The organism is Pseudomonas sp. IPO3778, from assembly GCF_013386825.1.
GTDB lineage: Bacteria > Pseudomonadota > Gammaproteobacteria > Pseudomonadales > Pseudomonadaceae > Aquipseudomonas.
Genome location: NZ_JACARC010000065.1, coordinates 1 through 54,891, shown reverse-complemented (window position 1 = coordinate 54,891; position 54,891 = coordinate 1). Strand labels below are relative to the sequence as shown.

The 54,891-nt window shown below is 61.1% G+C and carries 61 protein-coding genes (1 of these 61 only partly in view); 36 read left to right on the top strand and 25 right to left on the bottom strand.

What is annotated here, in order from left to right; genetic code table 11:
• Window positions 1-410, bottom strand: the 5' portion of a protein-coding gene (locus HX855_RS28485) for a hypothetical protein (protein ID WP_010171343.1). 85 nt of this gene lie to the left of the window's left edge; 410 of the gene's 495 nt are visible here — the first part of the coding sequence; the start codon lies at window positions 408-410; its stop codon lies beyond the left edge, outside the window.
• A gap of 126 nt (window positions 411-536) precedes the next feature.
• Here HX855_RS28485 and HX855_RS28480 point away from each other — a divergent pair, with 126 nt between their 5' ends.
• Window positions 537-1,232, top strand: coding sequence for an aspartate/glutamate racemase family protein (locus HX855_RS28480; RefSeq protein WP_177084059.1), 696 nt, complete (start codon window positions 537-539; stop codon window positions 1,230-1,232).
• On the opposite strand, the gene HX855_RS28475 is transcribed toward HX855_RS28480, so the two are convergent.
• Window positions 1,229-1,741, bottom strand: coding sequence for a GNAT family N-acetyltransferase (locus HX855_RS28475; RefSeq protein ID WP_177084057.1), 513 nt, complete (start codon window positions 1,739-1,741; stop codon window positions 1,229-1,231). The two genes, HX855_RS28480 and HX855_RS28475, sit on opposite strands and share 4 nt — an antisense overlap.
• A gap of 204 nt (window positions 1,742-1,945) precedes the next feature.
• Here HX855_RS28475 and HX855_RS28470 point away from each other — a divergent pair, with 204 nt between their 5' ends.
• From HX855_RS28470 to HX855_RS28455, 4 genes are all read left to right on the top strand, one after another.
• A complete protein-coding gene (locus HX855_RS28470) occupies window positions 1,946-2,917 on the top strand; it encodes a helix-turn-helix transcriptional regulator (RefSeq protein WP_177084055.1) in 972 nt (323 codons plus the stop codon).
• 108 nt (window positions 2,918-3,025) lie between these two features.
• Entirely contained in the window at window positions 3,026-3,901 is an 876-nt protein-coding gene (locus HX855_RS28465; protein WP_177084053.1) for a transporter, read from the top strand.
• A gap of 22 nt (window positions 3,902-3,923) precedes the next feature.
• The gene (locus tag HX855_RS28460) at window positions 3,924-5,099 is read left to right on the top strand and encodes an MFS transporter (RefSeq protein ID WP_177084051.1); all 1,176 of its coding nucleotides are present in this window, start codon (window positions 3,924-3,926) and stop codon (window positions 5,097-5,099) included.
• A gap of 13 nt (window positions 5,100-5,112) precedes the next feature.
• A complete protein-coding gene (locus tag HX855_RS28455; protein WP_177084049.1) occupies window positions 5,113-6,225 on the top strand; it encodes a class II histone deacetylase in 1,113 nt (370 codons plus the stop codon).
• Here HX855_RS28455 and HX855_RS28450 read toward each other — a convergent pair.
• Window positions 6,222-7,364, bottom strand: a complete 1,143-nt coding sequence (locus tag HX855_RS28450; RefSeq protein ID WP_177084047.1) for a glycerate kinase — start codon at window positions 7,362-7,364, stop codon at window positions 6,222-6,224. The genes HX855_RS28455 and HX855_RS28450 overlap by 4 nt on opposite strands.
• A gap of 91 nt (window positions 7,365-7,455) precedes the next feature.
• The gene (locus HX855_RS28445; RefSeq protein ID WP_177084045.1) at window positions 7,456-8,562 is read right to left on the bottom strand and encodes a sugar diacid recognition domain-containing protein; all 1,107 of its coding nucleotides are present in this window, start codon (window positions 8,560-8,562) and stop codon (window positions 7,456-7,458) included.
• A gap of 160 nt (window positions 8,563-8,722) precedes the next feature.
• Here HX855_RS28445 and HX855_RS28440 point away from each other — a divergent pair, with 160 nt between their 5' ends.
• Window positions 8,723-10,033: an MFS transporter gene (locus HX855_RS28440; RefSeq protein WP_177084043.1), complete on the top strand. Its 1,311-nt coding sequence runs from the start codon at window positions 8,723-8,725 to the stop codon at window positions 10,031-10,033.
• Between the two features lie 252 nt (window positions 10,034-10,285).
• Entirely contained in the window at window positions 10,286-10,609 is a 324-nt protein-coding gene (locus tag HX855_RS28435; RefSeq protein WP_177084041.1) for a hypothetical protein, read from the top strand.
• Between the two features lie 85 nt (window positions 10,610-10,694).
• On the opposite strand, the gene HX855_RS28430 is transcribed toward HX855_RS28435, so the two are convergent.
• Complete coding sequence (locus HX855_RS28430; RefSeq protein ID WP_177084039.1) at window positions 10,695-11,399, bottom strand: SDR family oxidoreductase; 705 nt, start codon at window positions 11,397-11,399, stop codon at window positions 10,695-10,697.
• Window positions 11,400-11,499: 100 nt separating this feature from the next.
• On the opposite strand from HX855_RS28430, the gene HX855_RS28425 reads away from it, so the two are divergent.
• From HX855_RS28425 to rarD, 3 genes are all read left to right on the top strand, one after another.
• A complete protein-coding gene (locus tag HX855_RS28425) occupies window positions 11,500-12,402 on the top strand; it encodes a LysR family transcriptional regulator (RefSeq protein WP_177084037.1) in 903 nt (300 codons plus the stop codon).
• Between the two features lie 76 nt (window positions 12,403-12,478).
• Complete coding sequence (locus HX855_RS28420; RefSeq protein ID WP_169388596.1) at window positions 12,479-13,486, top strand: aldo/keto reductase; 1,008 nt, start codon at window positions 12,479-12,481, stop codon at window positions 13,484-13,486.
• Window positions 13,487-13,693: 207 nt separating this feature from the next.
• Complete coding sequence (rarD, locus tag HX855_RS28415) at window positions 13,694-14,575, top strand: EamA family transporter RarD (RefSeq protein ID WP_177084035.1); 882 nt, start codon at window positions 13,694-13,696, stop codon at window positions 14,573-14,575.
• A 118-nt stretch (window positions 14,576-14,693) separates the two neighbouring features.
• Here rarD and hppD read toward each other — a convergent pair whose 3' ends face one another.
• On the bottom strand, window positions 14,694-15,770 hold the full coding sequence (gene hppD, locus HX855_RS28410; RefSeq protein ID WP_177084033.1) for a 4-hydroxyphenylpyruvate dioxygenase: 1,077 nt from the start codon (window positions 15,768-15,770) through the stop codon (window positions 14,694-14,696).
• A 246-nt stretch (window positions 15,771-16,016) separates the two neighbouring features.
• Window positions 16,017-16,940 (bottom strand): DMT family transporter, encoded by a 924-nt coding sequence (locus HX855_RS28405; RefSeq protein ID WP_177084031.1) that lies wholly within the window; start codon window positions 16,938-16,940, stop codon window positions 16,017-16,019.
• Between the two features lie 77 nt (window positions 16,941-17,017).
• On the opposite strand from HX855_RS28405, the gene HX855_RS28400 reads away from it, so the two are divergent.
• On the top strand, window positions 17,018-17,908 hold the full coding sequence (locus HX855_RS28400; protein ID WP_177084029.1) for a LysR family transcriptional regulator: 891 nt from the start codon (window positions 17,018-17,020) through the stop codon (window positions 17,906-17,908).
• Here HX855_RS28400 and HX855_RS28395 read toward each other — a convergent pair.
• The 5 genes from HX855_RS28395 to HX855_RS28375 all read right to left on the bottom strand — a co-directional run bounded on the left by HX855_RS28395 (window position 17,881) and on the right by HX855_RS28375 (window position 24,009).
• Window positions 17,881-18,627, bottom strand: a complete 747-nt coding sequence (locus HX855_RS28395; RefSeq protein ID WP_177084027.1) for a molecular chaperone — start codon at window positions 18,625-18,627, stop codon at window positions 17,881-17,883. The two genes, HX855_RS28400 and HX855_RS28395, sit on opposite strands and share 28 nt — an antisense overlap.
• On the bottom strand, window positions 18,627-19,199 hold the full coding sequence (locus HX855_RS28390) for a fimbrial protein (protein ID WP_256352963.1): 573 nt from the start codon (window positions 19,197-19,199) through the stop codon (window positions 18,627-18,629). Before HX855_RS28390 ends, HX855_RS28395 begins: the two co-directional genes overlap by 1 nt.
• A gap of 587 nt (window positions 19,200-19,786) precedes the next feature.
• Entirely contained in the window at window positions 19,787-22,459 is a 2,673-nt protein-coding gene (locus HX855_RS28385) for a fimbria/pilus outer membrane usher protein (RefSeq protein WP_177084023.1), read from the bottom strand.
• Between the two features lie 96 nt (window positions 22,460-22,555).
• Window positions 22,556-23,347 (bottom strand): molecular chaperone, encoded by a 792-nt coding sequence (locus HX855_RS28380; protein ID WP_177084021.1) that lies wholly within the window; start codon window positions 23,345-23,347, stop codon window positions 22,556-22,558.
• A gap of 95 nt (window positions 23,348-23,442) precedes the next feature.
• On the bottom strand, window positions 23,443-24,009 hold the full coding sequence (locus tag HX855_RS28375; RefSeq protein ID WP_177084019.1) for a fimbrial protein: 567 nt from the start codon (window positions 24,007-24,009) through the stop codon (window positions 23,443-23,445).
• A 267-nt stretch (window positions 24,010-24,276) separates the two neighbouring features.
• On the opposite strand from HX855_RS28375, the gene HX855_RS28370 reads away from it, so the two are divergent.
• Together HX855_RS28370 and HX855_RS28365 are read left to right on the top strand one after the other, a co-directional pair.
• Window positions 24,277-25,821 carry an EAL domain-containing protein gene (locus HX855_RS28370; protein WP_177084017.1) on the top strand — a complete coding sequence of 515 codons (1,545 nt, stop codon included), beginning with the start codon at window positions 24,277-24,279 and terminating at the stop codon, window positions 25,819-25,821.
• 196 nt (window positions 25,822-26,017) lie between these two features.
• Window positions 26,018-26,383 carry a histone-like nucleoid-structuring protein, MvaT/MvaU family gene (locus tag HX855_RS28365; protein WP_177084015.1) on the top strand — a complete coding sequence of 122 codons (366 nt, stop codon included), beginning with the start codon at window positions 26,018-26,020 and terminating at the stop codon, window positions 26,381-26,383.
• 170 nt (window positions 26,384-26,553) lie between these two features.
• Here the strand turns inward: HX855_RS28365 and HX855_RS28360 are convergent, their stop codons facing one another.
• Window positions 26,554-27,090 carry a DUF4946 domain-containing protein gene (locus tag HX855_RS28360; protein ID WP_177084013.1) on the bottom strand — a complete coding sequence of 179 codons (537 nt, stop codon included), beginning with the start codon at window positions 27,088-27,090 and terminating at the stop codon, window positions 26,554-26,556.
• 194 nt (window positions 27,091-27,284) lie between these two features.
• Between HX855_RS28360 and gloA the strand changes: the two genes are divergently transcribed.
• Complete coding sequence (gene gloA, locus HX855_RS28355) at window positions 27,285-27,806, top strand: lactoylglutathione lyase (protein WP_177084011.1); 522 nt, start codon at window positions 27,285-27,287, stop codon at window positions 27,804-27,806.
• Window positions 27,807-27,869: 63 nt separating this feature from the next.
• Here gloA and ahpF read toward each other — a convergent pair whose 3' ends face one another.
• From ahpF to HX855_RS28340, 3 genes are all read right to left on the bottom strand, one after another.
• Entirely contained in the window at window positions 27,870-29,435 is a 1,566-nt protein-coding gene (gene ahpF / locus HX855_RS28350; protein ID WP_177084009.1) for an alkyl hydroperoxide reductase subunit F, read from the bottom strand.
• Window positions 29,436-29,562: 127 nt separating this feature from the next.
• Window positions 29,563-30,126 carry an alkyl hydroperoxide reductase subunit C gene (gene ahpC / locus HX855_RS28345; protein ID WP_003173835.1) on the bottom strand — a complete coding sequence of 188 codons (564 nt, stop codon included), beginning with the start codon at window positions 30,124-30,126 and terminating at the stop codon, window positions 29,563-29,565.
• 150 nt (window positions 30,127-30,276) lie between these two features.
• Complete coding sequence (locus HX855_RS28340) at window positions 30,277-31,203, bottom strand: site-specific integrase (protein ID WP_177084007.1); 927 nt, start codon at window positions 31,201-31,203, stop codon at window positions 30,277-30,279.
• A gap of 161 nt (window positions 31,204-31,364) precedes the next feature.
• Here HX855_RS28340 and HX855_RS28335 point away from each other — a divergent pair, with 161 nt between their 5' ends.
• On the top strand, window positions 31,365-32,372 hold the full coding sequence (locus HX855_RS28335; RefSeq protein WP_177084005.1) for a DNA-binding protein: 1,008 nt from the start codon (window positions 31,365-31,367) through the stop codon (window positions 32,370-32,372).
• On the opposite strand, the gene gorA is transcribed toward HX855_RS28335, so the two are convergent.
• Both gorA and galU read right to left on the bottom strand, forming a co-directional pair.
• Window positions 32,373-33,731 carry a glutathione-disulfide reductase gene (gene gorA / locus HX855_RS28330; protein WP_177084003.1) on the bottom strand — a complete coding sequence of 453 codons (1,359 nt, stop codon included), beginning with the start codon at window positions 33,729-33,731 and terminating at the stop codon, window positions 32,373-32,375.
• Window positions 33,732-33,834: 103 nt separating this feature from the next.
• Window positions 33,835-34,674 (bottom strand): UTP--glucose-1-phosphate uridylyltransferase GalU, encoded by an 840-nt coding sequence (gene galU, locus HX855_RS28325; RefSeq protein WP_003212579.1) that lies wholly within the window; start codon window positions 34,672-34,674, stop codon window positions 33,835-33,837.
• A 307-nt stretch (window positions 34,675-34,981) separates the two neighbouring features.
• Here galU and HX855_RS28320 point away from each other — a divergent pair, with 307 nt between their 5' ends.
• Together HX855_RS28320 and HX855_RS28315 are read left to right on the top strand one after the other, a co-directional pair.
• The gene (locus tag HX855_RS28320) at window positions 34,982-35,167 is read left to right on the top strand and encodes a hypothetical protein (protein WP_010171394.1); all 186 of its coding nucleotides are present in this window, start codon (window positions 34,982-34,984) and stop codon (window positions 35,165-35,167) included.
• Window positions 35,168-35,312: 145 nt separating this feature from the next.
• Window positions 35,313-35,597, top strand: a complete 285-nt coding sequence (locus HX855_RS28315; protein ID WP_003212581.1) for a hypothetical protein — start codon at window positions 35,313-35,315, stop codon at window positions 35,595-35,597.
• On the opposite strand, the gene HX855_RS28310 is transcribed toward HX855_RS28315, so the two are convergent.
• Both HX855_RS28310 and HX855_RS28305 read right to left on the bottom strand, forming a co-directional pair.
• Window positions 35,598-35,828 (bottom strand): hypothetical protein, encoded by a 231-nt coding sequence (locus tag HX855_RS28310; protein ID WP_010171395.1) that lies wholly within the window; start codon window positions 35,826-35,828, stop codon window positions 35,598-35,600.
• Window positions 35,829-35,915: 87 nt separating this feature from the next.
• Window positions 35,916-36,266 carry a hypothetical protein gene (locus HX855_RS28305; RefSeq protein WP_177084001.1) on the bottom strand — a complete coding sequence of 117 codons (351 nt, stop codon included), beginning with the start codon at window positions 36,264-36,266 and terminating at the stop codon, window positions 35,916-35,918.
• Window positions 36,267-36,478: 212 nt separating this feature from the next.
• On the opposite strand from HX855_RS28305, the gene HX855_RS28300 reads away from it, so the two are divergent.
• The 5 genes from HX855_RS28300 (at window position 36,479) to ada (ending at window position 39,567) form a co-directional block, all read left to right on the top strand.
• Complete coding sequence (locus HX855_RS28300) at window positions 36,479-36,781, top strand: DUF1883 domain-containing protein (RefSeq protein WP_003212586.1); 303 nt, start codon at window positions 36,479-36,481, stop codon at window positions 36,779-36,781.
• Window positions 36,782-36,792: 11 nt separating this feature from the next.
• Entirely contained in the window at window positions 36,793-36,957 is a 165-nt protein-coding gene (locus tag HX855_RS28295) for a hypothetical protein (RefSeq protein WP_177046340.1), read from the top strand.
• Window positions 36,958-37,039: 82 nt separating this feature from the next.
• Entirely contained in the window at window positions 37,040-37,756 is a 717-nt protein-coding gene (locus HX855_RS28290; protein WP_177083999.1) for a 2OG-Fe(II) oxygenase, read from the top strand.
• Complete coding sequence (alkB, locus tag HX855_RS28285; protein ID WP_177083997.1) at window positions 37,746-38,426, top strand: DNA oxidative demethylase AlkB; 681 nt, start codon at window positions 37,746-37,748, stop codon at window positions 38,424-38,426. The genes HX855_RS28290 and alkB overlap by 11 nt, the downstream gene beginning before the upstream one ends.
• Window positions 38,427-38,502: 76 nt before the next feature.
• A complete protein-coding gene (gene ada, locus HX855_RS28280) occupies window positions 38,503-39,567 on the top strand; it encodes a bifunctional DNA-binding transcriptional regulator/O6-methylguanine-DNA methyltransferase Ada (RefSeq protein ID WP_177083995.1) in 1,065 nt (354 codons plus the stop codon).
• 6 nt (window positions 39,568-39,573) lie between these two features.
• Here ada and HX855_RS28275 read toward each other — a convergent pair whose 3' ends face one another.
• On the bottom strand, window positions 39,574-40,158 hold the full coding sequence (locus HX855_RS28275; RefSeq protein ID WP_177083993.1) for an ABATE domain-containing protein: 585 nt from the start codon (window positions 40,156-40,158) through the stop codon (window positions 39,574-39,576).
• Window positions 40,159-40,332: 174 nt separating this feature from the next.
• Between HX855_RS28275 and HX855_RS28270 the strand changes: the two genes are divergently transcribed.
• The 8 genes from HX855_RS28270 (at window position 40,333) to HX855_RS28235 (ending at window position 48,708) form a co-directional block, all read left to right on the top strand.
• On the top strand, window positions 40,333-41,211 hold the full coding sequence (locus HX855_RS28270) for an alpha/beta fold hydrolase (protein ID WP_177083991.1): 879 nt from the start codon (window positions 40,333-40,335) through the stop codon (window positions 41,209-41,211).
• A 109-nt stretch (window positions 41,212-41,320) separates the two neighbouring features.
• Window positions 41,321-42,385: a nitronate monooxygenase family protein gene (locus HX855_RS28265; RefSeq protein WP_177083989.1), complete on the top strand. Its 1,065-nt coding sequence runs from the start codon at window positions 41,321-41,323 to the stop codon at window positions 42,383-42,385.
• Window positions 42,386-42,513: 128 nt separating this feature from the next.
• Window positions 42,514-43,281: a molybdate ABC transporter substrate-binding protein gene (gene modA / locus HX855_RS28260; protein WP_256352962.1), complete on the top strand. Its 768-nt coding sequence runs from the start codon at window positions 42,514-42,516 to the stop codon at window positions 43,279-43,281.
• Entirely contained in the window at window positions 43,282-43,962 is a 681-nt protein-coding gene (gene modB, locus HX855_RS28255) for a molybdate ABC transporter permease subunit (protein WP_003212595.1), read from the top strand.
• Complete coding sequence (modC, locus tag HX855_RS28250; RefSeq protein WP_177083987.1) at window positions 43,962-45,047, top strand: molybdenum ABC transporter ATP-binding protein; 1,086 nt, start codon at window positions 43,962-43,964, stop codon at window positions 45,045-45,047. The genes modB and modC overlap by 1 nt, the downstream gene beginning before the upstream one ends.
• Window positions 45,048-45,110: 63 nt before the next feature.
• Window positions 45,111-46,139, top strand: a complete 1,029-nt coding sequence (locus HX855_RS28245) for a DNA topoisomerase IB (protein ID WP_177083985.1) — start codon at window positions 45,111-45,113, stop codon at window positions 46,137-46,139.
• 144 nt (window positions 46,140-46,283) lie between these two features.
• On the top strand, window positions 46,284-47,921 hold the full coding sequence (locus HX855_RS28240; RefSeq protein ID WP_177083983.1) for an ABC-F family ATP-binding cassette domain-containing protein: 1,638 nt from the start codon (window positions 46,284-46,286) through the stop codon (window positions 47,919-47,921).
• A gap of 82 nt (window positions 47,922-48,003) precedes the next feature.
• Window positions 48,004-48,708 carry a YoaK family protein gene (locus tag HX855_RS28235; protein WP_177083981.1) on the top strand — a complete coding sequence of 235 codons (705 nt, stop codon included), beginning with the start codon at window positions 48,004-48,006 and terminating at the stop codon, window positions 48,706-48,708.
• Window positions 48,709-48,847: 139 nt separating this feature from the next.
• Here the strand turns inward: HX855_RS28235 and HX855_RS28230 are convergent, their stop codons facing one another.
• Window positions 48,848-49,201 (bottom strand): hypothetical protein, encoded by a 354-nt coding sequence (locus HX855_RS28230; RefSeq protein ID WP_177083979.1) that lies wholly within the window; start codon window positions 49,199-49,201, stop codon window positions 48,848-48,850.
• A gap of 109 nt (window positions 49,202-49,310) precedes the next feature.
• On the opposite strand from HX855_RS28230, the gene HX855_RS28225 reads away from it, so the two are divergent.
• Window positions 49,311-49,571 (top strand): hypothetical protein, encoded by a 261-nt coding sequence (locus HX855_RS28225; protein ID WP_003212600.1) that lies wholly within the window; start codon window positions 49,311-49,313, stop codon window positions 49,569-49,571.
• A 123-nt stretch (window positions 49,572-49,694) separates the two neighbouring features.
• Here the strand turns inward: HX855_RS28225 and HX855_RS28220 are convergent, their stop codons facing one another.
• The 3 genes from HX855_RS28220 to HX855_RS28210 form a co-directional block, all read right to left on the bottom strand.
• Window positions 49,695-50,006: an AzlD domain-containing protein gene (locus HX855_RS28220; RefSeq protein WP_088426675.1), complete on the bottom strand. Its 312-nt coding sequence runs from the start codon at window positions 50,004-50,006 to the stop codon at window positions 49,695-49,697.
• Window positions 50,003-50,698 carry an AzlC family ABC transporter permease gene (locus HX855_RS28215; protein ID WP_177083977.1) on the bottom strand — a complete coding sequence of 232 codons (696 nt, stop codon included), beginning with the start codon at window positions 50,696-50,698 and terminating at the stop codon, window positions 50,003-50,005. Before HX855_RS28215 ends, HX855_RS28220 begins: the two co-directional genes overlap by 4 nt.
• Window positions 50,699-50,770: 72 nt before the next feature.
• Window positions 50,771-50,986: a hypothetical protein gene (locus tag HX855_RS28210; RefSeq protein ID WP_177083975.1), complete on the bottom strand. Its 216-nt coding sequence runs from the start codon at window positions 50,984-50,986 to the stop codon at window positions 50,771-50,773.
• Between the two features lie 176 nt (window positions 50,987-51,162).
• Between HX855_RS28210 and HX855_RS28205 the strand changes: the two genes are divergently transcribed.
• The 5 genes from HX855_RS28205 (at window position 51,163) to HX855_RS28185 (ending at window position 54,863) form a co-directional block, all read left to right on the top strand.
• On the top strand, window positions 51,163-51,519 hold the full coding sequence (locus HX855_RS28205; RefSeq protein WP_177083973.1) for a metalloregulator ArsR/SmtB family transcription factor: 357 nt from the start codon (window positions 51,163-51,165) through the stop codon (window positions 51,517-51,519).
• An 18-nt stretch (window positions 51,520-51,537) separates the two neighbouring features.
• The gene (locus tag HX855_RS28200) at window positions 51,538-52,821 is read left to right on the top strand and encodes an arsenic transporter (protein WP_177083971.1); all 1,284 of its coding nucleotides are present in this window, start codon (window positions 51,538-51,540) and stop codon (window positions 52,819-52,821) included.
• A 13-nt stretch (window positions 52,822-52,834) separates the two neighbouring features.
• Window positions 52,835-53,305: an arsenate reductase ArsC gene (locus tag HX855_RS28195; protein WP_177083969.1), complete on the top strand. Its 471-nt coding sequence runs from the start codon at window positions 52,835-52,837 to the stop codon at window positions 53,303-53,305.
• Window positions 53,306-53,385: 80 nt separating this feature from the next.
• A complete protein-coding gene (locus HX855_RS28190) occupies window positions 53,386-54,177 on the top strand; it encodes an AraC family transcriptional regulator (protein ID WP_177083967.1) in 792 nt (263 codons plus the stop codon).
• A gap of 74 nt (window positions 54,178-54,251) precedes the next feature.
• Window positions 54,252-54,863, top strand: a complete 612-nt coding sequence (locus HX855_RS28185) for a LysE family transporter (protein ID WP_177083965.1) — start codon at window positions 54,252-54,254, stop codon at window positions 54,861-54,863.
• Window positions 54,864-54,891 lie beyond the last annotated feature (28 nt).

Here is a 54,891-nt window from a genome sequence, read left to right as displayed (position 1 = left end):
CCATTGGTTTTCTTCCACAGCCAGTCGTTTTTCCCCGGCAGCAACACCAGGGAAATGCTGCCGTAGCGGGCGGCGGTCAAACCCATCACCGACAGTGAAATCAGGCCGCCGGCGCCCATTACATCCGGCACGAACTCCACGGGTTTGCCGGCGATATGGATGGTCAGTTTCTCGGTTTTAAAGGTGGAGGTCTCCACCGGCACGCTCGGGCCGGAAGCCACATACGCTTCGCGCTGCACTTCCAGCAAACCGACAGTCTTCACCGGCTCCAGCCACTGCTCGATCTGACCGAACAGCTCGCCGATCTTCTGCGCCCAATGGGCCGACTGCACGTCGAACTGCTGTTTCTTGTGGGCTTCGCTGTCGGCGTAATGACGCAGCATCTCGCCCAATTGTTGTACATCGTCCATTGCCGTGTTCCTTGGGTGACCCATGTTACGAGCCTTGATCATGGCAGATGCCGCACACGGGCGTATGACTAAAGCGCAGCGCGCGGGTAAGGTGGGACCCCCGCCCGTCCATTTCAGGAGTTTTGCATGCGCACCATCGGCCTTATCGGCGGCATGAGCTGGGAGTCCAGCGCCGAGTATTACCGCATCATCAACCAGCGCGTGCGCGACCAGCTCGGGCCGCTGCGCTCGGCACAACTGTTGATGTACAGCGTCGACTTCGGCCCCGTGGAGCAGGCCCAGCACGCCGGGCGCTGGGACGACGCCGCGCTGATCCTGGAAGATGCCGCCCGTCGCCTGCAAGCCGGTGGCGCCGAATGCATTGTGCTGTGTACCAACACCATGCACCGGGTGGCGCCGCGCATTGAAGCGGCGGTGTCCATACCGTTTCTGCATATTGCAGACGCCGCCGGCGCCGCAGCGGTCGAGGCCGGCACCCTGACCGTGGGGCTGCTCGGCACCGCGTTTACCATGGAGCAGGAATTTCTCAAATCGCGGCTGGCGGCCCAGGGGCTGACCGTGCTGGTGCCGGACGCCGACGAGCGCCGGGCCGTGCACCGGATCATCTATGAGGAGTTGTGTGTCGGGGTAATCAGCGACGCATCGCGCGAGGTGTACCAACGGGTGATCGAGTCCCTGGCGGCGCGGGGCGCCCAGGCCATCATTCTTGGCTGCACGGAAATCAGCCTGTTGATCAAGCCACAGCACAGTGACCTGCCCTTGCTGGACACCACCGAGCTGCATGCGCAGGCTGCGGTGGCGTTTGCCTTGCAGGACGACTAGGCAGGCTTGCGGATGCGCGCCATGGTCAGGGTGTCGACGAATGCGCCGTCACGTACGGCGTAATCCCGCAGCCGGCCTTCGGTCTCGAAGCCGAACTTGTGGTACAGGCGGTGGGCGGCTTCGTTGTCGGCGTACACCGTCAGTTCCACCCGGTGCAGGTTCATCCAGTTATCCGCCACCTCCAGCGCCGCGCTCAACAGCCGGGAGCCCACGCCCTTGCCCTGCCAGGCCGTAGCCACGCCCATGCCGAATGAGCCGGCGTGGCTTTGGCGCACGCGCAGATACTGTTCCAAACCGAGTTGACCGATGACCTCGCCCGCATGCAACGCCACCAGCTGTAGCCGCCGTTCGTTGTCCTGCACCAGGCGTTTGCGCCACGCCTCGACCGACTGGAAAGGCATTTGCAGCACCTGACGGCAGACGGCCGGGTCGTTGTAGAGCGCAGTGACGCCGTCAAGATGGGCCTCGGTAAAGCGCGTGATAACGATCTTGGGTTCAGGTGTGTGCATGGTGTTTCATCCTGTGAAAAACACGTGGCCGACCAGTGTAGGCGGCAGACCGGTTTTTTGGCGAGCATAAATCCTGCCGCACATCGTGCATCTGTAGGATAGCGATCGCCCCTCGCAGCGCCGATACTTCACCCAGGCCCTGCACCGTTTCGGCCTTAAAACCCTGTGACTAAAACAATAAAAAAGTCCCACAGAGGAACGCCCATGAGCCGTCTTGATCCTCCTGGCCTGTTACAGGCTTTCAGCACCCTGACGCTTGATCTGCAACGCCTGGCCCAACACCAGGACATTGAACAATTTCACGGCCATGCCCTGACGCGTATCAGTCAGTTATTGCCCTTCGACAGCGCCTGGTGGGGCCGTGCGGCGATCATCGATGGCCTGCCGGAAGAACACAGCAGCTACCTGCATCACCTGCCGGCCACGTACCTGGCCGACTGGCAATCGATCCGCCATGTAGACGTGACGGTCGGGCTGGTGCACGAGGCGCCCGGCCAGGCGGTGATTGTCGACATGCTCGACCCCGCCAACGGCCCGGGCCAGAACTGGTTGGGGCAGCGCCATGGCATTGGCGAGTTGTTGTGCGTGATTCACGTCGACCCGCAAACCCGCCTCAGCGACCACTTGAGCCTGTACCGCAAGCCCGGCGCGCCCCACTACAACCAGGACGACTGCCAACTGCTGAATAACCTGATGCTGCACTTGGTGGCGTCGGTTTCGGCGAATCAGATCCGAACCCTCGTGGCCATGCGCGAAACCCTCACCAGCCCGCGCAACCTGGCCCTGGCGGTGTGCGACCAGCGCGGGGTGTTGCAGTGTGCCGAACGCGGGTTTGTCGACCTGTTGCTCAGTGAGTGGCCGCAATGGAGCGGTCCCGCCCTGCCGCTGCCGTTGGATGAGCGCGGGCATGAGGGCAAGCACATCCACATCGAGGCCTCGGCCGTGGGTGACCAGTTTCTGTTGGCGGCGCGCATCAACCGCGCCCTGCCCCAACTGAGCCCGCGGGAGAACGACGTGGCCCAGGGCTTTGGCGAAGGCAAGACCTACAAGGAAGTCGCCCGCGACCTGGGCCTGTCGCCGAACACCGTGCGCCATCACATCCGCGCCATCTACAGCAAGCTTGGGGTCAAGGACAAAGCGCGCATCGCGCACTTGCTGCACGCCCCGCCCGACTGATCTCAGCCCTCTATTCGTTGCTTTTTTGCGCTGTCGTTTTGACGGCCACGGGCGCCCTTTGCCCATTTTCCGCTGCCACCCATAACAGTCCATAAGAGATGCCTTGCGATGAATCACCCTACCTTGCGTCACCTGGCCATGCTGCTGGGCGGCACCCTGCTGAGCCTCGACAGCCAGGCTGCCGACCTCAACGCCCGGGATTTTTTCGGCGCGCCGTCCGGCACCAGCCTCGGCGTGCTGTACTTGCCCGCCTCACGCTACGATGATTTCCACGGCCCGGCCGACACTACGGGCAAGGCCGACCTGAAGGTCAACGCCGTGGCGTACCGCCAGGTGTTTTTCACTGACATCTGCGGCACGCTGTGCACCCCGCAATTTATCCTGCCCTTCGCCGACATCAACGCACGCTTGCCCGGCGCCAGCCAGCACACCGGCGAGAGCGGCTTTGGTGATCCGCAGGTCGGCGGCACGCTGTTTTTCATCAATGACCCGGCCTCGCGCACCTACAGCGGGCTGTTGAGCCTGATCACCGTGCCGGTGGGCGAGTACCACAGCAAAAACCCCGACGTGTCTCCCGGTGCCAATCGCTGGGGCGCAACCTTCGTTTACAACTACACCCAGGGCATTGGCGAGAAATGGGTGCTGGAAGCCAACCTCGAAGCCCAGCTGTACGGCACCAATGACGACTATTTCGGCAGCGACCTCAAGCAAGACCCGCTGTACCGCCTGCAAGCCTTCGCCTCCTACGACTTCACGCCCGCCACCTATGGCGCATTGCGCTTGATCCACGCCGATGGGGGCGCACTGCGCATCAACGACCAGCGCATCGACGACACCCACAAGCGTTACACCCAAGTGGGTTTCGAGGTGGGGCACTGGCTCGACCGGCAGAACCAACTGATGTTCAGCCTTTCGCAAAACATCGCGGCGTCCAACGGCTACGCGGGCACCGACGCCCTGCTGCGGTTGGTCCATGTGTTCTGAATCACTTTCCCGGAGCTTGCCCATGAACACTCAGACCCACGCTGCAACCGCCGGCTTTTCGGCGCGTTCCTGGCCCTTGCTGGCGGCGATCATCCTGTTCGCCGCCATCACCCCGACCATCCTGATGACCGCACCGGCGGTGGCCGCGCAACTGGCCAGCCAATGGCAACTGAGCCCGTCACACATCGGCGACCTGTTCTCCACCGAGCTGGGGGCGATGAGCCTGGCCACCCTGCCCGCCTTCTGGTGGCTCAAGCGGGTGGACTGGCGCCTGGCAGCACTGGTGGCCGCCATTGCGTTCATTGCCGCCAACCTGCTGTCGATGCTCGCCGACACCTACGCCACCTTGCTTGCCTTGCGCTTTATGAGTGCCCTGGCGGGCGGTTCGTTGATGATCATCTGCCTGGCCAGCGCGGCAGCCACCGCCAACCCCAGCCGGATCTACGGTTTGTGGGTGATGGGGCAACTGGTGGTCGGCGCCATCGGCCTCGGGGTGTTGCCCGGGTTATTTGCGCGCTATGGGCTCGGCGCCTGCTACTTGATTCTCGCGGGGTTGATGACGCTGCTGCTGCCCCTGGCCCGCTGCTTTCCATCCGGCAGCCCGCCGCGCCAGCCAACCGATGCCGCGCCATTGCCGGGCTCCCGGGTGAAGGCTGCGCTGGGCATCGCCGGGATCCTGACTTTCTATATCAGCCTCGGCGGTGTCTGGACCTTTATCGGCGCCATCGGCAGCGGCGCTGGGATCTCCGCACAACACAGCGGTGAAGTGCTGGCCCTGGCCACGGTGATGGGAATCGTCGGCGCTGGTTGCGCTTCGGTGATTGGCACGCGGCTGCCGCGCCTGCTGCTGTTGCTGGCCGGCTACGCCCTGATGGCGGGTGCCGTGCTGTTGCTGACCGGTATGCCGACGCTGATGCGCTTCACCCTGGCGGCGCTGCTGTTCAAGTTCACCTGGACCTTCATCCTGCCGCTGATTCTCGCCTGCCTGGCTGACCTCGACCGCAGCGGCAAGCTGATGAACACCTCCAACCTGGTGATCGGCGCCGGCCTGGCCATCGGGCCGGCGATTGCCGGGCGGCTGATCGAAACCAGCGGCGGGTTTACCTCGCTACTGGTGGGCGGCGCCGCCGTCACCTTGTTGTCCCTAGCGCTGATGCTCGGCAGCCGCACCCCGCCTGACGCTGTTTTAACCCGCTGAACTGGAGACTCTGATGAACCGATCCACTGCGTTTTTCTTTGATGAACTAAGCCTCTGGCACAGCGCCGGCCCCCACGCCCTGACCTTGCCGGTGGGCGGTTGGGTGCAGCCGCCTGCCGGCACCGGGCATGCCGAGTCACCGGAGACCAAGCGGCGTTTGAAAAGCCTGCTGGACGTGTCCGGGCTGAGCCGTCACCTGCAACAGCACAGTGCCGCCCCGGCCACGGAGGAGGATTTGCGGCGAGTACACGGCGCCGACTACCTGCAACGCTTCAAGGCCCTGAGCGATGCCGGCGGCGGCGAGCTGGGGCCCCAGGCGCCGATTGGCCCAGGCAGCTACGAGATCGCCAAACTCTCCGCCGGGTTGACCATCGCTGCGGTGGACGCGGTGCTGAGCGGGCACGTCGGGAATGCCTACTCGCTGTCGCGGCCACCGGGGCATCACTGCCTGGCGGACGGCGCCATGGGCTTTTGCTTCCTGGCAAACATCGCCATCGCCATCGAGGCGGCCAAGGCGCGCCGTGGGCTGGGCAAGGTCGCGGTGATCGATTGGGATGTGCACCATGGCAACGGTACCCAGTCCATCTTCGAAGCACGCGGCGATGTATTGACGATCTCCCTGCACCAGGACGGTTGCTATCCGCCGGGTTACAGCGGTGAACAGGACCGTGGCCACGGCGCGGGCCTGGGGGCGAATATCAATATCCCGTTGCCACCCGGCAGCGGCCACGCGGCGTACCTGCATGCGATGGAACGCATCGTGGTGCCGGCCCTGGAGCGATTCGAGCCCGAACTGATCATCGTCGCCTGTGGTTACGACGCCAACGCCGTCGACCCGCTGGCGCGGATGCTGCTGCACAGCGAGTCGTTCCGCCTGATGACCCGCGCAGTGCGTGAGGCTGCCGAGAGGCTATGCCAGGGCCGCCTGGTGCTGGTGCATGAAGGCGGCTACAGCGAGGCCTACGTACCGTTTTGTGGGCTGGCGGCGCTGGAGGAATTGGCCGGCGTGCGCACGGCGGTGGAAGACCCGATGCTGGAGTTTGTCCAACTGCAGCAACCGAAGGCGGCGCTGCTGGGCTTTCAGCGCCAGTGGATCGAGCAACTGGCGCAGGGCTTTGAGGCTTAAACCGCCGGAGCCGCCAATCGCCACACCCGGGCAATGTCCGAGGCACGCTCGCGCAACAACCGCGGCGCCTCGCTGCAGGCCTGCTCCAGGGTAGTCGGGCCGGACGGCAAGGCGAATGCAGCATCCACACCGTGGGCGTACATCTGCTCATAACCCTCACCCAACGTGCCGGCGATCACGATCACCGGCACGTTGTGCTGTTTGGCAATCCGCGCCACGCCAAACGGGGTTTTGCCCCGCAGGGTCTGGGCGTCGAAACGGCCTTCGCCAGTGATGACCAGGTCGGCGCCACGCACGGCGTTTTCGAGGCCCACCAGTTCGGCCACCACTTCAACCCCGGCGCAAAACTGCGCGCCCAGGAACGCCTTGGCGGCGAAGCCCAAACCACCGGCGGCGCCGCTTCCGGGTTCATCGCGCACGTCTTTGGGCAATACCTTCGCGCAGTGATCGGCGAAATGGCCGAGGGCGGCATCCAGTTGTTCGACTTGCTGGGGATTGGCACCTTTTTGCGGGCCGAAAATCGCCGAGGCGCCGTGGGGACCGCACAGCGGGTTGTTCACGTCGGCGGCGATTTCGAAGCGCACCTGGGCCAGTCGCGGGTCCAGTTGTTCGAGGCTGATGCGTGACAGCTGGGCAAGGGCCAGGCCACCCAGGGGCAGTGCTGCACCTTCGGCATCAAACAACTGCACACCCAGGGCAAGCATCGCCCCGGCACCGCCGTCGTTGGTGGCGCTGCCGCCAATCGCCAAAATCACGCGTTGAGCGCCGGCATCCAGGGCGGCGCGGATCAGTTCACCGGTGCCAAACGTGCTGCTGGAACAGGCATCCCGCTTACCCGGCGGCACGAGTTGCAAGCCACTGGCTTCGGCCATTTCGATGATTGCGGTGTGGCTCTCGGCCAACCAGCCCCAATGGGCGTCGACGCTGGCGCCCAACGGGCCTTGCACGCGGGTCGTGCGCAACTCGCCCTGGCAGGCCGCGAGCACCGACTCCACCGTACCTTCACCCCCGTCCGCCATCGGGCACCGGATCAGCTCGGCGTCGGGCCACACCGTGGCCAAGCCCTCGGCGATGGCAGTTGCCACGCCTTCGGCACTCAGGCTGTCCTTGAACGAGTCGGGGGCGATGATGATTTTCATGGGCTTTCTCCGGTTTTTATAACGCCCATGCTGCCAGTTGGCACACGCAATAACGCCGGTCCATTGCACAAGAGTGGCTGGGGTTTGTTGTTCATTTCGACAAAGCCTGGGGCAATAGCTGCACGCCGAGGTACAACGCGAGCATGCCGTCCAGGGTCAGCGGGTCGACGCCGCTCAGCTCGGCGATGCGCTCCATGCGGTAGCGCAGGCTGTTGCGGTGGATACCCAGGGCGTCGGCGCAGGCCTGGCTTTGGCCGTCGTGGTCACACCAACTGCGCAGCGTCGCCAATAACTGGCCATTGCTGTCCTTGGCCAGCACCTTGCGCAGCGGGTTAAGCAATTCGTCGAGGGCGTCGTCGTTGCGGTGGCGCCAAAGCATCACCGGCAGGCGGTAGCGGTTGAGGGTCAACAGCCGCGACTCGGGCAGCACGTCGCGGCCATAGGCAAGCAGGTCGCCGACGCGCCGGTAGCAACGGCGCAGCCCCGCCAGGCCATCCGCCTGCCCGCCGACCGCAACCCGCAGGATGTTCCAGCCAAGAGCGTCGAGTTTTTCCAGCAGGCGCGGGTTGTCGACAGGGACCGACGCCGGCCGGCACCACAACAGCGAAAACTGCGCGGAGCTGACGCACCAACTGTCCGGGTAGCGCGACGTCAGCCAGGCGTTCAACGCCTCGGCCGACTGGCCGCTGCCCAGTTCAAACAGGTACGGCGTGCGCGCCAGTTGCGGCTTGAGGCCCAGTTGTTGCGCTTCGTCCACCAGGCGCGGGGAGTCGCCGCTCTCGGCCAGCAGCAGCGCCAACAGATCATCGCAACGCTGGCGGCGCCATTGTTGCTCGGCTTGCTGGTGGCGCTGGCTCACCAGCATTTCGGCGGTCATGCGCACCAGTTGGGCATACGTACGCAGCAGTTCGGGCTCGCCGGTAATGCCCAGCACGCCGATCAGGCGCTGGTCGTGCAGCAGCGGCAGGTTGATCCCGGGCTGCACGCCCTTGAGGTGCTTGGCGGTCTGGCTGTCAATCTCCACCACCCGCACATTCGCCAGCACCAACTGCGCACCTTCATGGCGGGTGTTGATACGCTCGGGTTCGCCACTGCCCAGAATCAGGCCCTGGCTGTCCATGACATTGACGTTATAGGGCAGAATCGCCATGGTGCGATTGACGATATCCTGCGCCAGGTCATGATCCAGCTCGAACATGGGGCTAAATTCCTGAAAAAACCGGTTGTTCATCGGCACAGCGCAAACCATGCCTGACTGTGCGCGAGCACAAAGACATCACCCCTTGAGGTGGCCGAGACTCATTAGGCGATCAACGTTACCCTCGCATCGCGAAAAATCATAATAAAGAGAGACTGCCATGTCACAGAGCGCCGCTGTCACCCAGGCCACCGATGACGATAAAAACGCCGTATACAAGCGCATTACCCTGCGCCTGATCCCCTTCATTTTCATCTGCTACCTGTTCAACTACCTCGACCGCGTCAACGTCGGCTTTGCCAAGTTGCAGATGCTCGACGACCTGAAATTCAGCGAGACCGTGTACGGCCTCGGTGCCGGGATCTTCTTTATCGGCTACGTGCTGTGCGGCGTACCGAGCAACCTGGCGCTGACCCGGTTTGGTCCACGGCGCTGGATTGCCCTGATGATGATCGTTTGGGGCGCACTGTCCACCTGCCTGCTGTTCGTCACCACACCCACGCATTTCTACGGCTTGCGCCTGCTGACCGGTGCCGCCGAAGCCGGGTTCTTCCCGGGCGTGGTGCTGTACCTCTCGCAGTGGTTCCCGACCTTCCGCCGTGGGCGGATCATGGCGCTGTTCATGTCGGCGATCCCGGTGTCCGGCTTGCTGGGCAGCCCGTTCTCCGGCTGGATCCTCAACCACTTCGCTGCCGGCCAGGGCGGGCTTGCGGGTTGGCAGTGGATGTTCCTGCTGCAAGGCATCCCGACGGTGATCCTCGGCGCCCTCGCCTACTTCCTGCTCAGCGACAGCTTTGCCAACGCCAAGTGGCTCACACCCCATGAGCGTGCGGTACTGGAAGCCGACCAGGCCACCGACCTCGCGAACAAGCCGAAAACCACCAGCGACTCACTGCTGGAAGTGTTCAAGAACCCGGCCATCTGGGCGTTCGGCCTGATCTACTTCTGCATCCAGAGCGGCGTGTACGCCATCAACTTCTGGCTGCCGTCGATCATCAAGAACATGGGCTTCAGCGATAACCTGGTGATTGGCTGGCTGAGTGCAATCCCCTACCTGCTGGCGGCGGTGTTCATGCTGCTGGTGGGCCGCTCTGCCGACTTGCGCAAAGAGCGTCGCTGGCACCTGGTGGTGCCGATGCTGATGGGCGCGATCGGGCTGGTGATTGCGGTGAACTTTGCGACCACACCGGCGATTGCGATTCTCGGCCTGACCATCGCCACCATGGGCGCCCTCACCGGCCTGCCGATGTTCTGGCCCGTGCCTACCGCCATGCTCAGCGCCGGCGCTGCGGCGGGTGGCCTGGCGCTGATCAACTCCATGGGCCAGATGGCCGGCTTCCTGAGCCCGTATATCGTCGGGTTTGTGAAGGATGCCACCGGGTCTACGGACCTGGCGCTGTACTTGCTGGCGGCGGTGATCGTCGCGGGCAGTGTGCTGGCGCTGCGGATGACGCGGACACTCAAGGCCTGACATCAGGGCAAACCGGCACCGTCGACCTCCATGACGGCGCCGGTGTTTTTATAGTCAAAACACCGCCGGACACCCGTATTAACTTCAACGCCAGAGCCAGGTAACAAACAGGCTACAAACCTTACCTAACCTTTACTCTGACCCCGCGTCATTCCGTCAAAAAGCACTGTCTGAAACGTATGCCCGGGAATATGATTAAAACCGGTTCGATGCATAGGTAGAGGACTTGTCATGATCAGTCGACTCTCAAAAATGAAAGTAGCACTCGTGCTGATTGCTACCCTCGCCATGGCAGGGCAAGCAGAAGCCCGTGGTGGGTACGGCTATGGATGGGGTCACGGTGGTTACCATGGTGGTTGGGGCTGGGGCGGTCCCGCCCTGCTGGGTGCGGTGGTCGGCGGTCTTGTAGTGGGCTCAGTGGTTGCCAACTCCCAGCCTCCGGTCTACGTGCAACAACCGGTTTACGTCCAACCGCAGCCGGTGTACATCCAGCAACCGCCGCCGGTCTACTATCAGGCGCCGCCGCCTCCAGGCTACTACTACCCGCCACAACCGGTTCCGGCACCGCGTTATTAAGCGCAAGCGGGTCATCAACGATGGTGCAAGTGACGCAGGTCCCACCTGAAAGCGGGACCTGTTTTGTTTGCACGACAAAATACGCTTAGAGCAGCCCGCCGCCGTCGACATCAATCACGCTACCGGTGATAAACCCGTTCTCCATCGCCAGCACATACCCGGCGGCCACTTCTTCGGCCTGCCCTACTCGCCCCACCGGCAACGCGCCGCCGGCCTTGGCAAACATCGCCAGGCGCTGCTCTTCGGACAACCCGGCATACGCCTCGGTGTCGATCACCCCCGGGCTGATCACGTTCACACGGCGTGGTGCCAGCTCCTTGGCCAACTGCTTGCCCAGGGCTTCAGTCGCGGCATTGATCCCGGTCTTGATGAACTGCCCCGCCACCGCTCGACGACCCAGTTGGCCCGAGGTCAATGTGATGCTGCCGTGCTCGCCGAGAAATGGCAGCGCCGCCTGGATCGCCCGCAGCGAACCCCAGAGCTTCACGTTGTAGTTATCTTGCGCCAGGTTAAGATCAGTCTCGATCAACGTCTTGGCCTGCACCGCAGGGCCTGCGGTGTAAACCAGATGGTCAAAACGCCCCACTGTTTCAAACAGGCGCTGCAACGAGGCGGCGTCAGTCACGTCCACCTGCTCGCTGCGCACACCGTTCTCCACGGCTGAAGACAAGCGCCGTCCGGCCAGCACCACTTGGGCGCCGCGTGCCACGGCTTGCTTGGCCACGGCAGCACCGATGCCGCTGCTACCGCCGATGACGATGATGGTTTTGCCGTTAAGGGGAGAAGTCATGGAGAAATACCTGGGTGAGAAAATGAGCGTTCATCTTCCCAGCTTGGCAATCGTCGAAAAATCCCGGTAAAACGACAAGATCTTTAAAGGATTTTTACAGATGAGCTCAATCCTCGACCTTGAAGTCTTCGTGCGCACCGCCGACACCGGCAGCCTGTCAGCGGCGGCCCGCAGTTTAAGCCTGACCCCGGCCGCCGCCAGCATTGCCCTCAAGCGCCTGGAAACCCGCCTGGGCATTCGCCTGCTGGCGCGCTCCACCCGCAGCATGCGCCTGACCGAAGAAGGCCGGCGCTACCTCGACAGCGTGCGTGTGGCCCTGGAGGCGTTGTCGGAAGGCGAATTGGCGATCAAGCAGCAAGGTCAGAGCCTGAGTGGTTTGCTGCAATTGGCCGCGCCCTCGGACTTCGGGCGCAACGTGCTGCTGGGCTGGCTGGATGAGTTCAAGCTCGAACACCCGAACGTGCGTCTTCAGTTGCTGCTTAACGACAGCAATGCCGACCTGTTCCGCGAAACCGTGGACATCGCCCTGCGTTTTGGCGTGCCCCGGGACTCCAGCCTGGTGGCGCTGCCGATAGTGCCTGGCCATCAACGGGTGCCCTGCGCCAGCCCCGACTACCTGGCACGCCACGGCACGCCCCGCACGCCCCAGGACCTGGCGCAACACAGCACGCTGCGCTACATGCGCCAGGGCCGCGCGAATAACACCTGGTACTTTCGCCAGGGCGCCCTGCTCCAGGAAGTCGAGGTCGGCGGTGATTACCTGAGCGATGACGGCGAGATCGTGCGGCGCTGGGCGTTGGCCGGCCATGGCATCGCTTATAAAGCCCAGTTGGATGTGGCCCGGGATATCAAGGCCGGGCGCCTGGTGCCGTTACTGACCGACTGGCAGGGCGAACCCACGCCGTTCAATTTGATGTGCCCGCACCGGCTGCAAGTGTCGGAACGGGTCAAGGTGCTGCACCGCTTCCTGCAACAGCGCTGCGCCGAACTATTACCGCAATAACCGTCCCGGGGCTTGTTCCAGAGCCTTGCTCTCTGGTATTGGATAGGCACTGTCTCCCCCTTTTGAGGTGTTCACGATGATTTACCGCACACTGGGCCAGTCCGGGTTGAAAGTCAGCGCGCTGACCCTGGGCAGCATGATGTTTGGCGAGCAGACCAACACTGAGGATTCGCTGCGCATCATCGACAAGGCCTGGGACCAAGGCATCAACTTTATCGACACCGCCGACGTCTACACCGGCGGGCGCTCCGAGGAAATCGTCGGTGAAGCCATCGCCCGCCAGCGCCAGGATTGGGTGCTGGCCTCCAAGGTGGGCATCGGCCCGGTGGATGGCCTGCCAAACCGCAGCGGCTTGAACCGCAAGCGGATTTTCAATGCGCTGGAAGCCAGCCTGACGCGCCTCGACACCGATTACCTGGACATCTATTACCTGCACCGTGAAGACCACAACACGCCGCTGGAGGTGACGGTTTCGGCCATCGGCGACTTGATCCGCGAGGGCAAGATCCGCCACTGGGGCCTGTCCAACTACCGCGGCTGGCGCATCGCCGAGGTGATCCGCGTGGCCGAACGCCTGGGGGTGGACAAGCCGATCATCAGCCAGCCGCTGTACAACATCGTCAACCGCCAGGCCGAGGTGGAGCAGATCACCGCCGCCGCCGCGTATGGTCTGGGTGTGGTGCCTTACAGCCCGCTGGCCCGTGGCGTGCTCAGTGGCAAATACGCGCCGGACGTGACGCCTGAAGCCGGCAGCCGCGCCGGGCGCCAGGACAAGCGCATCCTGGAAACCGAATGGCGCGTTGAATCCCTGCGCATTGCCCAGCAGATCCAGCAATACACCCAGGGCCGCGGCGTGGGGATTGTCGAGTTCGCGATTGCCTGGGTGCTGAACAACTCGGCGGTCAGCTCGGCGATTGTGGGGCCGCGCACCGAGGCGCAGTGGGACGCCTATACCGGCGCGCTGGAGGTGAAGATCACGGCGGAAGATGAGGCGTTTATTGATTCGCTGGTCACTCCAGGGCATGCCTCGACGCCGGGGTTCAACGACGTGAGCCATTTCGTATCGGGTCGGATTGCCCGATAGCCGAGCGGCCTACACCTGACCTGTGGTGAGGGGGCTTGTCCCCCGTTGGAGTGCGCAGCGCTCCCGCTTTTTTTGGGGCCGCTTCGCAGCCCAACGGGGGACAAGCCCCCTCACCACAAAACAGCGCAAACATCTCACCGCAAAAGCACTATATTCCCTCCCTGAAATCTCCCCTCTTTTGTAGCCATCGTTTTTCGCGAGGACAGTGTGTCTAAAGGTGTTGTGTTATCGGTATTGGCCTCGGTGCTGTTTGCCGTGATGTATTACTTCACGTCGCTGCTTACACCCTTGAGCGGCCTGGAGATCTTCGGCTGGCGGATGTTACTGACCGTGCCCTGCATGACCGTGTTCATGATCGTCAGCGGCGAGTGGCGGCGGGTGTGGGAATTGGCGCGCGTGATCGCCGGCAACCCGCGACTGGTGGGCGGGCTGGTGTTGTCTTCGGCGTTGCTGGGGGTGCAGTTGTGGCTGTTCATGTGGGCGCCACTCAATGGACGTAGCCTGGATGTATCGCTGGGGTATTTCCTGCTGCCGTTGACCATGGTCCTCACCGGGCGCCTGGTGTATGGCGAACAGTTGTCGCGCCTGCAAAAGGTCGCGGTGTTCTTTGCAGCCTGCGGCGTGCTTAACGAGGTGTACCAGGTGGGCGGTTTCTCCTGGGCCACGCTGGTGGTGATCATCGGTTACCCGATCTACTTTATCGTGCGCAAACGCCTGAAGACCGACCACCTGGGCGGGCTGTGGCTCGATATGGCGCTGATGTTGCCGGTGGCGTTGTGGTTTGTGCAAAGCGGCGAACAGGGTTTTGCGGTGCTCGACGCGCACAAAGGCTTGTATGCCTTGATCCCGATGCTGGGCTTGATCAGCGCATCGGCGCTGGTGTGCTACATCGTCGCCAGCCGCTTGTTGGCCTTCAGCCTGTTCGGGCTGCTCAGCTATGTGGAGCCGGTGCTGTTGCTGGGCGTGGCGTTATTGCTGGGGGAAAGTATCAAGGCCGGCGAATGGTTGACCTATCTACCCATCTGGCTGGCGGTGATGGTGCTGGTGTACGAAGGTTTCAAACACTTGGTTCGTCAGCGCAAGGCCTGATGTGAACCTGTTGGAGCGAGCTGGCTCGCGAAGAACCTGAGAGCAACGCGTTCATCCAGAATGTACGCGTTTTCGTTAACGTTCTTCGCGAGCCAGCCCGCTCCTGCAGAAAGCAGGATCAGTCAGCGGTGAGCACACCGCGACGTACCTGGTCGCGCTCGATGGATTCGAACAGTGCCTTGAAGTTACCTTCACCGAAGCCGTCATCACCTTTACGCTGGATAAACTCGAAGAACACCGGGCCCATCAGGGTTTCCGAGAAAATCTGCAGCAGCAGGCGCTTGTCGCCTGCCACTGACGAGCCGTCCAGCAGGATGCCCCGTGCTTGCAGTTGGTCCACCGGCTCACCGTGGTTCGGCAGGCGGCCTTCGAGCATTTCGTAGTAGGTGTCGGGCGGCGCGGTCATGAAGCGCATGCCGATCTTTTTCAACGCGTCCCAGGTCGTGACCAGGTCATTGGTGAGGAAGGCCACATGCTGGATACCCTCGCCGTTGAACTGCATCAGGAACTCTTCGATCTGGCCGGCGCCCTTGGACGACTCTTCGTTCAGCGGGATGCGGATCATGCCGTCCGGGGCGCTCATGGCCTTGGAGGTCAGGCCGGTGTACTCGCCCTTGATATCGAAATAGCGCGCTTCACGGAAGTTGAACAACTTCTCGTAGAAATTCGCCCAGTAGGCCATGCGCCCGCGGTACACGTTGTGGGTCAGGTGGTCGATGACTTTCAGGCCGGCACCTGCCGGGTTGCGCTCAACGCCTTCGAGGTACACGAAGTCGATGTCATAGATCGAGCTGCCTTCGCCGAAGCGGTCGATCAGGTAAAGCGGCGCGCCGCCAATGCCCTTGATGGCCGGCAGGTTCAGTTCCATCGGGCCGGTTTCGATATGGATGGGCTGGGCGCCCAGTTCCAGGGCCCGGTTGTAGGCCTGTTGCGAATCCTTGACGCGAAACGCCATGCCGCACACCGACGGGCCGTGCTCGGCCGCAAAGTAGGAGGCGATGCTGTTGGGTTCGTTGTTGAGGATCAGGTTGATCTCGCCCTGGCGGAACAGGTGCACGTTCTTGGAGCGATGGGTCGCGACTTTGGTGAAACCCATGATCTCGAAGATCGGCTCCAGGGTGCCCGGGGTTGGCGATGCGAATTCGATGAATTCAAAGCCCATCAGGCCCATTGGGTTTTCATATACGTCTGTCATTTTCGGTGCCTCATCATTCTTGTGCTTAACAAATAGTCAGTTGCGAGCAAGGATGAGGTGGCCAGGTGGCGCACAGGAGATACCCCGCACGCTGCGGGCGAGGAAGTCACCGAAGATGAGGGGGGACCCGAGTAGCTTCATGGTTGGATCGGTCTCTGACAGGCGTGGCTTGCGTAGTCGCAAGTCCATATTCTTGTATGCGTAAATCGATTCTACACAGCGTAACCCTCTTTGTCCGCTCTCTTATCAAATCCCCATTGCCCGGGCGGGCGCAAGCGGTTTGTTGCACAGGTAGATGCCCAGCAGGATCACCGCCCCGCCCAGCAGCATCGGCGCGGTCAGTTGTTCGCCGAGTAACAATGCTCCGCAGATGACCGCCGTCAGCGGGTTGAGGGCGATAAAAACACCCGCACGGGTGGCGCCGATGCGGCGCAGGCCATCGTAGTAGCCGATGTAGGCCAGCGCCGAACCCAACACGCCCAGGTACAACAGGCTCATCAGTTGGGGGCGATCGATGGCGCCCAACGCCTCCACCGTCAATCGGCCCGTCGCCAGGGTCGTGACCGTCAGCATCAGCGTTCCCAGCAGGATCGACCAGGTCACGGTTTGCAACGGCCCAAGGCTCAGGTTGAGGCTGCGGGAGAACAGCGAGTACACGCCCCACCCCAGCACACAGCCAAGAATCAGCAAGTCACCGATCCATGCATCGGCCTTGCCCTGTAACAACTGCGGGTTGCGACTGACGATCACCAGGCCCGCACCGCCCAGGCACAGCGCGATACCCTGAAGTTTAAGCGGCCCCAAGCGTTCCTTGAACAGCAGCCACGAGGCCAGGCCAATCACCGCCGGGTTCAGCGCCACGATCAACGACGCCCGGGACGCGTTGATGTAATGCAGCCCGTAGAAAAAGCACAGGTTGTAGAAAAAGATCCCGAAAAATCCCAGCATGGTCAGCTGCATCAGTTGCGTGCGGCTCGGGCGCACCAGACGAACCCGCGCGACACTCAGGAAGACCACAAGGGCCAGGCTGGCCAGCACAAAGCGCACCGTCGCCGCCAGCAATGGGTCCAGGCCTGCGGCCAGGTAGCGGCCAGCAACGAAAGTGCCGCCCCAGATCATGGTCACGGCCGCCAGTTTCAGATAGGTGAGACGGTCAGAGGTCGGGGGCATCAGATTTCTACTCAACAAACACGGGAATGACTTATTGTTCAGCTAATCCCTTGTCATCGTAAAATGAGTAAATACTCATGACCCTTACCCAACTGGAAATCTTCTCCCTGGTGGCCGAGCTGCAAGGCTTCACCAGCGCCGCCAATCGCTTGGGCATCAGCCAGTCGGCGGTGTCCCACGCAATCAAATCCCTGGAGCAGGAACTCGGTGTGGAACTGATTCGCCGTCACCAGTCCCGGGTGGAACTCAGCGATATCGGTCAACAGTTGCTGCTGCGTGCCCGGGCCATGCTCGGGCTGGCCAATACACTGCAACAGGAAGCCGCTGATGCTCGCGGGATGAAACGCGGCACGCTGCGCATCGGGTCGTTCGGGCCCACCTCGTCGACTCGGTTGTTACCCAGGATTCTGCAGCGCTTTCGCCAGGTGCACCCGGGCATAGAGGTGCACGTCGATGAAGGGCCGGATCCCCAGGTGGTGCAATGGCTGGAGGAGCGGCGCATCGATGTCGCGTTTGTGGTCTTGCCCGACGACCGTTTCGACACCTTTCCCTTGATCGAGGACCAACTGGTCGCCCTCCTGCCCGTGAACCATCCTTGCGCCCTCCAGCCCGGGATCAGCTTGAAGCAGTTGTGCAACGACCCGTTCATCCTGACCCAGGCCGGGTCGGCGGAGTTGGTCTCGCGCCTGTTCCTCGGGGCCGGCCTCAAGCCGGATATTCGCTACCGCTGTTCACAGTTACTGAGCACCCTGGATACGGTGCGGCGCGGGGATGGCGTGACCCTCGTTGCCGAGTTGTCACTGCCGCAGACGAACGACCCAGGTTATTTGAAGAAGCCGCTGGCACCGGCGGTCAAGCGTCAGGTGGGGCTGGCCGTGCTGGATCAACGCCAATCGTCTCCGGCCACCCTGGCGTTTATAAACCTGGCAACCCGGCTGGATTACTCATCGGATGTCCATTCGGCTTGATGGGTTTGTGTTGATCCGTTGTCGTCAATGGTCGTGAAACGTATCCCGGGCTTGTCCTGGGACCGGTCAGCCCCTGTCAGAAGCACCACCTCGGCCGAATGCGGCGCGATCATCGGCGGGTCGTCGCTACTGCTTTGCGCGCCATTGACGGTCAACACTACGTTGGAAAGGGTCACGTAATAGGCGCTCGGATTGCTGACCCCAAGCCTCGGTTCAGGCCCGGCAAGCTTGCGCCATTTCAGCGCCCGGGCAGCCTCCAGACTGGACGTCGACAGCACCTTGGGGCGCAGAAACAGTTTGATCCGCGTGCGAAACGCCACTTGCACAGTATTGGCGTGGCCTTCGGGGCTGGGAGGAACGCCCAGTACGTTGAGCCAGAATACCGACTCCCGGTCCGTGGGCAGCGCGGCGCCCTCCCTCTCGTTGAACGTCAGTCGCAACGCCTTGCCTTGCCCCGGCTCCATGCGCACGATGGGCGGGCTCAGGCTAAAGGGCACATCGCTGAGTTCGGGTGCCAGCTGCGCATCCCCGTCGTCGATCCAGGCTTGTACCAAGCGCGGACCACTGCTCTCGTTTTTCAGATTGACCGTGACCTCCCGTGCCGGCGCCGGATAGACCACCCGGGTGCGATCAATCACTATTTCCGCCCGCAGCGAGCCTGAAATCAGCAGCAGCGCCAGACTTGTCGCCAACACCGCCGGATTAAAAATCACCGCCATCAGCGATAGGCCATGGTGAACGTTGCCACACCGTTGGCTGTGCCTGCGGTGATATCGCGTTCGGTCTGGATATAACGGGCAGTCAGGGGGATAGAGAACGTGCCATTGCCTGTGCTGCCTGCCAACCATTGGTTGGGGTTGCCGATGACGGAGGAGTCAGCGCCATAGCGGATCAGCGTGGGCCCGCGTAACAGTTGCAAGGCCACACCGCTGGCGGTTGACGCGCGGGTGAGTGACAGCACGTCCGTGCGGTTGGCCGGTTGGGTCTGGTCGGTCAACGTGATCAGCACATCACGGGAACTGCCCTCACCTCCACTGCAGCTCAAGGTGATATTTTCAGTGGTAGTGCCGGCATTACTGCCGACCCCTTTGAAAGCCTTGACCGACACCGTCCCCAGCGACATTCGCACCGATGGCGTCGAAACGCTGCAGGTAGGCCTGCGCGGCGCTCTGAAGTCAATGCTTGGAAGCCTCGTCTCGTGAGTAGATCCACCGGTCGACGCTTCCAGGGAAAAGAACCCTAAAAATCCGCCACCATACGTTCCACCCGTGGTCGGACCGGTAACCACCATGTAAACGACGGCCTTGAACCCCCAAACGCCAAGCCGGTTACCGGTTGTATGTAAAGGTGGGTTCAAGGAAGGGCCGATGGCCACGTAGCCACCGTTTGTATCTGCAGCTCTCATTGCGAAACCAATACCGGGTACACCACTGGAGATAATCGGCATTCGTAGCCCGGAGTGGCTGAGGAACTGGCCTATATCAATGCCGTTCAGCCGGTAGCGGGAGCTGCGAATAATCCAATCGTCATATCCCGTACACCGGATGGCGTCGACCATGCCGAAACTGTACCCATTAGTATTTCCGATGACCTGGCCCACTACTGCGTTTGCGGGTACATCCACTATCGCAGGGGTGGACACGGTGAGACTTGGCCCACGTGAGCAGGTAGCAATCCCATAAGCCGTGTTGGACAGCAGTGCACCGCTGAGCAACAACATACTGGACGACATGCACCACACCATTCCACCCGGCCTTTTGTGCCCTTTGGGCGGCTTTGACTGCCACAACAGCCTCGTGAACATCGCGCAGCAAAAACGAATAAGCATTTTTCCATATCCCCCGAAACAGTTTGAATCGCTCAGTAAGCTCGCCATCGTCACAGCCCCGTCAGCACATGGGTGCCAGGTGCAGCGACACACTGCCCTTGCAGAAGATCGGTGTTTGCCTGACGTTCGCCCTTGATCTGCGGCGGTATCTGGTAGTTGATGTGACACTGCCCGTCAGCCGCCGAGCTCCACTTGACCAGCAGCACTCCGCTGTCCGCGATCCCCCGCACAAACGCCTTGCTGGCCTGGCCGACCACGCCCACTTCCCGGCCGTGCTCGTCGAACACCTGGGCCGCGAACGGCAGTGGCTGGCCGTTTTTCTGCGTGGCCTTGAGTACCACGGCGCGCCCACTGACCGTTTCGAAGGTGATCAAGGTCACGGCGCCCAGCGTCGGGGCCACCGTCTGGGTTGACTCCTTCAGCTCCACATCGAGGGAGGTGCCTTCGGGGTCGATTTCAACCACGTTGTTCTGGAACGCCCTGAGTGACGGCACGACGGCGTAGCCGCTGCTGTCGATACGAGTACCGCCAGCGCCGCCCAGCATCGCGCCTTCGGCATTCGGCGCATGAACCAGCGTCGAGGCCTCCCCCAGGCTTTGGGACAAGGTCATGCCACCCGCGTGAGCAACCACAGCACCATCGGCACTGAAGGACAGCTGCGAACTGTCCATGCTCTGCCCGTACCCCACCCGCACGTTGGCCGCACGCGTGCGGTAGCCTGCATAGGTATTGACGTCGCTGGAAGTGCTGTCCCCGCTGGTGCTGCGGTTAGCGGAAATCCCGTAGCTGCCCTCGGCATTTTCCCCGTACAACCCGTTGATCCCCACTTGCTGCTGAGTACCGCGGGACGAACCGGTGTCACGGGATAACGTGGTAGTGAGACTCGGCGAATTGAAATCACTGCCCAATGGCATCGACAGGGACAGCATGAAGCGATTGTCGATGCGCCCCTGTTGCGCAGTCCGCCCGAAAAACACCTCGTCTGCGAGTTCACCATCCGTCAACCGACGGGTGTCCTCGATCCGCGAGCGCTGGGCCGAAACGTTCCAGTTGAGTTTTTTCCAACTCGAGCCGTAACCCAGGGTGAACGAGGTCTGGCGCCCTTGCTGCTGGCCCCAGTAATCCACCGAGCTGCCATACAGGCTCAACGTACCGTCCCCGAGTTTCTGGCTGACCGTCACGTCAACACGACTTTTCTGACGGGCATAGCCATTGATGTCTTCGTTCCGGCGCCCGAGTTCACGCACGTTGATCGCATCAGGCAAGCTGAGAAAACCGTCCGACGAAAAACGATAGGCCCCCAGCAAGAAGTGCGTACCCGAGCTCGGCAGGTTCTTGTTGTAGCCCAGGCCAAAACTATGGCCAGACACATTGCCCTGCCCCGGTACACTCGTGCGTGAACCGCTGCCGTCCAGGGAAAAAGCCCCCAGGGGCGTATTCACCGCCACACCGACCTTGCCCTGGTTGTAACCTTCAGAAAATGAGCCGCCGCCATACAGCGTCAGCTCGTCGGTCAGGCCTCGCTGTAACGTGCCCTGGAACACCGATGGCGCCTTGCCTTCGATCCCCCGCTGTTGCACCTCGCCCAAGGTGGCGCTGTATTGGGTTGCGTCGGCACGCAGCAACTGTGGAGTCACCGAGTAAGGCACGACAAAGGTGTTCCGGCGTCCGTCCACCTCCGTCACGCTGACGGTCAGGTCGCCCCCGGAACCCGTGGCAAACAAGTCACTGATGACAAAGGGACCTGGAGCGACCTTGGTTTCATAAATGGTGTAGCCGTTCTGGCTGACCGTGACCGTGGCATTGCTGCTTGCCACACCACGAACCTGCGGCGCATAGCCTTGCTGTGATTGCGGCAACATGCGCTCGTCAGTCGCCAGGGTCACGCCACGTATGCGGACGCCATCGAGGATCTGCCCACTGCTGAAGCTGTCGCCAATGGTCAGCTGTGATTTCCAGGGCGCGATGCTGCGTTGCACGTAAGTCGCGGTATTTTGATAAGGCTGCAAGCCAGTGCGAGAGTTTTGACTCAGGGCGCCCTGGTGCCGCAAACGCCAACTGCCCAGGTTAAAGCCCGTGTTGAGCCCCAGGTAGGATCGGTCGTCTACGTTGCCCGAGGTGCGGGCCGACGTACTGAAATTGTAATTGAGCAAGCCGGCGGTGACGCCGTCATCCCAATAGGCCGGATCGACATAATCCCGGGCGGATTGCTTGAGGTAGAGCTGCGGAACGCTGGCAGACCACTCCAGCGTCGACGCATCAAAATTGCTGCTGGCCAGCGGGATCCATTGCCCCAGGTCGCCGCAGAGCGCGCCGTCCAGCCGCGGGCTGGTTTTCACGTCCAGGCCGGCGTCGCGGTCAACCTTGTCCCACGCAATACCCAACTGCTCCAGCATTTGCCGGGAAAAACAGGGCACGGCGCCACGTTTCGTATCCAGGGAGATAAAGTCGATATCGCGGCGCCCCACACGCTGACCATTGACGATGATATCAACGCGGTAAACACCAGGGCTCATGACGTTACTGGCATTGAAACGCGACATGTCCACCGTGGCCGCCGTGCCGCCGGAGAACGCCCCCAGGTCGAAGGTCGGTGTGGTCGCAAAAGCCACCTCGGAGGAAAACAATACCGCGCCGAACAGCCCGCCAAGCATCAACCTTCCAGGCTTGAAGGGCAAAACCGGGGCGCAACGGTACACCCGTAGTTGAACGTAAGTAGGCATAGTCAGGACTTCAGAAAGGGCGTTAGGGCAATCTGTTTTCAACAGCGAACGGCGCGTGCTGCCATGCAGCCGACGTCAACGGCCAGGTGTTCGCGATCACAATTGCAAGGCGGCGCGCTGAGTGGGTGAAAACGCGCCATAGTCATTGATGTACTTGAAATGCACTTCGGCGCCAGCAGGAATGACGGCCACCGCCTCGCGGATCGGCAGGCTCAGGGTACCGTGGGGCACGACCATGCCCGCCTCCACCGGGAGTACTCGCGCCCCCGGCTGTGCGCCCATGGACACGGCTATTTCATTGAACGTGACGTGATACGCCGATGGGTTCTGAACCTGCAAGACCACGCCCTTGGCATTGCGCTGCAGGCTGAAGCGCAGCTGTGTCGGCGCCTCATCTGCCTTGCCGGGCAAGCCGGTCGGCCGGAAGAACACCTTGGTGCGGATACGGAAGGCAAATTGCAGGTGATTGCGCTCACTCTCCTCCGTTGAGGGGTCAAACTCGTCAACCCGGGCGGGCACTTCCAGCACATTCAGCCAGAACAGGGACTCCCGGTCGCTGGGCAGTGGCTCCTTGTTGTAGGCCAGGCGCATGGCCTGCCCCTTTCCCGCATCCAGGCGAAAGACCGGAGGCGAAAGGCTGAAAGGAACGTCGCTCAACTCTCGAGCCTGGTGTTGATCACCGGCATCCACCCAGGCCTGCACCAGGCGCGGAGCCTGCTGGTCATCATTGCTCAGTTGGATCGTGATCTCACGGCGCTGCTCCGGATAAATCTGCCGCGTGCCGCTGATAACGACCCCGGCGCAGGCCACCTGGGCCACCTGGCTCAACCCGAGCCCCACTACAGCCCACGTCAGAAAACGGCTGAGTGTCGTTGAAAGATCGAACATTGTTTATTCCTTGATAGACAATTGTCTGCACCCGGCAATCACGCCACCGGGTGAGAACCTCAGGCAAAAGCGCCGGAGCAATCAGCCCGGCCTAATCAAGGGAAAGTAACGGAGTACTGCACGCTGGTATTGACCAGGCCCGCACCCGCTGCGCCGCCCGTGGCGATATAGCGTGCCGAGAAAGGCAAGGTCGCCAAGCCGCCGACGATGGTTGCCGGCGTGGAGTTGAGACCGGAGCGCAGGTCGATCGGCCGGTTCACGGCACCGTCGACAAGTTGTACTTCAACGTTGGTCGCCGGGGTCGCGGCTGCAACGTTACGCAAGTTACCGGTGGCCGGATTGATGTTCGGGCTGCTAGCCTCGTACAACACAGCCACAACGGTCCCGTCCGGGCACGTCGGGCTACCACCTACATACACATAGAACGGTTTTGCGCCAGCCGTTTGCCCCCCAGTCGAAAGGGCCGAGGTCTGGACGGTCGGCAGGACCACCGGGAAGTTGTTCCCCGAACCTGGCGAAACGCCAGTGCCACCGCTGATGGTGCAAGTCGTTCCCTTGACCTCGCCGGAAATGGTGATGGTGCCGTCTTCTGCAGACACGGTAGTAGCCATTACCCCGGAAGCTGCCAGTAATGCCATCGCCAATAGTTGTTTCTTCATCATCAACGTTTCCTTAATAGAATGGGCTAACGAAAGCTGTCCAAGGCAATGTGGTACTTTGGCCACAACTTCCGTAGCTTTACGTGGCGCCCACGTTGAGATTCGATCCATCCACAACTATATGTAAATATGTCAAAGCCCTTGGAGGGGCGGATCGGAACACCAGAAAGGCCCGCGCAGTGGTAAATCGCCGTTTTTTGGCCTATGTGCATGGGAATGTTATTTAACGAATTTACGCACCCTTCCCGTCTCATGCCGAAGGCAGCTGCCATGCCCTTGATTGCCAAACAACTGCGACACCGCTCCTCTCGCCTTCTGGTCACCGGGCTCTGCACGACGCTCCCGATTTTACTGGGGGTGCTCATTCTGTATTGGCAAGCCGAACGCACCCTGGAATACAGCACCGCGCAAACCGCCCAGGAGGCCGTGCGCCAGTTCGACCTGATGCTCGACAACACCGCCCTCGCCGCCCAGGAACTGCTGCCCCTGGCCGGCCACGAATGCGATAACCCGACGCAATGGGCCCTGCGTGACCAGGTCACCCGCCGGCCTTTCGTACGCGCCACGACCTTGTCCTGGCAGAAGAACATCTATTGCAGCTCACTGTTTGGCGGTAACTACTTGTCGCCGGTCAACCCTGAAGACTACGTCGACGGCCGACTCTGGCTGATGAAAGGCAACCCGGTAACACCCGACACCGCACTGCTGGTGTACCGCCTCACCGATGGGGATCGCGGCGCGTTTGCCTCCATTGATGGTTACCACCTGACCAACGCGCTGCGCCTGATCAGCCGTTATGCGCAGTTGGTGCTGCAGGTCGGCCCCAACTGGCTGTCGGCGGATGGCAAGGTGCGCAATACGCCACTGCCGGCGTTTGTCGTGGCCCACCACCACCTGGACTCCACGCGCTACCGGTACAGCGTTGAAGCCGGGATGCCGGAGGGCGAAACCTGGCGCTACATGCAAGCGCGGTATCCTGCGTTATTTGTCCTTGTGGTGTTCTTCGGCGTGATGGCAGGCATCCTCGCCCACTGGCTGCAAAAGCGCTCATCGGCGCCAACCCTCGAGTTGCAGCGGGCGCTGGTCGCCAATGAGTTTGTGCCCTATTACCAACCCATCGTCAGGGGCGACAACATTCGCCAGTGGGCTGGCTGTGAAGTGCTGATGCGCTGGAATCACCCCAAGGAAGGCCTGGTGCGCCCGGACCTGTTCATTCCCCTGGCCGAGCATTCCGGCCTGATTGTGCCCATGACCCGCGCCCTGATGCGCCAGACCGCCGAGCAATTGGCACCCCACGCCGAGCGGTTCACTCCGGGTTTTCACATCGGCGTGAACATCACCGCACGCCATTGCCACGACCTGGAACTGGTGGAAGATTGCCGCGAGTTCCTCGCCGCGTTCGCGCCGGGCCAGATCACCCTGGTACTCGAGTTGACCGAACGCGAGTTGATCGAGCCCACGGAGATCACCCGCCAGTTGTTCCAGGCGCTGCATGAAATGGGGGTGATGATCGCGATCGACGACTTCGGTACCGGCCATTCCAGCCTGGGTTATTTGCGCAATTTCAATGTCGATTACTTGAAGATAGATCAAAGCTTTGTGGCGATGATCGGTGTTGATGCACTCTCGCGGCATATACTCGACAGCATCATTGAACTGTCGGCCAAGCTGGATCTGGGCATCGTTGCCGAAGGCGTCGAAACACAAGAACAGTGCGAATATCTTGCCGCTCAAGGCGTCGATTTCCTGCAAGGTTACCTGTTTGGCAAGCCTGTACCTTCTGAAGAGTTCATTAGATTCCTGAACGGCCATTGAATAGCCATCCACTTAAGCGGAAATATTGTTAATTATACAAAAGACATGATTTACTCATGGCTCATTAACTACTACAATTTTTCCTGCCTGTGCTGAATTGGCAGGAAGGCCACTTTCGTTGAGTCGCCTTAAGGCTCTTGGCTTATCGCTTTGTTTGCAGTAGATATCAGCCAAATACATTATTGGAGTATAGATTTTGTCCAGACTCGCCGAATTTCGCGCAGCAGAAAAAGCCCTTCAAGAACAGCTTGCCCAGCTGGAATCCCTGAAGAACGACGCTGGCCTGAAGAAAGAAATCGAATTCGAAGAAAAGCTGCAAGGGCTGATGAAAACCTACGGCAAAAGCCTGCGCGACATCATCTCCATCCTGGATCCCAACTCGAGCAAGTCGGGCGCTTCCGTGGCAGCCGCACCAAAACAGCGCCGTGCACGTGTGGTCAAGGTTTATCACAACCCGCACACTGGCGAACTGATCGAAACCAAAGGCGGCAACCACCGCGGCCTGAAGGCCTGGAAAGAACAACATGGCGCGGCGACTGTAGACTCCTGGCTGCGCAGCTAATGCTTTGCAGCTAGTACAAACGCACTAAGAAAAGCCCTGCACATGCAGGGCTTTTTTGTTTACAGGCATCGATATTGAAACAAAATAGGTCAGCGGCAGTTTCAAAAGCGAACTTTAAAAAACATTTCACTTTGTTCAATTCGACTAACCGTCTGCGCTGCCTACAACGCTTAAAGTTTCAGGCTGTCACGCACTGAACTGACTTCATCCTTGCTCGATTCGTAAGCCTCAGCCTGACCCGCGTATGAAAAAACATAGGCCTTGTCTGAATCGACCGCTCCCACCAGCGTTTGCGACAGCACATGCCGACCGTTCTCGGTTATCACGCAGGTAGTTTCCAATGCCTCAAGGCGACTCAATGTTGTGGGGTGCATCTTGGTGCACACACTTTGATAACCCCCTTGGGCAAAATCTTTCTGGATGGACTTGCGCATTTCAAGCAGCACACCTTGCAGATTGACCGTGTGCCCCGCTTCGATCGGTGTGCCCGTCAACTCCATGACCATCAGGGTCGCGCCGTTTTCATCATTCTTGATCGCACGTTGCCGGGACACGGCCGAGGACTGCGCCGGGGCCTGATCATCGGGCACCACCTCCTCCACCTGCCAGCCGCTGGGCCAATGAATTTCCGGGTCGGCCGCCCATACAGCGGTACTGCCCAACAACAGGCCCAGGGTACTTAACAGCGGTGCGCGAAATCCGGTCATTGCGAAAAACACTCAAGGTTCAAGCAACAAAGTTTGGGCCCCCAGGCCCGCTGCTCGCAAGGGCTGCGTGACCTTTTTCATTTGGCGCAAGCAGCAGGGCTGCGTATCATGGACCGGCTGCACGGATGCCAGCCGCAAGCCAAGGGATCGCTCGAACTAGAGCCACGTTTGCCCCATTCTTCTCTGGAGGGCCCATGAGCCTGCACGAACTGAACACATTCCCGGGCGTCACCGCCCAACCTGACACCGCCACCTCCAACTTCGTGTTCAACCACACGATGCTGCGGGTCAAGGACATCACCAAGTCGCTGGATTTCTACACCCGCGTCCTGGGCTTTTCCCTGGTTGAAAAACGCGACTTCCCGGAAGCCGAATTCAGCCTGTACTTCCTGGCCCTGGTCGACAAAGCCCAGATCCCGGCCGACGCGGCAGCCCGTACCCAGTGGATGAAGTCGATTCCGGGCATCCTGGAACTGACCCACAACCACGGCACCGAAAACGACGCGGACTTTGCCTATCACAACGGCAACACCGACCCGCGTGGCTTTGGCCATATCTGCATTTCGGTACCGGACATCGTCGCCGCCTGCGCGCGCTTTGAAGAGTTGGGTTGCGACTTCCAGAAGCGCCTGAGTGACGGCCGCATGAAGAGCCTGGCCTTTGTGAAAGACCCGGACGCGTACTGGGTTGAAATCATTCAGCCAACGCCGCTGTAAGATTTGGCAGGCAATAAAAAACCCCATGATCACTCATGGGGTTTTTCATTTCCGGGCCTGAATTTACGCCGGGGCGGACGTGCGGATCAGGTGATCGAAAGCACTCAGGGAAGCCTTGGCGCCCTCGCCGACTGCGATCACGATCTGCTTGTACGGGACAGTCGTTACGTCACCGGCGGCAAAAACGCCTGGCAGCGACGTCTCGCCACGCGCATCGACGATGATCTCGCCACGTGGAGTCAGTTCCACAGTGCCTTTGAGCCAGTCGGTGTTGGGCAGCAAACCGATCTGTACAAAGATGCCTTCCAGGTCGATCGTCTTGAACTCACCGCTGTCGCGATCCTTGTAGGCCAGTCCGGTCACTTTCTGGCCATCACCCTTGACCTCACTGGTCAGCGCGCTGGTGATCACGTCAACGTTCGGCAGGCTGTACAGCTTGCGCTGCAACACGGCGTCGGCGCGCAGCTTGCTATCAAACTCAAGCAAGGTCACGTGGCTGACGATACCGGCCAGGTCGATGGCCGCTTCAACGCCGGAGTTACCGCCGCCGATCACCGCCACACGCTTGCCCTTGAACAGCGGGCCGTCGCAGTGCGGGCAGAAGCACACGCCCTTGGCCTTGTATTCCTGCTCGCCCGGCACACCCATTTCGCGCCAGCGGGCACCGGTGGCCAGGATCACGGTTTTGGACTTCAGGGTCGCACCGCTTTCAAAACGAATTTCGTGCAGTTCACCCGCGTTCTTCGCCGGGACCAGCGCAGTGGCGCGCTGCAGGTTCATGATGTCCACGTCGTACTGACGAACGTGGGCTTCCAGGGCGCTGGCCAATTTCGGCCCTTCGGTTTCCTGTACCGAGATAAAGTTCTCGATCGACATGGTGTCCAGTACCTGCCCGCCGAAGCGCTCAGCCGCAACACCGGTACGGATGCCTTTACGTGCAGCGTAGATAGCGGCTGCCGAACCCGCAGGGCCGCCGCCGACGACAAGCACGTCGAACGCATCTTTGGCGCTGATTTTCTCGGCGGCTTTTTCGATGCCGCTGGTGTCGAGCTTGGCGAGGATTTCTTCCAGGCCCATACGGCCCTGGCCGAAGTTCACGCCGTTCAGGTAAACGCTCGGCACCGCCATGATCTGACGATCATCGACTTCAGCCTGGAACAACGCACCGTCGATGGCGACGTGGCGGACATTCGGGTTCAACACTGCCATCAGGTTCAACGCCTGGACCACGTCCGGGCAGTTCTGGCAGGACAGCGAGAAGTAAGTCTCGAAGCTGAACTCGCCTTTAAGGGCGCGAATCTGTTCAATCACCTCGACACTGGCCTTCGATGGGTGGCCGCCGACTTGCAGCAGCGCCAGTACCAACGAAGTGAATTCATGGCCCATTGGGATGCCGGCGAAACGCAGGCTGATATCGGCACCCGGGCGGTTGATGGAGAACGAAGGCTTGCGCCCATCATTGCCATCGCTTTTCAGGGTAATCAGCGTCGAAAGGCTGGCTACGTCCTGCAAGAGGGCAAGCATTTCCTGGGATTTCGCACCGTCGTCGAGGGAGGCGACGATCTCGATCGGCTGGGTGACCCGTTCCAGGTATGACTTCAACTGAGCTTTAAGATTGGCGTCCAACATACGGGCGATTTCCTATTAATTCGGTTTATTGCAGACAAAAAAACGCCCGAGCGAATCTCGCCCGGGCGTTTTGAGGGCGGATGCAGCTTACTTAGGTGCGGTAACCCGCCCTTGGCACTTCACAGACTTAGATCTTGCCGACCAGGTCCAGGGACGGAGCCAGGGTGGCCTCGCCTTCTTTCCACTTGGCTGGGCACACTTCGCCCGGGTGAGCAGCAACGTACTGAGCGGCCTTGATTTTGCGCAGCAGCTCGGAAGCGTCACGGCCTACGCCGCCATCGTTCAGTTCAACGATTTTGATCTGGCCTTCCGGGTTGATCACGAAGGTGCCACGGTCTGCCAGGCCAGCTTCTTCGATCAGCACGTCGAAGTTGCGGGAGATGGTCAGGGTCGGGTCGCCGATCATGGTGTACTGGATTTTGCCGATGGCTGGCGAGGTGTTGTGCCAGGCAGCGTGGGCAAAGTGGGTGTCGGTGGAAACGCTGTAGATTTCGACGCCCAGTTTCTGGAATTCGGCGTAGTTGTCAGCCAGGTCTTCCAGTTCGGTTGGGCAGACGAAGGTGAAGTCGGCTGGGTAGAAGAAGACGACAGACCATTTGCCTTTCAGGTCAGCATCAGTCACGTCTACGAAGTTGCCGTTTTTGTAGGCGGTCGCTTTGAACGGTTTTACTTGGCTGTTGATGATAGGCATCGTTGACTCTCCGTCAGGTTTTGTAGAAGGGCTTAGTAAGTTGATGGGGTGAATCCTACTCACTCTCTCGGCCAATGGCTCATTGGCAAACCTCATGCTGACGATTGGTTTTCGCTATCAAGGGACTGTATTAATAGAAGAAACCTTCGATCATTCGAGTGAGGCGCGGGTCATGCCGATAAAGGGTGTCGTTTCAACATAGCGCATGGCGGATTTCATGTCTTTCCAGCCGACGTAAGTCATCAACGACTTCAAGTCCCAACCACTGCGATGAGCCCAGGTGGCAAAGCCCCGGCGCAGGGAGTGGCTGGTGTACTGATCGGCCGCAATGCCGGCGCGCTCCAGGGCCTGGCGCAACAGCGGGATCACACTATTAGGGTGCAAGCCCTCCTCGCCCAGGTGACCCCAGCGATCGATGCCGCGAAACACCGGGCCGCGCACCAGCGCCGAGGCACTGAGCCACTCGCTGTAGGCCTGGACCGGGCAGAGGCGCAGCAACGCCGGCGTCTGGTAGGTGCGGCCGAGGTTTTCCCGATCACTTTTGCTGCGCGGCAAATACAGGGTGATGCCCGAACCGGGCACCGCCTGCACGTGCTCGACAGCCAACCGGCACAACTCGTCGCTCCGAAAGCCGCGCCAGAACCCCAGCAGGATCAATGCCGCATCACGTTTGGCGCGCAGCCAGCGAGGCTGATCGCCTGCACCTCTGGCATCGCTGCCCTCCTGCTCAAGGAACTCAATCACCTGCTCCAGGTGCTGTAGCTGCAACGGCTCAGCCTGTTTTTCCTGGGCCGGGTGCACGGCACGGATACCCTTGAGGACTTTGCGCACCACCGGCGCCTTGGTTGGATCAGGAAACCCCTGACTGGTATGCCACTGGGCCAGCGCCGACAACCGCAGCTTCAACGTGTTGACCGACAGCACACCCGCGTGCGCCACCAGGTAGCGCGCCACGCTGTCGCTGGTCGCCGGCAGGAACCCACCCCAACTCACCTCGAAATGCTCGATCGCCGCCCGATAACTGCGGCGGGTGTTATCGCGGGTGGCCGCATTCAGATAACGGTCCAGCTCACTCATACCTGTACTGCCATTGGGCGTTGTCCACTTCAAAACATTCATCACACGGGATAATACGCCAATATCCCATCTGTTAAATCATCAATTTCAGGCTAAATATAATCGTGATATATTACGTATATACATACTACGTACCACAGTACTAAATCGACGGAGACACCATGGCTCGCGGCGGCATCAATAAAGCAGTAGTTCAAACGGCACGCCTGGCGATCCTCGCCCGCGGCGAAAACCCGAGCATCGATGCCGTACGCATCGAGATGGGCAATACCGGCTCGAAAACCACGATTCATCGCTATTTGAAGGAACTGGACGAAAGCGAAACCCGCCAGACCATCACTGAAGCACCCCTCGATGACGAGCTGGGCGAACTGGTGGCACGCCTGGCCCAACGCCTCAAGGAGAAGGCCCAGGAGCCTATCGACCTGGCCCTGGCGCAGTTCCAGCAACAGAAAACCGCCCTGCTCGCCCAGCTCGAAGCACTGGAAGCGACCCACCACCAACTCCAGCAACAGTTCGATATCCAGGCAGCGGCCCTGGCCGATGAAAGCGCGACCCTGCAAAGCACCCGCTCCAGCCTGCAAACCGAGCAAACCCGCAACGCCGGGCTAAGCCAGGCGTGCAGCGATTACGAGCTGCGGATCAATGACAAGGACGAGCAGATTCGCTCACTGGAAGAGAAACACCTGCATGCCCGGGACGCCCTGGAGCATTACCGCAACGCGATCAAGGATCAGCGCGAACAGGAGCAGCGCCGCCATGAAGGTCAGCTGCAGCAGGTCCAGGCAGAGCTGCGCCAGGCTCAGCAGAGCGCGATGGTGCGTCAGGACGAAATCACCCAATTGCACCGTGATAACGAACGCCTGCTGATTGAGCACCGAGTGACCGTGAAAGAGCTGAGCGCACTGCAGGAACAGGCCCGCCAGGACCGCGACCAGCAGCGTCAGTTGAGCGAACGGGTGAATGTGATCGACAGTGAGCGCACCCTGTTGCAGGAACGCTTGCGGGTCGCACAGCTGGAGAGCCAGACGCGCCAGGAAGCACTGGCCGAACACCAGCAGACCAACAAAAACCTGGAGCTGGACCTGGTCAAAGCCCAGGCCAGCATCGAGGCGCTGCGCCTGGCGGCCGTCGTTGCGACGGCACCAGAGGCAACTACCGAGGGCTGATTACTGCGCCACCGGCGTGCGCATGGTGACGAATTCTTCCGCCGCCGTAGGGTGCACGCCGATGGTTTCGTCAAAATGCTGCTTGGTCGCACCCGCCTTGAGCGCGATCGCAAGGCCCTGCACGATCTCGCCGGCGTCGGGGCCGACCATGTGGCAACCCAGGACCTTGTCGGTCTCGGCGTCGACCACCAGTTTCATCAGGGTCTTTTCCTGGCAGTCGGTCAGGGTCAGCTTCATCGGCCGGAAACGGCTTTCGAAAACCTGCACCGTGTGGCCGTCTGCACGGGCCTGCTCTTCGCTGAGACCCACGGTGCCGATATTCGGCAGGCTGAACACCGCCGTCGGGATCATCGCGTAGTCCACCGGGCGATACTGCTCAGGCTTGAACAGCCGACGCGCCACGGCCATGCCTTCGGCCAGCGCCACCGGCGTCAGCTGCACGCGACCGATCACATCACCAATCGCCAGGATCGACGGTTCGGCGGTCTGGTACAGGTCATCCACTTCGACAAAGCCGCGCTTGTCCAACTTGACCCCGGTGTTTTCCAACCCCAGGTTATCGAGCATCGGGCGCCGGCCGGTGGCGTAGAACACGCAATCGGTTTCCAGCACACGACCGTCTTTTAACGTGGCCTTGAGGCTACCGTCGGCCTGTTTGTCGATACGCTCGATATCGGCGTTGAATTGCAGGTCCAGGCCGCGTTTGGTCAGCTCTTCTTTCAAGTGCGTGCGCACCGAGCCGTCAAAACCGCGCAGGAACAGGTCGCCGCGATACAGCAGCGACGTCTGTGCGCCCAGGCCGTGGAAAATCCCGGCGAACTCGACGGCGATATAACCACCACCGACCACCAGCACACGCTTGGGCAGCGCTTTGAGGAAGAATGCCTCATTGGAACCAATGGCGTGCTCACGCCCCGGGATTTCCGGGATCTGCGGCCAGCCACCGGTGGCCACCAGAATGTGTTTGGCGGTGAAGCGCTCACCGTTGATTTCCACCTGGTGCGGGTCCACCAGCCGCGCATGCCCTTCGTGCAGGGTCACGCCGCTGTTGACCAGCAAGTTGCGGTAGATGCCATTGAGGCGGTTGATCTCGCGATCCTTGTTGGCGATCAAGGTCGCCCAGTCGAAATTGGCTTCGCCCAGGGACCAGCCAAAACCACTGGCTTGCTCGAAGTCTTCGGCGAAATGCGCGCCGTACACCAACAGTTTCTTCGGTACACAACCCACATTCACGCAGGTACCGCCCAGGTAGCGGCTTTCCGCTACCGCCACTTTGGCGCCAAAACCTGCGGCGAATCGCGCAGCGCGCACACCGCCGGAACCGGCGCCAATTACATACAGGTCAAAATCGTAGGCCATTTCACTCTCCTCGGCAGGACAACAGCATACCTGCTTACATGGGGCCGAAAAACGAAAAAGCCACCCGAAGGTGGCTTTCCCAGATCAAGCAGGCAACCGTGAATCAGTAAGCCTTGCCAGTCTTGTAGAAGTGCTCGTAGCAGAAGTTGGTTGCTTCGATGTAGCCTTCAGCGCCACCGCAGTCGAAACGACGACCCTTGAACTTGTAGGCAATCACGCAACCGTCTTTTGCCTGCTTCAGCAGGGCGTCGGTGATCTGGATCTCGCCACCCTTGCCTGGCTCGGTTTCTTCGATCAGCTTGAAGATGTCCGGGGTCAGGATGTAACGGCCGATGATCGCCAGGTTCGACGGAGCATCTTCCGGCGCCGGCTTTTCAACCATGTCGCGTACGCGGATCAGGCCATCGCCAATATCGTCGCCGGCAATCACGCCGTACTTGTTGGTTTCCTGAGGGTCGACCTCTTGAACCGCAACGATGGTGCAACGGTACTTCTGGTACAGCTTGACCATCTGGGTCAGGACGCCGTCGCCTTCCAGGTTTACGCAAAGGTCATCGGCCAGTACCACGGCGAACGGTTCGTCACCGATCAGCGGGCGACCGGTCAGGATCGCGTGACCCAGGCCTTTCATTTGGGTCTGACGGGTGTAGGAGAACGAGCACTCGTCGAGCAGTTTACGGATGCCGACCAGGTATTTTTCCTTGTCGGTGCCCTTGATCTGGTTTTCCAGCTCGTAGCTGATGTCGAAGTGGTCTTCCAGGGCGCGTTTGCCACGGCCAGTCACGATCGAGATTTCGTTCAGGCCGGCATCCAGGGCCTCTTCAACGCCGTACTGGATCAGTGGCTTGTTCACCACCGGCAGCATCTCTTTGGGCATGGCCTTGGTCGCTGGCAGGAAGCGAGTGCCGTAACCGGCTGCTGGGAACAAGCATTTCTTGATCATATGAGTCCTTACAAAGGGCTGTGCGTACGAAATTCGGCGCAGTCTAATCAGGCCGCAGTCACCTTACAATGGGTCCTGCTGGCGTTGCGATGTCAACATAGAGAAAAAATGTCGGCGTAAGTTCCGCCCGCATTCAATCAAGTACCTTCGCCGCTGTTAAAAATCGTCGACGTGTGCCGGTCATTTAAAGGGCTTCAACCTTTTTAGCACGCTTTTTGGCGATCGGCACTGACCTGCAACAACTTGCGCCGCCCCAGGCCGTTTGGCGCTATCATTGCGCCCTTGAACCAGACAACGGGATTGATAGATGTCAGAACCAAAAGGCGTGAACGGCTACCTGATCACCAAGCGAGCGGACGGCTGGCACCTGATCAACTTCCACGGTGACAGCGTTGCCGGGGCATTCGCGAGCGAAGCTCAAGCCATTGCCGTGGCTGAAGTGTTTGTGGATGAAGCCGGCCACGCGTCGAGCAAACGTCCCAAAACCAAGTAACTCCCGCAGTAACGCCAATCTAGCCTCGTTTATCGGGGCTTTTTTGTGTTTGTCTGTACCTTGATGGCGGTTCGCTATAATCTCGCCTGTAACGCCCCACGACAGTGTCAGCGCTCCCCTCCAACACCCTGATGACGACTCCTACATGAACAAGATTCTGGCACTGATTGCGGTACTGGCGCTTACGGGTGGCTGCACCACCACCTCCGACACCGTCCTGAAAAATGGCGAACAAGGCCTGGCCATCGATTGCTCCGGCGAAGCCAACTCCTGGGCCAGTTGCTATGAAAAGGCTGATGCGTCCTGCGCAGGCACCGGTTACCGGATTGTCGGCACCGAAGGCACGCCCGCCCTGAAGGAAAGCGACAAGACCCTGGGCAAGGATGTCGGCAACTACAAGACCCGTAGCGTGACCGTGGTCTGCAAATAATTACATGTGAATTTCGGCGAACTTGATGCCCAGGCCGCGAATGGTCTCGATGAGGTCGTCCAGGCGAGAAAAGGATTCGACTTCATCCTGGTCATCCACCAGGAAATAGCTGCGACCGCCGCTCTTCTTGAAGAACACGATCCACTCGCCTGTGTCCGCGGGATTTTGAATCACATGGGTCGCAGAAATATGCCCCCCTGCATGTCGCTCTCTGACTTGCTCACGTTTCATCACTGAATTTCCGAAATGACAATGCCGCTGTAGAGCGGCATTTTTTGTGGGTTATCGCCCGTTGTCGAAGGTGGGTGGCTGACCGGCTCAACCGGAAATGCAAGCCTCCCCGGCAGCCTTCACGTCACCCGGGCGAATCGGCACATTGGACATGCTCTCGTAGAGCTTGATGCTGCTGCCGCTGGAGCGTTCTTCAATTTCGAAGATCGCTGACGGATCGGCAGAGTACTTCTGCGGCACAATCACCTGAACACCATCCTTGTGAGGCTCGATCTGCGACGGCCTGCGGGTTTTGGACAGTTTCTGGACAACACACGCGGCGTATTCCTGCGGCTTTTTGCCAGAAATCACGGCCAGTGTCGGTGGGGTCTGCTTGATATCCGCCACCGAAGCACATCCACCCAACGCCAAGGCCAGAACCAACACACTCCACTTCATACAAAAACCTCCGATAAAGACCCTAGGACAGCGAGGAAGGTATTTTTCTCCCGCCCACGTTGGATTTATCCCTGATAACTCGGTAAATAACTGTTTTAAATTGTCGAAGTCGTCGACGACGGTCCGATAATAAACGTGCTGGGGCTGATAAACTCCATCTTAACCTACGTATCGTTCTGATTTTTCAGAAAAAGCCCTTCTGGAGACACCCCATGAAATTCATCCACCAGCGCGAACACCTTAATGAAGGAGACATTGTCGTCATTGAATGCTCGCAAACCTGCAACATCCGCCTGATGAGCGACGCGAACTTTCGCAGTTTCAAGAACGGTGGCCGTCATACCTACCACGGCGGCGCATTTGACAAGTTCCCGGCAAAAATCACCGCGCCGAGCACCGGTTTCTGGAACATTACCCTGGACGTCGTGACCCGCCGCGCCATCAGCGTGACCAAAAAACCGACCTTGTCCCACAAAATCCGTATCGTGCGCCGCACCAATTCTAAATTGAGCTGACAGGAATGCCCGTGACTACTACCAAATATGTGATCAAGTACAAACTCAACGGCGAGCGCCGCTTCGAATTCGCCCAACTGCAGGCCGGCAGCATCGAGGAGGCCAAGGAAGCCCTGGCGAAAATCCACGATGCCAGCGACGAAATCACCGACATCAATGTGAGCAAGGCCCTCTAATTCGAGCGCAAGCATCGGAGTGTCACGACGCTTGCGACTTCCTAGACTGGCAGCCTTTATCCGCTGCCACAGGAACTCGTCGATGCCCGCCACTCCACTGCAAGAACGCCTGGCCAGGCTGGACTGGGACGCGATCGAGCGAGACCTCGATCAACAGGGCAACGCCTTGATTCCAGGCCTGCTGGATCACCGTGAATGCACTGAACTCAGCGACCACTATTCCCGACAGGAACTGTTTCGCGCCCATGTGCTCATGGCCAGGCACGGCTTTGGCCGGGGCGAGTACAAGTATTTCCGCTATCCGCTGCCCGAGCGAATCGGCGACCTGCGCGAACAGCTGTACCGGCACCTGGCCCCCCAGGCCAACCGCTGGAACGAACAAATGAACCTGCCGATTACCTATCCCGTACACCATGCCGACTTCATCGCCCGCTGCCACGCCGCCGGGCAGCAACGCCCTACCCCGTTATTGCTGCAATACGGCCCGGGCGACTACAACTGCCTGCACCAGGACCTGTACGGCGAACATGTGTTTCCCCTGCAAGTTGCCATCCTGTTGTCGCAGCCCGGTGAGGACTTCGCCGGCGGCGAGTTGGTGCTGACCGAACAGCGGCCACGCATGCAGTCCCGGGCCCAGGTCGTGCACCTGAACAAGGGAGACGCGGTGATCTTTGCGGTCAATCAGCGGCCAATGCCCGGCGTGAGGGGCTTTCATCGGGTGACCTTGCGCCATGGGGTCAGTGTTCTGCACAGTGGTACTCGGCATACATTGGGAGTGATTTTTCACGATGCGCAGTAAGACCCATCCAGGGCCCACCGTCGACTTGTTCGCCGACGAGGCGTTGCAGCAACCCCCAGGCTGCGAGCAAATCGGTGAGCAGTCCTGCGTCCTCCGGGGCTATGCCCTGCCCTGGGTCGAACGTTTGCTGCCGGAACTCAGGCGCGTATTGGCGCAATCACCGTTCCGGAAAATGGTCACGCCTGGCGGCTTTACCATGTCGGCCGCGTTGAGCAGTTGCGGTGAGTTGGGCTGGACGACCGATCCTGCCGGCTATCGCTACTCTGCAATTGACCCCAACAACCAGCAACCCTGGCCAGCCCTGCCCGAAGCCCTGCGCCAATTGGCGGTCATGGCCGCGGCAGACGCGGGTTTCGATGATTTCGAGCCGGACGCGTGCCTGATCAACCGCTATGTGCCTGGGGCTAAAATGTCCCTGCATCAGGACAAAAACGAGCGCAACTACGCCGCGCCGGTGGTATCGGTGTCATTGGGCTTGCCGGCGATTTTTCTGTTCGGCGGCCATGAACGCGGCGACAAGGCGCAAAAGGTTTCACTGTTCCATGGCGATGTGGTGGTGTGGGGCGGCGTGGATCGCCTGCGCTTTCACGGCGTGATGCCCATCAAGGAAGGCACCCATCCGGTCATGGGGCCCCAGCGCATCAACCTGACGTTTCGAACCGCGGGATGAATTCAACCGCAAGCATCGGAGTGATATGAATGCCGCAGCGAACTAACCTGGCATTCTTCAACCAGGAGCCACCACCATGACCGCGCGCCACGCCACCGAACAAGATCCCCGCTGGGCCGCCATCGTCGCCCGCGACGCCAAGGCTGACCTCACGTTCGTCTATGGCGTGAAAACCACCGGTGTGTACTGCCGCCCCAGCAGTTCCGCGCGGCGGCCGCTCCCCAAGAACGTCGAATTCTTCGACACGCCGCAACAAGCGGAAGCCGCAGGCTACCGGCCCAACAAACGCTATTCGGGGGACCAGACCCAAGTGGCCGAACGCCATGCGCAACTGGTGGCTGCCGCCTGCCGGCACATCGAACAGGCCGAAACCGTGCCCTCCCTCGAAGCCCTGGCCGGCCTTTCCGGCTTGAGCCCGTTCCATTTCCATCGGGTGTTCAAAGCGGTCACCGGCCTGACGCCCAAGCGCTACGCCAGCGCCCATCGTTCGCGCAAAGTGCGTGACGGGCTCAAGGAACAGCACTCGGTGACGGACGCGCTGTACGACGCCGGCTTCAACTCCAACAGCCGTTTCTATGAAGCCGCCGACCAATTGCTCGGCATGAAGCCCGGCGACTATAAAGCCGGCGGCACCAACACAGACATCCGCTTTGCCGTCGGCCAATGCTCATTGGGCGCGATTCTGGTGGCACAGAGCAATCGCGGGGTGTGTGCGATCCTGCTGGGGGACGACCCGGACAAACTGGTGCGCGACCTGCAAGACCAGTTCCCCCGCGCCAACCTGTTGGGCGCCGACCACGATTTCGAACAATTGATCGCCCAGGTGGTGGGTTTCATCGAAGCGCCGGCCCTGGGCCTGAACTTGCCCCTGGATTTGCGCGGCACCGCGTTTCAGGAGCGCGTCTGGCAGGCCTTGCGGGAAATTCCGGTGGGTTGCACCGCCAGCTACGCCGAGATCGCCCAGCGCATCGGCGCCCCGACGGCCTACCGCGCGGTAGCCCAGGCGTGTGGCGCCAACAGCCTGGCCGTGGCGATTCCCTGCCACCGTGTCGTGCGCGCCGACGGTAACCTGTCGGGCTATCGCTGGGGCGTTGAACGCAAACGCCAACTGCTGGAGCGCGAAAGCCCGGCAGAATCCTGAAGACGGTTACTGGAGTTTACGTTTGCGAAACTCCGCCACCTTATGCCGGTTGCCACACAGCGCCATGCTGCACCAGCGGCGCTTGTGCCCTTTGGTACGGTCGTAGAACCACAGCACGCACTCCGGATGCTCACAGGTGCGAATCAGCCCGAAATCCCCTTCCACCAGCAACACCGCGGCGGCTTCGGCAATCGGCGCCAGGAACTGCTCAGCGGTTTGCTGTTTGCGCTGACGCTCCAGGCGCAGCTCGCCAGGCGCCGGCCACGCCAACTGCGGGTGACTGACCGCCTTGCGCAAAAACCCATTCAGCGCGGCAGGATCACCCCGCTGGCCGGCCTTGCGCTGCTCCAGCAATCGCCGGATCACCTCACGCAATCCCTGCGCCGCCTCCAGTAGCTCCCCCTTTTCGAACACCGGAACCGCGCCCTCTTCAGCCCAGCCCAGCCGAACCAGCCAGCGCTCGACATCACCGTCGCCTTGCCAGAACTCAAAAGGCACGCCGTCGACATTGGCCCGGGTGTTGAGCATGTCCAACACCGGATGGTCGGCCAGAACGTAGGGTTCCAGTGGGGCGGATGTAATGGGCGTCATGGGCAATCCTCTTCAAGTCCGCGCCATCGTAACCGCTGATAGCACTTTTGGATAGTTACAAAACAAAAACAACTAACCCCTTAAATTGATTTGACAGGTTACCGATTAGGGCGCAGCCTGCAAACCAAGTAACCCCAATATCACGCTTATCAAGTTACAAAGAGGAGTCCAATCATGTCGATTTCAGCCCCAGTGGTTCGCTACCAACACGTCGATGCCGATGGCGTGCGCGTCTTCTACCGCGAAGCCGGTGACCCGTCCGCGCCCGTGCTGTTGCTGCTGCATGGCTTTCCCAGCTCATCCCATATGTACCGCGACCTGATCCCGCTGCTCGCCACCCGCTACCGGGTCATCGCGCCGGACCTGCCAGGCTTTGGCTTCACCGAAGTCCCCGCCGACCGCCATTACCATTACAACTTCGACAACCTGGCAATCACCGTCGGCCATTTCGTCGACGCCCTGAAGCTCACCCGTTATGCGCTTTACGTGTTCGACTACGGCGCGCCGGTCGGCCTGCGCCTGGCCGTGGCGCACCCGGAACGGGTCAGCGCGCTGGTATCGCAAAACGGCAATGCTTACCTGGAAGGCTTGGGAGACGCCTGGGCGCCGGTCCGCGCCTACTGGGCCGACCCGAGCCAGGCCAATCGCGAGGTGATTCGCAACGCGGTTATCAGCCTGGAAGGCACGCGCTATCAGTATGTACACGGCGTCCCCCAGCCGGAGCTGATAGCGCCTGAGTCCTACATGCTCGACGTGCTCCTGATGCAGCGCCCCGGCAATGACGAAATCCAGCTGGACCTGTTTCTCGACTACCGCAACAACCTGACGCTGTACCCGGCGTTCCAGGCGTTTTTCAAGGCTACACAAGTGCCGGCCCTGGTGATCTGGGGCCAGAATGACCCGTTCTTCATTCCGCCGGGCGCCCATGCCTACGCCGGCGATAACGCCAACGCGGTGGTGGAACTGCTCGACACCGGCCACTTCGCCCTGGAAACCCACGCCGCGCATATTGCCCAGCGGATTCATGAGGTACTGGGCCACGCCATCGACTGACGGCGCCCACGAAACACTGGATTCGTCCAGTGAATAATACAGACTGGCCTGGTGCTGCCTGGCCCTGCTAAAACGACGGAACAGCATTCCACCGTTGGAGAAGCGTCCCATGAGCACCTGGCCAGACACCCGAATTCTTGACCTGCTGGGCATTGAGTTACCGATCATCCAGGGGCCCATGGCCAATGCCACCAGCACGGCGATGGTGATTGCCGTCAACCAGGCCGGCGCTCTCGGCTCGATGCCCGCCGCAGCACTGAGCATTGAGCAATTACGCGAAGCGATCTCCGTTATCCGCCAGGCCAGTTCGCGGCCACTGAACGTCAATTTCTTCTGCCATCAACCACCCGCGCCGGACGCTGACCGTGACCTTCAGTGGAAGAACCTGCTGGAAACCTACTACCGCGAACTGGGCGCCGACTTTGACGCGCCCACGCCCGTCTCCAACCGTGCACCGTTCAACAACGCCGCCTGTGAAGTGGTGGAAGAGTTCCGCCCGGAAGTGGTGAGTTTTCACTTCGGCCTGCCGGAAAAATCCCTGCTGGACCGGGTCAAGGCCACCGGCGCGAAAGTACTGTCGTCGGCCACTACTGTTGAAGAAGCCATCTGGCTGGAACAGCACGGCTGCGACGCAATCATCGCCATGGGCTTCGAGGCCGGCGGCCATCGCGGGATGTTCCTCAGCGACGACCTCAATACCCAGATTGGCACCATGGCCCTGGTGCCGCAGATCGTCGACGCGGTGAGCGTGCCGGTGATCGCAGCCGGCGGCATCGGTGATGCACGGGGCATCGCCGCCGCCTTTGCCCTCGGCGCTTCGGCGGTGCAGATCGGCACGGCGTACCTGTTTACCCCCGAGGCCACTGTCTCGAAGTCACACCACCACGCCTTGCGCAACGCCCAGGCCAGTGAAACCGCGCTGACCAACCTGTTCACCGGGCGCCCGGCGCGAGGCATCATCAACCGGGTGATGCGTGAGCTGGGCGCGATCAACCCGAGCGCACCGGCGTTCCCGCTGTCCGGTGGTGCGTTGATGCCCCTCAAGGCCAAGGATGAAGCCGGCTTCAGTAATTTGTGGTCGGGCCAGGCGCTGCGCCTCGGCAAAGACATCTCCACCTATGACCTCACGCTGGAACTGGCCGCACAAACCCTGGAAAAACTCGGCCGCCGCTGAACCTGAACTCCCGGGACAACTTTGCGCTGTACCGGCAGTGGCCAACCGCTATATATTCCCATACATAGCGGTAGACCCCCTCTGCCTATAACAAGCCGCAACGTCGATAACCCCCAAGGAGCTTCTTGATGATGATTCGCGCCTCACGCCTTGCCCCCACGGCCCTGGCCACCCTGATCGCCGCGTTTGCCTTCTCCTCGGCCAATGCCGATGAAGTACAGGTGGCCGTGGCCGCCAACTTCACGGCCCCGATCCAGGCGATTGCCGCCGACTTTGAAAAAGACACCGGCCACAAACTGGTCGCTGCCTATGGCGCCACCGGCCAGTTCTACACCCAGATCAAGAACGGCGCGCCGTTTGAAGTGTTCCTCAGCGCCGACGACACCACCCCGCAGAAACTCGAAGCCGAAGGCGACACCGTCAAGGGTTCGCGCTTCACCTACGCCGTCGGCACCCTGGCGCTGTGGTCGGCCAAGGAAGGCTACGTGGATGCCAAGGGCGACGTGCTGAAGAAAAACGAATTCAAGCACCTCTCCATCGCCAACCCGAAAGCCGCGCCTTACGGCCTGGCCGCCACCCAGGTGCTGGCGAAGGAAGGCTTGACCGAGAAGGTCAAGGACAAGCTCGTCGAAGGCCAGAACATCACCCAGGCCTATCAGTTCGTGTCCACCGGCAACGCCGAGCTGGGTTTTGTGGCCCTGTCGCAGATCTACAAGGACGGCAAAGTCACCAGCGGTTCGGCCTGGATCGTGCCGTCGTCGATGCATGACCCGATCAAGCAAGACGCCGTGATCCTCACCAAAGGCAAGGACAGCGCAGCCGCCAAGGCCCTGGTTGAATACCTCAAAGGCCCGAAAGCCGCCGCGGTGATCAAGTCCTACGGTTACGAGCTGTAAATGCCGCTGTCGAGTGCCGATTTTTCCGCGATCTGGTTGACCCTCAAGCTGGCGTCACTGACCACGGTCATCCTGCTGATCATCGGCACTCCGATTGCCCTGTGGCTGTCGCGCACCCGTTCGTGGTGGCGCGGCCCCATTGGCGCAGTGGTCGCCTTACCGTTGGTGTTGCCGCCCACGGTGATCGGCTTCTACCTGCTGTTGACCATGGGGCCCAACGGCTACTTCGGCCAGTTCACCCAATGGCTGGGCCTGGGCACCCTGACCTTCAGTTTTGCCGGGCTGGTGATTGGCTCGGTGATCTATTCCATGCCGTTCGTGGTGCAGCCGTTGCAAAACGCCTTCTCCGCCATTGGCACTCGCCCACTGGAAGTGGCCGCCACGTTGCGAGCCAACCCCTGGGACACTTTTTTCACAGTGATTCTGCCCCTGGCGCGCCCGGGGTTTATCACCGCGTCGATTCTCGGTTTCGCCCACACCGTCGGCGAGTTCGGGGTGGTACTGATGATCGGCGGCAATATTCCGAACAAGACCCGGGTGGTCTCGGTGCAGATCTACGACCACGTTGAAGCCATGGAATACGCCCAGGCTCACTGGCTGGCCGGGTCCATGGTGGTGTTTTCTTTCCTGGTATTGCTGGCGCTCTACTCCAGCCGTAAAACCAAAGCGGGCTGGAGCTGATGTCGATGATCGAGGTGCGCCTGCAACTGAAGTATTCCGGGTTTGCCCTGGACGTCGACCTGCAACTGCCCGGCCGCGGGGTGACGGCCCTGTACGGCCATTCCGGCTCGGGCAAAACCACATGCCTGCGCTGCATCGCCGGGCTGGAACGGGCCGAAGAAGGCTTCGTGCAGTTCAACGACGAGGTCTGGCAAGACAGCCGCAAAGGGCTGTTCGTACCGCCGCACAAACGCGCCCTGGGCTACGTGTTTCAGGAAGCCAGCCTGTTCCCGCATTTGTCGGTGCTGGCCAATCTTGAGTTCGGCCTCAAGCGCATCCCGCGCCAACAACGACGCGTGGAGATGAGCCACGCCACCGAACTATTGGGCATCGGCCACCTGCTGGACCGCCATCCCCAGCACCTGTCCGGCGGTGAACGCCAGCGTATCGGCATCGCCCGTGCGTTGCTCACCAGCCCGAGCCTGCTGCTGATGGACGAACCCTTGGCGGCCCTGGACAGCAAACGCAAAAGCGAAATCCTGCCCTACCTCGAACGCCTGCACGACGAACTGGAGATTCCGGTGCTGTACGTCAGCCATGCCCAGGACGAAGTGGCCCGCCTGGCCGATCACATCGTGTTGCTCAGCGACGGCAAGGCCCTGGCCAGCGGCCCCATTGGCGAAACCCTCGCCCGGCTGGACCTGCCCATGGCCCTGGGTGACGACGCCGGCGTGGTGATCAACGGCACCGTCAGCGCCTACGATGAGCACTACCAATTACTGACCCTGCAACTGCCCGCCAGCCAATTGCAAATGCGTGTGGCCCATGCACCGCTGGCGCTGGGCAAACAGCTGCGCTTCAAGATCCAGGCCCGGGACGTCAGCCTGAGCCTGCAGGCCGAGGAACACAGCAGCATCCTCAATCGCCTGCCGGTGACCGTGACCCAGGAGATTCCTGCGGACAACGCCGCCCATGTGCTGGTGAGCCTGGATGCGAGCGGTACACCATTGCTGGCGCGTATTACCCGGTACTCACGGGATCAGTTGCAATTGCATCCTGGCCAGACGTTGTGGGCGCAGATCAAGGCGGTGGCGGTGCTGGCCTGAATCCATTGGCACGACCGCAAAACCCTGCGGTCAATCAGAAATACCTGCCAAGGAATTTGCGCCATGCCCGATCCTGCGTTGCTTGCCGACCTGCCCCGCGACCTGCATTACGTCGACGACACCCAGCCCGGCCTCTCCCGCAAAAAGCTGCGGGGCAAGTTCCAGTACTACAAGGCCGACGGCACACGCATCACGGATGCCGACGAAATCAAACGCATCAACGCGCTGGCGGTGCCGCCGGCCTACACCGATGTGTGGATCTGCGCTGACCCGCGCGGCCATTTGCAAGCCACCGGGCGTGACGCCCGAGGGCGCAAGCAATACCGTTATCACCCGCGCTGGCGCGAGGTGCGCGACACCGACAAATACTCGCGGCTGCAACAGTTCGGCAGCGCGCTGCCCAAGTTGCGCAAACAGCTGGAGGCGCAGATCGCCGCGCCCGGGTTCAATCGGGAGAAGGTGCTGGCCACGGTGGTGCTGTTGCTCGATGCCACGCTGATCCGCGTCGGCAACACCCAATACGCCCGGGACAACCGTTCCTACGGCCTGACCACCCTGCGCACGCGCCATGTGGACATCAAGGGCAGCGAGATCCTGTTCCAATTTCGCGGCAAGAGCGGCATCGAACACCAGATCACCGTGAAGGACCGACGCCTCGCCTCGGTGGTCAAGCGTTGCCTGGAGCTGCCGGGGCAGAATCTGTTCCAGTACCTGGACGAGGACGGCGAGCGGCATACGGTCAGCTCCACCGACGTCAATGCCTACCTGCACAGCCTCACCGGCGCGGATTTTACCGCCAAGGATTACCGCACCTGGGCCGGCACCGCGCTGGCGCTGGCGGTGCTGCGCGAGCTTGAATGGCAGCCGGAATCCGATGCGAAGAAGCATGTGGTGGAAATGGTCAAGAACGTCGCCAAGCAACTGGGCAATACCCCGGCGGTGTGCCGCAAGTGCTATATCCACCCGGCGGTGCTGGAGCATTTCAGCCTGGGCGAGCTGGCAAAGCTGCCCAAACCACGGGTGCGTAAAGGCCTGAAAGCCGAGGAAGTGGGGCTGGCGATGTTTCTGGAGCAACTGGCAGAGCGCTTGTAGGGAAAATCCATACTGCGTTAACCTGCCGGTCCTTTCTGATCCCGGGATGACCGCTGACGTGAACCACTAAGCCTTCCAACATGTAAACGCAACGAGCCGCCTGGCGCGCTTGTTGGCTTGTGCCACATTGTTTTGGAGGTGCTGATGACTGACGTCAAACGGCTGCCTGTACTGGTTTCCCTGCAACACGTGTATGTCCAGTTCGCCAATGGCGAGACCCTGCTACGCGACCTGAACCTGTGTTTTGATCGCACACCCACCGCAATCGTGGGCCGTAATGGGGCGGGCAAAAGCGTGCTCGCGCAATTGATTGCAGGCCGGCTGGCGCCCTCTTCCGGCACCCTTGAGGCCTGCGCCGGGCGCGCCTATGTCCCACAGGTCTTGAGCCTTGTTCCCGGCCAAACCGTCGCACACATCACCGGCACCGCCGAGGTGCTCGCAGCCCTGGGCCGGTTGGGCCGCGGTGAAGCGCACGCCGACGACCTGGAGTTGATCGATGACCGCTGGGATCTGCCCGAGCGCTTGCGCAAGGCGCTGGACGCCGCGGGTTTGAGCAAGGTTGGCGTGGAAGACCACGCTGATACATTGAGCGGCGGCCAATTGGCCCGCCTGGCGGTGATCGGCGCACTGCTGGCCAACCCTCAACTGCTGATCCTTGATGAACCCACCAATCACCTGGACAGCCACGGTCGCGACTGGCTGCTCGGCCTACTGGGCAACTGGCGCGGTGGGTTGATCGTGATCAGCCACGACCGCCAACTGCTCAACCGCATGCAGCGAATCATAGAGCTCTCGCCCCTGGGCACCACGACCTACGGCGGCAACTACGAGGCGTTTCACGCTCAGCGTGAGACCGAGCAACATGCCGCCCAGGCCTCGCTCGAACACGCGCGGCTGGAGCGCAGCCGCGAACGCAAACGGCTGAAACAAAGCCACGATGACCTCCAGCGCCATGCTGCCCGCTCGCGTAAACATGCCGATACCGCGAATGTGGATCGGTTCACCAAGGCCCGCTGGAAAGGTGCCGCCACCGAGATTGTCAGCACCGTGCGCAGTGCTCACCAACACCACAAGGACGCACTGGATGAGCGTGTGCGCACAGCCTACGAACACGTCGCGGATGAAGCGCCAACGCTGCTGACCTTACCCGGCACGGCGGTGCCTTGTGGTCGGCAAGTGTTAACCCTCAAGCAAGCACAATTGCCCTGGCTGGATCCCCGGCTGCCTGGCACCTTCCTCAGCGCCACGCTTATAGGGCCGATGCGCGTGGCGGTCCATGGGCCGAACGGTTGCGGCAAGTCCACCTTGCTCAAGCTGCTGGCTGGCCAGTTGCAGCCGGTCAGCGGCGAATGCGCCGTGCATGTGCCGACGGCTTATATCGATCAACACCTGGCGCTGATGGACGACCAGCGCTCGATCGTCGAACAGCTCAACCTGCTGGATACCCCGCTGGCCGAGGGTGAATTGCGAACGCGCCTGGCCTTGCTGCAACTGGATGCCGTGCGCGTCACGCAACCGGTGGCGCGGCTCAGCGGCGGCGAACGCCTGAAGGCCGCCATGGCGATTGCCCTGTGGCGAAAAACGCCGGCGCAGTTGCTGCTGTTGGACGAACCGACCAACCACCTGGATATGCCGTCGGTGATTGCCTTTGAGCAGGCATTGCAGGGGTTTGCCGGGGCGATGATGGTGGTGTCCCATGATCCAGCGTTTCTTGACGCCCTAAAACCCAGCCACACCCTGACATGGCAGGCCGCCGGGGGCTGGCGTTTGGAGCCGGTGTGAAACGCCTGCGCCAGGTCATTGCAGCGGGAGGCAAAGCGCCCTACGGTAATGGCCGGATAATCTCACCGAGGAACCCGGCCCCATGCTGCCTTCATCCTTGAAGCCCAACACCAATGCCGCCTTGTTGCATCGCCACAAATGGCGCGGGCGCGTCGGGCTGATGCTGGTGGCCAGCCTTTCCGTATTGGCGGGGATGACCGATGCCATTGGCTTTATGGCCAGCGGGGATTTTGTCTCATTCATGAGCGGCAACACCACGCGCCTCGCGGTGGCGATCAGCGAAGGCGACCTGAGCCTGACCGGCCGCCTGACGCTGCTGGTGGCCACGTTTATCGCCGGTAACGCGCTGGGCGTGATGGTCAGCCGTATCAGCCGGCGCCACGCCTTGCCCTTGCTGCTGTGCATCGCCACCTTGCTGTGCGGGGCTGCCGCGTGGCCGTTCGCCGATCAATTGCCGGCGTTGCTCGCAGCAATCATCGCCATGGGAATGCTGAATGCAGCGGTCGAGGAAGTGAACGGATTGCCGGTGGGCCTTACGTATGTCACCGGGGCGCTGTCGCGATTTGGTCGTGGGCTGGGGCGCTGGATGCTCGGTGAGCGGCGCAATGGCTGGCGCGTGCAACTGATCCCCTGGGCCGGGATGTTTGTCGGCGCAGTGATCGGTGCGTTGCTGGAACATCAGATGGGGATTCGTGCGCTGTTGGTCAGCGGCGTGCTGTCGGCACTGTTGGGGCTGGTGTCGCTGAAGATTCCCCGGCGCTGGCACCTGGGGTATATGCCACGCTAGAAAAGAGCTGCCCCCCGACGTTCTGGCCTCGACGTCCGTGTACTGGTAAAGAGCCATCACGCCGGGTGAGCGGGTGCATGATAAAACAATGCCCTGAGGCTGTCCGCAGGGCATTTCTGAAAAAATCTAACGTAATGGACTACAGGCAAGTTGCCAGTGCGGCCAGGCGGCGCTTGGCGGGGTAGTCATCCTGGGCGGCGTAATACTTGACGGTGGCGCCCGCGCCGGCATTGCTCACGTCGACAAAGTAATCACCCGCCGTGGTGTAGATGGTGAAGCCTCCGGCCTGTGCAGGCTCCATGAAGCCGCCGGCGTCCACGCCGAACACCGTCTCATCCTGCCAGCCGAACTGGATGCACTGGGCAACGACCAGCGGGGCCTTGTCCGAGGCCAGGGTTTTGTAGGGCGTACCGGTACGCGCCTCTTTCATCTTCGAGCCCGCGCAACCGGCCAGCGATGCCAGTACCAAAGCGCCAATTACCACCATCCGCATACAGTAGCTTCCTTGGAAAAAACGCGACTGTACCATTAGCAGGCGACACCGAATGATTATTGCGTCACCCTGCCGCCTACTTACGAACCCGCTTTTACCCGGAACCCCCATGACACCCAACGCCGAGCGCTACAACCCCTCCACCGACTACGCCGACAAGCTGATCAGCCGCATCGGCCAAACGCCTTCGTGGATCGCCAAACGCATCGGCGTGACCGACAAGCGCATCCGCTACATCCTCGATGGCGAGCGTACCGTCAAAGGCGAGAGCACGCCGATCCAGATGACCTACACCGAGCAGTTTGCCCTGGAGTGCCTGGCGGCCGAGGCCAAGGCCAACAAGAAAGCCGCCGCCCCGGTTATCGAATAGCTGACAGATTCATGAACTTTGTTTCACTGTGAAGGGAGACCTTGCCGCCTATAGTCGGCAGGCTCATTTTTAAGAAGTCTCCCTTCTAGCTCGCCCTCCCGCGGGCTTTTTTTTGCCTGTTTTTCAGAGCAGCCAGCGGAACAGATAGAACAGCGCCATGCTCAACAGCACCGTGATCAACACGCTGCGGGTCCAGAACATCAATGCTACGGCGCTGATCCCGGCCAACAGGTACGGATTGCTCACGCTCAGGTTGAGCTTATGGTCGGCGAGGAAAATGATCGGGCCGCAGATGGCAGTGAGCATCCCCGGCACCGCAAACCCGAGAAATTCACGCGCCCCGCGATTGAGGCGCACCGGCAGGCGCGGCTCGATAAACAGGTAGCGGTTGAGGAATACGATCAGGCCCATGCCAAAAATCATCACGAAGATCATTGCTGCCCGACTCCCAGCCGCTTGCAGGCATAACCCGCGCTCATCCCCAAGACACCGGACACCACCACCGCAGACTCCCAATGCAGGTAGCTCAGCCATACCGAAAACAGCAACGACACGGCGACGCAGACGATGGTCGGCACGTCGCGCACCACAGGGGTGATCAGGGCGATAAAAGTCGCGGCGATAGAGAACTCCAGGCCCAATTGGTCCAGCCCGGGAATGCTTTTACCCAACACAATGCCCGCGAAAGTGAACACATTCCAGATGATATAGAACGTCAGGCCGACGCCCAGGGCGTACCAGCGGTTGAAGGTCTGGCGGTCGTACTGGCTGACCAGGGCGAAGAATTCGTCGGTCAACAGAAAGCCCAGGCTCATGCGCCACCGAGCCTTGAGTGGCGACAGTGTGGGGCGCATGTGCATGCCATACAGCAGATGTTGGGAGGTCAGCAGCAAGGTGGTCAGCAGAATGGAAATCAGGCTGGCGCCACTCTTGACCATACCGATGGCCACCAGTTGCGCAGCACCGGCAAACACGATGGTCGACAGCCCTTGGGCTTCCAGCGGCGTGAATTGGGCATCGATGGCAGTGGAACCGGCCAACAACCCCCAGGGCGCACAGGCCAGGGACAACGGAATGATCGCAATCGCGCCACGGGAAAAGGCATTAAGAGGCAGAGCGTTAGGCATAGACAACAGGCTCATCGACAGTCAGTCGACAAGCATGCCAGCGGTATCCGGGATTGTCTTGAACGATCGTGCTCACGCCAGTTTGACTGACACCTGTTCCACCGCGTCCCGGGCTTCGCGCAGTTCGTGGGCGTCCTGGTTGAGCCGGTGGATGGTATTGAGCAGACGCTGGCGCAGCACTTCATCGCTGAGCTTTTCGACGGCACGCATCAAGTCAAAGGCCGCGGTTTCGTTATTGTCCGCGACGGCATCAAGGGTCTTGCGCAGGTTGCGAGTGGCACGGGTCACACGTTTTCTTCCTTCATCACCATTGGGCAGGCACTTTAGGACATTCATGTTTCAGTTTAATTTCAACCACTTGTCATTGATTGTCGGGCAGTTGACGCAGATCAATCAAAACAAGGTTTGACCGAAACATATGGAAATACGTATATTCGAATTTCCATATGTGTCAGGCCACGCGCATGTCAGATCTTTTCTCCCCGCCCAACGTCTTCAAGTGCCTGGCCGACGCCACCCGCACACGGTTGACGCTATTGATCCTGCGCGAAGGCGAACTTTGTGTGTGCGAGTTGATCCATGCTCTGGACGACAGCCAGCCGAAAGTCTCCCGCCACCTGGCGCAACTGCGCAGTGGCGGGTTGCTGCTGGACCGTCGCCAGGGCCAGTGGATTTATTACCGCCTCAATCCGGCCTTGCCTGAATGGGTGACGGCGGTGCTCGACGCCACCCTGCAAGCCAACCAAGCCTGGTTAAAAGCCGACGCCCAGCGTCTGGACACCATGGGCGACCGACCACAACGGGCCAGCGCCTGCTGCTGACCCTGCGGAGAGCTTTTCATGCTTGTTGCCGTTGCTATCTTTCTGTTCACCATCATCCTGGTCATCTGGCAGCCCAAGGGCCTGGGCGTCGGCTGGAGCGCCACGATGGGGGCAATCCTGGCCCTCGCCTGTGGCGTCATCAGCCTGGCCGACATCCCGGTGGTGTGGCACATCATCTGGAACGCTACCGGCACGTTCGTCGCACTGATCATCATCAGCCTGCTGCTGGACGAGGCCGGTTTTTTCGCCTGGGCCGCCTTGCATGTGGCGCGCTGGGGACGTGGGCGTGGCCGGCGATTGTTCGCGTATATGGTGCTGCTGGGGGCGCTGGTGTCGGCCTTGTTCGCCAATGACGGTGCGGCGCTGATCCTGACGCCCATCGTGATGTCGATGCTGTTGGCGTTGCGCTTTTCCCCGGCGGCGACCCTGGCGTTTGTCATGGGCGCCGGGTTTATCGCCGACACCGCGAGCCTGCCGCTGGTGGTGTCCAACCTGGTGAACATCGTCTCGGCGGACTATTTCAAGATCGGCTTCAACGAATACGCCGCCGTGATGGTGCCGGTAAACCTGGTGAGCGTCGCCGCGACCCTCGCGGTATTGCTGTGGTTTTTCCGCCGCGACATTCCCCAGGCCTACGACCCGGCAGACCTCGACGATCCCGCCAGTGCAATCCATGACCGCGCGACCTTCCTTGCCGGCTGGTGGGTGCTGGGCATCCTGCTGGTGGGCTGCTTTGCCCTGGAACCGCTGGGCATTCCCATCAGCGCCATCTCCGCCGCTTGCGCCACCTTGCTGCTGGTGATCGCCGCCAAGGGCCACAAGATTTCCACCCGCAAGGTGCTGAAGGAAGCGCCCTGGCAGATCGTGATTTTCTCCCTGGGCATGTACCTGGTGGTCTACGGCCTGCGTAACGCCGGGCTGACCAACTACCTCGCCACCTGGCTCGACACCTTCGCCGGCTACGGCGTGTGGGGTGCGGCACTGGGCACCGGCGTGCTCACCGCCCTGCTGTCTTCGGTGATGAACAACCTGCCGACCGTACTCATCGGCGCGCTCTCCATCGAGGCCAGCCATGCCGTGGGCGTGGTCAAGGAAGCGATGATCTACGCCAACGTGATCGGCAGCGACCTCGGCCCCAAAATCACCCCTATCGGCAGCCTGGCCACCTTGCTCTGGCTGCATATCCTGGCGCGCAAAGGCATCACCATCACCTGGGGTTACTACTTCAAGGTCGGCATTGTGCTGACCCTGCCCGTGCTGCTGATCACCCTCGCCGCCCTCGCCCTGCGCCTGAGTGCCTGACGGAGTCCATTCAATGAAAGTCCTGTTCATGTGCACCGCCAACAGCTGCCGCAGCATCCTCTCGGAAGCGCTGTTCAATCACCTGGCGCCAGAAGGATTCCTGGCCATCAGTTCCGGCAGCTTTCCCAAGGGCCAGGTGCTGCCCCGCAGCCTGACCACCCTGAAGGCCGCCGGTATCAGCACCGAGGGTTTGTACAGCAAGGGCAGCGACGCCTTTGAAGGCAACCCGCCGGACATCGTGATCACCGTGTGCGACAAGGCTGCCGGGGAAGCGTGCCCGGTGTATTTCGGCCCGGCGCTCAAGGCACACTGGGGGCTGGAAGATCCGTCGGAGGTTCAAGGCGATGAGGCTCAGATCGACGCTGCGTTTCACGCCACCCTGGACATTATTGAACGCCGTTGCCGGGCCTTTTTCGAGATGCCGTTTGCCAGCCTGGATCCGGTCGGGGTCAAAGCCGAGCTGGATCGCATCGCCGCGCTCTGACCACAGGGCCTGGCGAGCAGTCGATCTGCAGGCCTTTTCCGGCGTATGCTCGCGGGCAACCGTCACAGCGAGCCCCTCCCATGAGTTCAATGCAACACGCCTGGCTGGGCAACTACGAAGTCAGCAGCACGTCCTGCACCGGCCTGACGTTTGCCCGCCATAGCCACGATGAATGCGTGATCGGCGTCAACCTGCTCGGCGAGGAACAGGTGTGGCTGGACCGCCGCACATTCGAGGCCGGCCCCGGCAGCATTACCCTCTACAACCCGGGGCAGATTCAGGGCGGTGGCGCGGCCGAGGGGCAGCCGTGGCGGTTTGTCAGCCTGTATGCGACCGCTGACCAATTGGCGGCCGACCTGGGTCTGGCGCACCTGGAATTCGATCGTTCGCTGTGCTTCCAGCCCGGGTTGGCCATGAAACTCGCGGGCGCCATTGAAGGCGCGTTGAGTACCGATCCCATGGCCCGCGGGCTCAGTGAAGAAGCCCTGGTGGTGCTGCTGGGTGACGTGGTCAGTTGCAGCGGTGTGCGCCTGCCTGGCAGCACGGCGGTGAGTCGCGGGCTGGTGATCAAGGCCCAGGAGCTGCTGGCTGAAAACCTGCATCAGGCGGTTGCGCTCGATACCCTCGGTGATGAGTTGGGGCTGTCGAAATTCCATCTGCTGCGGGCCTTTCAGAAAGAAACCGGGCTGAGTCCGCGCCAGTGGGCAATGCAACTGCGTACGCGGCGCGCCAAGGGGTTGCTGCGTTCGGGCGTTGCGGCGTCGCAGGTTGCCCACGCCCTTGGGTTCGCCGACCAGAGTCATCTCAATCGGCATTTCCGGGCGGCGTACGGCATCACACCGGGGCGCTATCAAAGCGTACTCAAAGGCTGAAAAGCGCAATCTGGTTCAAGACGCCTCACCTGCCCTCGCGCAAAATGCCGGCCATCACTTGAAGGAAGGCAGGCATGTTGACGATCTTTTTTTCGGCGCTGGTGTTTGGTTTTGTGTTTTGTCTGTCTCCCGGGGCGGTGTTGGCGGAGACGCTGCGCCGTGGGCTGTTGCATGGGTTTACGCCGGCGTTGTTGGTGCAGATTGGCTCGCTGGTGGGGGATGCTGTTTGGGCGGTGATTGGGCTGACGGGCATGGCGTTGCTGATTCAGCATGAGTTGGTGCGGGTGCCGCTGACTGCCGTTTGTGGGCTGTACCTGGCCTGGCTCGGGGTTCGCAGCTTGATGGATGCCTGGCGCTTGCCAGAGGCCGAAAGTGCACCGGCCAGGTCCGGGCAGAATGCGCTGGTGGTGGGGGCGGCTATTTCGTTGGCTAATCCGAAGAACATTGTTTATTGGGGGGCGCTGGGCAGTGCGTTGTCGGGGATTGTCGGGGCCGCGCCGAGCCATGGGCAGACGTTGATGTTTTTTGCGGGGTTTATGGTGGCGTCCGTCTTGTCGTGCTTTCTGATTGCGGCACTGGTCAATCTGCTGCGGCAGAACGCGTCACCCCTATGGCAGCGTGTCAGCTATGGGGCGTGCGGTGGGGTGCTGCTGTATCTGGCGATCCTGACGTTGCGTGCGATTTGAGTAGGGGTGGTGTACATATCCGTTGCTG

Coding starts and splice junctions, on each gene's coding strand:
- HX855_RS28480 (WP_177084059.1), top strand. CDS start 537: ATGCGCACCATCGGCCTTATCGGCGGCATGAGCTGGGAGTCCAGCGCC.
- HX855_RS28475 (WP_177084057.1), bottom strand. CDS start 1,741: ATGCACACACCTGAACCCAAGATCGTTATCACGCGCTTTACCGAGGCC.
- HX855_RS28470 (WP_177084055.1), top strand. CDS start 1,946: ATGAGCCGTCTTGATCCTCCTGGCCTGTTACAGGCTTTCAGCACCCTG.
- HX855_RS28465 (WP_177084053.1), top strand. CDS start 3,026: ATGAATCACCCTACCTTGCGTCACCTGGCCATGCTGCTGGGCGGCACC.
- HX855_RS28460 (WP_177084051.1), top strand. CDS start 3,924: ATGAACACTCAGACCCACGCTGCAACCGCCGGCTTTTCGGCGCGTTCC.
- HX855_RS28455 (WP_177084049.1), top strand. CDS start 5,113: ATGAACCGATCCACTGCGTTTTTCTTTGATGAACTAAGCCTCTGGCAC.
- HX855_RS28450 (WP_177084047.1), bottom strand. CDS start 7,364: ATGAAAATCATCATCGCCCCCGACTCGTTCAAGGACAGCCTGAGTGCC.
- HX855_RS28445 (WP_177084045.1), bottom strand. CDS start 8,562: ATGTTCGAGCTGGATCATGACCTGGCGCAGGATATCGTCAATCGCACC.
- HX855_RS28440 (WP_177084043.1), top strand. CDS start 8,723: ATGTCACAGAGCGCCGCTGTCACCCAGGCCACCGATGACGATAAAAAC.
- HX855_RS28435 (WP_177084041.1), top strand. CDS start 10,286: ATGAAAGTAGCACTCGTGCTGATTGCTACCCTCGCCATGGCAGGGCAA.
- HX855_RS28430 (WP_177084039.1), bottom strand. CDS start 11,399: ATGACTTCTCCCCTTAACGGCAAAACCATCATCGTCATCGGCGGTAGC.
- HX855_RS28425 (WP_177084037.1), top strand. CDS start 11,500: ATGAGCTCAATCCTCGACCTTGAAGTCTTCGTGCGCACCGCCGACACC.
- HX855_RS28420 (WP_169388596.1), top strand. CDS start 12,479: ATGATTTACCGCACACTGGGCCAGTCCGGGTTGAAAGTCAGCGCGCTG.
- hppD (WP_177084033.1), bottom strand. CDS start 15,770: ATGACAGACGTATATGAAAACCCAATGGGCCTGATGGGCTTTGAATTC.
- HX855_RS28405 (WP_177084031.1), bottom strand. CDS start 16,940: ATGCCCCCGACCTCTGACCGTCTCACCTATCTGAAACTGGCGGCCGTG.
- HX855_RS28400 (WP_177084029.1), top strand. CDS start 17,018: ATGACCCTTACCCAACTGGAAATCTTCTCCCTGGTGGCCGAGCTGCAA.
- HX855_RS28395 (WP_177084027.1), bottom strand. CDS start 18,627: ATGGCGGTGATTTTTAATCCGGCGGTGTTGGCGACAAGTCTGGCGCTG.
- HX855_RS28390 (WP_256352963.1), bottom strand. CDS start 19,199: ATGGTGGTTACCGGTCCGACCACGGGTGGAACGTATGGTGGCGGATTT.
- HX855_RS28385 (WP_177084023.1), bottom strand. CDS start 22,459: ATGCCTACTTACGTTCAACTACGGGTGTACCGTTGCGCCCCGGTTTTG.
- HX855_RS28380 (WP_177084021.1), bottom strand. CDS start 23,347: ATGTTCGATCTTTCAACGACACTCAGCCGTTTTCTGACGTGGGCTGTA.
- HX855_RS28375 (WP_177084019.1), bottom strand. CDS start 24,009: ATGATGAAGAAACAACTATTGGCGATGGCATTACTGGCAGCTTCCGGG.
- HX855_RS28370 (WP_177084017.1), top strand. CDS start 24,277: ATGCCCTTGATTGCCAAACAACTGCGACACCGCTCCTCTCGCCTTCTG.
- HX855_RS28360 (WP_177084013.1), bottom strand. CDS start 27,090: ATGACCGGATTTCGCGCACCGCTGTTAAGTACCCTGGGCCTGTTGTTG.
- gloA (WP_177084011.1), top strand. CDS start 27,285: ATGAGCCTGCACGAACTGAACACATTCCCGGGCGTCACCGCCCAACCT.
- ahpF (WP_177084009.1), bottom strand. CDS start 29,435: ATGTTGGACGCCAATCTTAAAGCTCAGTTGAAGTCATACCTGGAACGG.
- ahpC (WP_003173835.1), bottom strand. CDS start 30,126: ATGCCTATCATCAACAGCCAAGTAAAACCGTTCAAAGCGACCGCCTAC.
- HX855_RS28340 (WP_177084007.1), bottom strand. CDS start 31,203: ATGAGTGAGCTGGACCGTTATCTGAATGCGGCCACCCGCGATAACACC.
- HX855_RS28335 (WP_177084005.1), top strand. CDS start 31,365: ATGGCTCGCGGCGGCATCAATAAAGCAGTAGTTCAAACGGCACGCCTG.
- gorA (WP_177084003.1), bottom strand. CDS start 33,731: ATGGCCTACGATTTTGACCTGTATGTAATTGGCGCCGGTTCCGGCGGT.
- galU (WP_003212579.1), bottom strand. CDS start 34,674: ATGATCAAGAAATGCTTGTTCCCAGCAGCCGGTTACGGCACTCGCTTC.
- HX855_RS28320 (WP_010171394.1), top strand. CDS start 34,982: ATGTCAGAACCAAAAGGCGTGAACGGCTACCTGATCACCAAGCGAGCG.
- HX855_RS28315 (WP_003212581.1), top strand. CDS start 35,313: ATGAACAAGATTCTGGCACTGATTGCGGTACTGGCGCTTACGGGTGGC.
- HX855_RS28310 (WP_010171395.1), bottom strand. CDS start 35,828: ATGAAACGTGAGCAAGTCAGAGAGCGACATGCAGGGGGGCATATTTCT.
- HX855_RS28305 (WP_177084001.1), bottom strand. CDS start 36,266: ATGAAGTGGAGTGTGTTGGTTCTGGCCTTGGCGTTGGGTGGATGTGCT.
- HX855_RS28300 (WP_003212586.1), top strand. CDS start 36,479: ATGAAATTCATCCACCAGCGCGAACACCTTAATGAAGGAGACATTGTC.
- HX855_RS28290 (WP_177083999.1), top strand. CDS start 37,040: ATGCCCGCCACTCCACTGCAAGAACGCCTGGCCAGGCTGGACTGGGAC.
- alkB (WP_177083997.1), top strand. CDS start 37,746: ATGCGCAGTAAGACCCATCCAGGGCCCACCGTCGACTTGTTCGCCGAC.
- ada (WP_177083995.1), top strand. CDS start 38,503: ATGACCGCGCGCCACGCCACCGAACAAGATCCCCGCTGGGCCGCCATC.
- HX855_RS28275 (WP_177083993.1), bottom strand. CDS start 40,158: ATGACGCCCATTACATCCGCCCCACTGGAACCCTACGTTCTGGCCGAC.
- HX855_RS28270 (WP_177083991.1), top strand. CDS start 40,333: ATGTCGATTTCAGCCCCAGTGGTTCGCTACCAACACGTCGATGCCGAT.
- HX855_RS28265 (WP_177083989.1), top strand. CDS start 41,321: ATGAGCACCTGGCCAGACACCCGAATTCTTGACCTGCTGGGCATTGAG.
- modA (WP_256352962.1), top strand. CDS start 42,514: ATGATGATTCGCGCCTCACGCCTTGCCCCCACGGCCCTGGCCACCCTG.
- modB (WP_003212595.1), top strand. CDS start 43,282: ATGCCGCTGTCGAGTGCCGATTTTTCCGCGATCTGGTTGACCCTCAAG.
- modC (WP_177083987.1), top strand. CDS start 43,962: ATGTCGATGATCGAGGTGCGCCTGCAACTGAAGTATTCCGGGTTTGCC.
- HX855_RS28245 (WP_177083985.1), top strand. CDS start 45,111: ATGCCCGATCCTGCGTTGCTTGCCGACCTGCCCCGCGACCTGCATTAC.
- HX855_RS28240 (WP_177083983.1), top strand. CDS start 46,284: ATGACTGACGTCAAACGGCTGCCTGTACTGGTTTCCCTGCAACACGTG.
- HX855_RS28235 (WP_177083981.1), top strand. CDS start 48,004: ATGCTGCCTTCATCCTTGAAGCCCAACACCAATGCCGCCTTGTTGCAT.
- HX855_RS28230 (WP_177083979.1), bottom strand. CDS start 49,201: ATGCGGATGGTGGTAATTGGCGCTTTGGTACTGGCATCGCTGGCCGGT.
- HX855_RS28225 (WP_003212600.1), top strand. CDS start 49,311: ATGACACCCAACGCCGAGCGCTACAACCCCTCCACCGACTACGCCGAC.
- HX855_RS28220 (WP_088426675.1), bottom strand. CDS start 50,006: ATGATCTTCGTGATGATTTTTGGCATGGGCCTGATCGTATTCCTCAAC.
- HX855_RS28215 (WP_177083977.1), bottom strand. CDS start 50,698: ATGCCTAACGCTCTGCCTCTTAATGCCTTTTCCCGTGGCGCGATTGCG.
- HX855_RS28205 (WP_177083973.1), top strand. CDS start 51,163: ATGTCAGATCTTTTCTCCCCGCCCAACGTCTTCAAGTGCCTGGCCGAC.
- HX855_RS28200 (WP_177083971.1), top strand. CDS start 51,538: ATGCTTGTTGCCGTTGCTATCTTTCTGTTCACCATCATCCTGGTCATC.
- HX855_RS28195 (WP_177083969.1), top strand. CDS start 52,835: ATGAAAGTCCTGTTCATGTGCACCGCCAACAGCTGCCGCAGCATCCTC.
- HX855_RS28190 (WP_177083967.1), top strand. CDS start 53,386: ATGAGTTCAATGCAACACGCCTGGCTGGGCAACTACGAAGTCAGCAGC.
- HX855_RS28185 (WP_177083965.1), top strand. CDS start 54,252: ATGTTGACGATCTTTTTTTCGGCGCTGGTGTTTGGTTTTGTGTTTTGT.